The 57,671-nt window shown below is 65.1% G+C and carries 49 protein-coding genes, 1 tRNA gene and 1 pseudogene (2 of these 51 only partly in view); 22 read left to right on the top strand and 29 right to left on the bottom strand.

All coding sequences use genetic code 11. The annotated features are described in order from the left end of the window. The 6 genes from typA to rimP all read right to left on the bottom strand — a co-directional run. Positions 1-197, bottom strand: the 5' portion of a protein-coding gene (gene typA, locus DES44_RS07765) for a translational GTPase TypA (RefSeq protein ID WP_058935488.1). Its footprint begins 1,627 nt before the window's first position; only the first 197 of its 1,824 coding nucleotides appear in the window; its start codon is at positions 195-197; its stop codon lies off the left edge, out of view. 80 nt (positions 198-277) lie between these two features. Continuing rightward, complete coding sequence (truB, locus tag DES44_RS07760; RefSeq protein ID WP_058935489.1) at positions 278-1,231, bottom strand: tRNA pseudouridine(55) synthase TruB; 954 nt, start codon at positions 1,229-1,231, stop codon at positions 278-280. A gap of 55 nt (positions 1,232-1,286) precedes the next feature. Continuing rightward, positions 1,287-1,667: a 30S ribosome-binding factor RbfA gene (gene rbfA / locus DES44_RS07755; protein WP_058935490.1), complete on the bottom strand. Its 381-nt coding sequence runs from the start codon at positions 1,665-1,667 to the stop codon at positions 1,287-1,289. Positions 1,668-1,765: 98 nt separating this feature from the next. After that, positions 1,766-4,753 (bottom strand): translation initiation factor IF-2, encoded by a 2,988-nt coding sequence (infB, locus tag DES44_RS07750; RefSeq protein WP_058935491.1) that lies wholly within the window; start codon positions 4,751-4,753, stop codon positions 1,766-1,768. Positions 4,754-4,806: 53 nt separating this feature from the next. Beyond that, complete coding sequence (gene nusA / locus DES44_RS07745; RefSeq protein ID WP_058935492.1) at positions 4,807-6,285, bottom strand: transcription termination factor NusA; 1,479 nt, start codon at positions 6,283-6,285, stop codon at positions 4,807-4,809. Then, the gene (gene rimP, locus DES44_RS07740) at positions 6,282-6,989 is read right to left on the bottom strand and encodes a ribosome maturation factor RimP (RefSeq protein ID WP_510640541.1); all 708 of its coding nucleotides are present in this window, start codon (positions 6,987-6,989) and stop codon (positions 6,282-6,284) included. The genes nusA and rimP overlap by 4 nt, the downstream gene beginning before the upstream one ends. A gap of 449 nt (positions 6,990-7,438) precedes the next feature. Between rimP and fabI the strand changes: the two genes are divergently transcribed. Continuing rightward, on the top strand, positions 7,439-8,221 hold the full coding sequence (gene fabI, locus DES44_RS07735) for an enoyl-ACP reductase FabI (RefSeq protein WP_058935493.1): 783 nt from the start codon (positions 7,439-7,441) through the stop codon (positions 8,219-8,221). Positions 8,222-8,329: 108 nt separating this feature from the next. Here fabI and DES44_RS07730 read toward each other — a convergent pair whose 3' ends face one another. After that, the gene (locus DES44_RS07730; protein ID WP_058935494.1) at positions 8,330-10,594 is read right to left on the bottom strand and encodes an arginine/lysine/ornithine decarboxylase; all 2,265 of its coding nucleotides are present in this window, start codon (positions 10,592-10,594) and stop codon (positions 8,330-8,332) included. Positions 10,595-10,928: 334 nt separating this feature from the next. Between DES44_RS07730 and DES44_RS07725 the strand changes: the two genes are divergently transcribed. From DES44_RS07725 to DES44_RS07700, 6 genes are all read left to right on the top strand, one after another. Then, positions 10,929-11,360, top strand: a complete 432-nt coding sequence (locus DES44_RS07725) for an NfeD family protein (protein WP_058935495.1) — start codon at positions 10,929-10,931, stop codon at positions 11,358-11,360. A gap of 222 nt (positions 11,361-11,582) precedes the next feature. Further along, positions 11,583-12,500, top strand: a complete 918-nt coding sequence (locus DES44_RS07720; RefSeq protein ID WP_058935496.1) for an SPFH domain-containing protein — start codon at positions 11,583-11,585, stop codon at positions 12,498-12,500. Between the two features lie 49 nt (positions 12,501-12,549). After that, positions 12,550-12,640 (top strand) — tRNA-Ser (locus DES44_RS07715). Between the two features lie 144 nt (positions 12,641-12,784). Next, a complete protein-coding gene (gene sodC / locus DES44_RS07710) occupies positions 12,785-13,315 on the top strand; it encodes a superoxide dismutase family protein (protein WP_058935497.1) in 531 nt (176 codons plus the stop codon). A 140-nt stretch (positions 13,316-13,455) separates the two neighbouring features. Beyond that, positions 13,456-13,665, top strand: coding sequence for a hypothetical protein (locus DES44_RS07705; protein WP_116001369.1), 210 nt, complete (start codon positions 13,456-13,458; stop codon positions 13,663-13,665). Positions 13,666-13,676: 11 nt separating this feature from the next. Beyond that, on the top strand, positions 13,677-22,487 hold the full coding sequence (locus DES44_RS07700) for a GH36-type glycosyl hydrolase domain-containing protein (protein WP_058935499.1): 8,811 nt from the start codon (positions 13,677-13,679) through the stop codon (positions 22,485-22,487). Between the two features lie 100 nt (positions 22,488-22,587). On the opposite strand, the gene DES44_RS07695 is transcribed toward DES44_RS07700, so the two are convergent. Further along, positions 22,588-22,989, bottom strand: a complete 402-nt coding sequence (locus DES44_RS07695; protein ID WP_058935500.1) for a hypothetical protein — start codon at positions 22,987-22,989, stop codon at positions 22,588-22,590. A 224-nt stretch (positions 22,990-23,213) separates the two neighbouring features. On the opposite strand from DES44_RS07695, the gene DES44_RS07690 reads away from it, so the two are divergent. Continuing rightward, positions 23,214-24,935, top strand: coding sequence for a phospholipase D-like domain-containing protein (locus DES44_RS07690; RefSeq protein ID WP_198164787.1), 1,722 nt, complete (start codon positions 23,214-23,216; stop codon positions 24,933-24,935). A 37-nt stretch (positions 24,936-24,972) separates the two neighbouring features. Next, positions 24,973-25,425, top strand: coding sequence for a group II truncated hemoglobin (locus DES44_RS07685; RefSeq protein WP_058935502.1), 453 nt, complete (start codon positions 24,973-24,975; stop codon positions 25,423-25,425). A gap of 10 nt (positions 25,426-25,435) precedes the next feature. On the opposite strand, the pseudogene DES44_RS07680 reads toward DES44_RS07685, so the two are convergent. From DES44_RS07680 to DES44_RS07655, 13 genes and pseudogenes are all read right to left on the bottom strand, one after another. Next, positions 25,436-25,827 (bottom strand): annotated as a pseudogene (locus DES44_RS07680) (transposase); the annotation flags it as partial. Between the two features lie 90 nt (positions 25,828-25,917). Next, on the bottom strand, positions 25,918-26,262 hold the full coding sequence (locus tag DES44_RS07675; RefSeq protein ID WP_058935504.1) for a hypothetical protein: 345 nt from the start codon (positions 26,260-26,262) through the stop codon (positions 25,918-25,920). A 112-nt stretch (positions 26,263-26,374) separates the two neighbouring features. Beyond that, positions 26,375-27,490, bottom strand: a complete 1,116-nt coding sequence (locus tag DES44_RS07670) for an RHS repeat domain-containing protein (protein WP_058935505.1) — start codon at positions 27,488-27,490, stop codon at positions 26,375-26,377. Between the two features lie 346 nt (positions 27,491-27,836). Then, entirely contained in the window at positions 27,837-28,322 is a 486-nt protein-coding gene (locus DES44_RS24590; RefSeq protein ID WP_147307013.1) for a DUF6714 family protein, read from the bottom strand. Between the two features lie 142 nt (positions 28,323-28,464). Further along, positions 28,465-28,941, bottom strand: coding sequence for a hypothetical protein (locus DES44_RS24585; RefSeq protein WP_147307012.1), 477 nt, complete (start codon positions 28,939-28,941; stop codon positions 28,465-28,467). Positions 28,942-29,288: 347 nt separating this feature from the next. Continuing rightward, entirely contained in the window at positions 29,289-29,594 is a 306-nt protein-coding gene (locus DES44_RS24580) for a hypothetical protein (protein ID WP_147307011.1), read from the bottom strand. Between the two features lie 231 nt (positions 29,595-29,825). Beyond that, positions 29,826-30,086, bottom strand: coding sequence for a hypothetical protein (locus tag DES44_RS07665; RefSeq protein ID WP_058935506.1), 261 nt, complete (start codon positions 30,084-30,086; stop codon positions 29,826-29,828). Between the two features lie 139 nt (positions 30,087-30,225). After that, positions 30,226-30,630: a hypothetical protein gene (locus DES44_RS24575; protein WP_147307010.1), complete on the bottom strand. Its 405-nt coding sequence runs from the start codon at positions 30,628-30,630 to the stop codon at positions 30,226-30,228. Positions 30,631-30,742: 112 nt separating this feature from the next. Next, on the bottom strand, positions 30,743-31,243 hold the full coding sequence (locus tag DES44_RS24570; protein WP_147307009.1) for a hypothetical protein: 501 nt from the start codon (positions 31,241-31,243) through the stop codon (positions 30,743-30,745). 47 nt (positions 31,244-31,290) lie between these two features. Further along, positions 31,291-31,716, bottom strand: a complete 426-nt coding sequence (locus DES44_RS24565) for a hypothetical protein (RefSeq protein WP_147307008.1) — start codon at positions 31,714-31,716, stop codon at positions 31,291-31,293. A 111-nt stretch (positions 31,717-31,827) separates the two neighbouring features. Continuing rightward, positions 31,828-32,508: a hypothetical protein gene (locus tag DES44_RS24560; protein ID WP_147307007.1), complete on the bottom strand. Its 681-nt coding sequence runs from the start codon at positions 32,506-32,508 to the stop codon at positions 31,828-31,830. 78 nt (positions 32,509-32,586) lie between these two features. Beyond that, on the bottom strand, positions 32,587-33,069 hold the full coding sequence (locus DES44_RS07660; protein WP_058935507.1) for a hypothetical protein: 483 nt from the start codon (positions 33,067-33,069) through the stop codon (positions 32,587-32,589). Between the two features lie 456 nt (positions 33,070-33,525). Further along, the gene (locus tag DES44_RS07655) at positions 33,526-34,074 is read right to left on the bottom strand and encodes a demethoxyubiquinone hydroxylase family protein (protein ID WP_232309787.1); all 549 of its coding nucleotides are present in this window, start codon (positions 34,072-34,074) and stop codon (positions 33,526-33,528) included. Between the two features lie 229 nt (positions 34,075-34,303). On the opposite strand from DES44_RS07655, the gene DES44_RS07650 reads away from it, so the two are divergent. Further along, positions 34,304-36,214 (top strand): acid phosphatase, encoded by a 1,911-nt coding sequence (locus tag DES44_RS07650; protein ID WP_058937461.1) that lies wholly within the window; start codon positions 34,304-34,306, stop codon positions 36,212-36,214. Positions 36,215-36,233: 19 nt separating this feature from the next. Here the strand turns inward: DES44_RS07650 and DES44_RS07645 are convergent, their stop codons facing one another. Genes DES44_RS07645 through DES44_RS07630 form a run of 4 tightly spaced genes read right to left on the bottom strand, consistent with a single transcriptional unit; the run spans position 36,234 to position 41,173 of the window. Beyond that, a complete protein-coding gene (locus tag DES44_RS07645) occupies positions 36,234-37,100 on the bottom strand; it encodes a sialate O-acetylesterase (RefSeq protein WP_058935509.1) in 867 nt (288 codons plus the stop codon). A gap of 45 nt (positions 37,101-37,145) precedes the next feature. Continuing rightward, positions 37,146-38,207: an acyltransferase family protein gene (locus tag DES44_RS07640; protein ID WP_058935510.1), complete on the bottom strand. Its 1,062-nt coding sequence runs from the start codon at positions 38,205-38,207 to the stop codon at positions 37,146-37,148. 13 nt (positions 38,208-38,220) lie between these two features. After that, positions 38,221-39,477, bottom strand: a complete 1,257-nt coding sequence (locus DES44_RS07635) for a pyridoxal-dependent decarboxylase, exosortase A system-associated (protein ID WP_058935511.1) — start codon at positions 39,475-39,477, stop codon at positions 38,221-38,223. Next, positions 39,464-41,173 carry an acyl-CoA ligase (AMP-forming), exosortase A system-associated gene (locus DES44_RS07630; RefSeq protein WP_058935512.1) on the bottom strand — a complete coding sequence of 570 codons (1,710 nt, stop codon included), beginning with the start codon at positions 41,171-41,173 and terminating at the stop codon, positions 39,464-39,466. Before DES44_RS07630 ends, DES44_RS07635 begins: the two co-directional genes overlap by 14 nt. Before the next feature lie 121 nt (positions 41,174-41,294). Here DES44_RS07630 and DES44_RS07625 point away from each other — a divergent pair, with 121 nt between their 5' ends. The 9 genes from DES44_RS07625 to DES44_RS07585 are packed head-to-tail and all read left to right on the top strand — an operon-like array spanning position 41,295 to position 50,962. Beyond that, positions 41,295-41,546: an acyl carrier protein gene (locus DES44_RS07625; protein WP_058935513.1), complete on the top strand. Its 252-nt coding sequence runs from the start codon at positions 41,295-41,297 to the stop codon at positions 41,544-41,546. A 17-nt stretch (positions 41,547-41,563) separates the two neighbouring features. Then, a complete protein-coding gene (locus DES44_RS07620; protein ID WP_083525658.1) occupies positions 41,564-42,517 on the top strand; it encodes a hydrolase 2, exosortase A system-associated in 954 nt (317 codons plus the stop codon). After that, on the top strand, positions 42,514-43,479 hold the full coding sequence (locus DES44_RS07615; RefSeq protein WP_058935514.1) for a hydrolase 1, exosortase A system-associated: 966 nt from the start codon (positions 42,514-42,516) through the stop codon (positions 43,477-43,479). The genes DES44_RS07620 and DES44_RS07615 overlap by 4 nt, the downstream gene beginning before the upstream one ends. A gap of 12 nt (positions 43,480-43,491) precedes the next feature. Continuing rightward, complete coding sequence (locus tag DES44_RS07610) at positions 43,492-44,406, top strand: hypothetical protein (protein WP_058935515.1); 915 nt, start codon at positions 43,492-43,494, stop codon at positions 44,404-44,406. Between the two features lie 13 nt (positions 44,407-44,419). Further along, a complete protein-coding gene (locus tag DES44_RS07605) occupies positions 44,420-45,658 on the top strand; it encodes a DegT/DnrJ/EryC1/StrS family aminotransferase (protein WP_083525659.1) in 1,239 nt (412 codons plus the stop codon). Positions 45,659-45,674: 16 nt separating this feature from the next. Continuing rightward, positions 45,675-46,985, top strand: coding sequence for a glycosyltransferase (locus DES44_RS07600; RefSeq protein WP_083525660.1), 1,311 nt, complete (start codon positions 45,675-45,677; stop codon positions 46,983-46,985). Next, positions 46,982-48,163, top strand: coding sequence for a GNAT family N-acetyltransferase (locus tag DES44_RS07595; protein WP_058935517.1), 1,182 nt, complete (start codon positions 46,982-46,984; stop codon positions 48,161-48,163). Before DES44_RS07600 ends, DES44_RS07595 begins: the two co-directional genes overlap by 4 nt. After that, complete coding sequence (locus DES44_RS07590; protein WP_058935518.1) at positions 48,160-49,614, top strand: lipopolysaccharide biosynthesis protein; 1,455 nt, start codon at positions 48,160-48,162, stop codon at positions 49,612-49,614. The genes DES44_RS07595 and DES44_RS07590 overlap by 4 nt, the downstream gene beginning before the upstream one ends. After that, positions 49,607-50,962, top strand: coding sequence for a 3-deoxy-D-manno-octulosonic acid transferase (locus DES44_RS07585; RefSeq protein ID WP_058935519.1), 1,356 nt, complete (start codon positions 49,607-49,609; stop codon positions 50,960-50,962). Before DES44_RS07590 ends, DES44_RS07585 begins: the two co-directional genes overlap by 8 nt. Before the next feature lie 101 nt (positions 50,963-51,063). Here DES44_RS07585 and DES44_RS07580 read toward each other — a convergent pair whose 3' ends face one another. Beyond that, positions 51,064-52,188 carry a glycoside hydrolase family 99-like domain-containing protein gene (locus DES44_RS07580; protein ID WP_058935520.1) on the bottom strand — a complete coding sequence of 375 codons (1,125 nt, stop codon included), beginning with the start codon at positions 52,186-52,188 and terminating at the stop codon, positions 51,064-51,066. Continuing rightward, complete coding sequence (locus DES44_RS07575) at positions 52,185-53,273, bottom strand: glycosyltransferase (RefSeq protein ID WP_157592966.1); 1,089 nt, start codon at positions 53,271-53,273, stop codon at positions 52,185-52,187. Before DES44_RS07575 ends, DES44_RS07580 begins: the two co-directional genes overlap by 4 nt. 173 nt (positions 53,274-53,446) lie before the next feature. On the opposite strand from DES44_RS07575, the gene DES44_RS07570 reads away from it, so the two are divergent. Next, positions 53,447-55,180 (top strand): asparagine synthase, encoded by a 1,734-nt coding sequence (locus DES44_RS07570; RefSeq protein ID WP_058935522.1) that lies wholly within the window; start codon positions 53,447-53,449, stop codon positions 55,178-55,180. A 4-nt stretch (positions 55,181-55,184) separates the two neighbouring features. Here the strand turns inward: DES44_RS07570 and DES44_RS07565 are convergent, their stop codons facing one another. Both DES44_RS07565 and DES44_RS07560 read right to left on the bottom strand, forming a co-directional pair. Continuing rightward, positions 55,185-55,871, bottom strand: a complete 687-nt coding sequence (locus DES44_RS07565) for a riboflavin synthase (protein ID WP_058935523.1) — start codon at positions 55,869-55,871, stop codon at positions 55,185-55,187. Positions 55,872-55,884: 13 nt separating this feature from the next. Next, positions 55,885-56,232: an ArsC family reductase gene (locus DES44_RS07560; protein WP_058937463.1), complete on the bottom strand. Its 348-nt coding sequence runs from the start codon at positions 56,230-56,232 to the stop codon at positions 55,885-55,887. A gap of 84 nt (positions 56,233-56,316) precedes the next feature. Between DES44_RS07560 and aat the strand changes: the two genes are divergently transcribed. Then, entirely contained in the window at positions 56,317-57,102 is a 786-nt protein-coding gene (gene aat, locus DES44_RS07555) for a leucyl/phenylalanyl-tRNA--protein transferase (RefSeq protein WP_058935524.1), read from the top strand. Between the two features lie 88 nt (positions 57,103-57,190). Next, positions 57,191-57,671, top strand: partial view of an arginyltransferase gene (locus tag DES44_RS07550; protein WP_058935525.1) — the 5' portion only. 254 nt of this gene lie beyond the right edge of the window; 481 of the gene's 735 nt are visible here — the first part of the coding sequence; it begins with the start codon at positions 57,191-57,193; its stop codon lies off the right edge, out of view.

Raw genomic sequence — 57,671 nt, 5'->3', positions numbered from 1 at the left:
TTCCAGCTGACGGCGCAGTTCTTGGCCAGGATGGTGATGCCACGTTCACGTTCGATGGCGTTGTTGTCCATCACCGTGTCGACGACCTTCTCGTGCTCGGCGAAGGTGCCGCTCTGGCGAAGGAGCTGGTCCACCATGGTGGTCTTGCCATGGTCGACGTGGGCGATGATGGCGATGTTGCGGATTTGCTTGCTCATGGTGAGGCTTTCGCTTTCGGGCTTTCTTCGGAGACTCTGAAGTTCTTGGGAATCGGTGAATCGGTGTTGCGCCTGTTGGCTCAGCCTGCCGCCTGCATGAGCATGGAGGCAATCTCGGCGGGGCTCAGCAACCGGTCGGCGATCAGCTCGCCCCCGGTGATGTGCCCGCTGCCCAGGAAGGCGCGCGGCATCTGGCCGTAGACCCGCACTTGCGGGGCATCGGCCAGCGCCACACGGCGGCGCATGCCGGAGAGGAAGCGGCCAGCCTCCTCGTTGCTCAAAACCACCTCGGGCCATTCGCCCAGCAGGCTGTCGGGGGCGGTCAGCTGGGCTAGGCGAGCGGTGTCGTCCATGGCTTCCAGTTGCTCCAGCGTGACGGCCTGATCGACCCGGACCGGGCCGCTGCCGGTGCGCCGCAGCGCCGCCAGATGCGCCCCGCAGCCGAGCCGCTCGCCGATGTCCTCGGCCAGGGTGCGGATGTAGGTGCCTTTGGTGCAGCGCACGTCGATGACCAGCAGCGAGGCCTCAGGCTGCCACTGGACGATGTCGAGCGCGTGAATCGTGATCAGGCGGGGCTGCCGCTCGACCGTGATGCCTTCGCGCGCCAGCTCGTACAGGGCGCGGCCCTGGTGCTTGAGCGCGGAATACATCGGGGGCAACTGCGAGATCGGGCCCTTGAAGGCCTCGCAGGCCGACTGGATCTGCTCGGGCGTCACGTCCACCGGGCGCTGCTGGAGGATCTCGCCTTCGCCGTCGCCGGTGGTGGTGGTGATGCCCAGCTGCAGCGTGGCGCGGTAGCCCTTGTCGGCCTCCAGGCTGACCTGGCTGAACTTGGTGGCCGCACCAAAAGTGAGCGGCAACAGGCCGGTGGCCAGCGGGTCCAGGGTCCCGGTATGGCCGGCCTTCTCCGCCCGCATCAGGCGCTTGACCTTCTGCAATGCGTCATTGCTGGACAGGCCCAGCGGCTTGTCCAGCATGAGCACGCCGTGCACGGCGCGCTTTTCGATCTTGGGGCGGGGAACGACGGCGTTCATGATGACTGCACAGCAGCCCACACGGGCTGCGCTTGAAACGGGAGCGGGTGGACGGTCAGTCTTCCTTGGACTCATCGTCCAGCGCGCGGCTGGCATTGGCCTTGGAAATCAGGGCGCTCATCTCGGCTGCACGCTCGGTGGTGCGGTCGAAATGGAAATGCAGGCTGGGCACGGTGTGGATCTGCAGCCGCTTGAAGAGGCCGTTGCGCAGGAAACCGGCGGCTTCATTCAGCGCTTCCTGGGTTTCATCCGGGTTGCCCACCAGCAGGGAAAAATAGACCTTCGCATGGGCGTAGTCCGGCGTCACCTCGACGGCGCTCACCGTGACCATGCCAATGCGCGGATCCTTCAGATCACGGATCAGCTCGGCCAGATCGCGCTGGATCTGGTCCGCCACGCGCAGACCGCGGTTAGGAATCGATCGCTTATGACGCATATCCGACCTTCTTCATCCAAAACACTAAAACAGCTCTTCATTAAACGCAAACCCCGCCTGTAGGCCAGGCGGGGTGTGCGAGGCGCGCCAGGGGTCGCTTACAGCGTGCGGGCGACTTCCTTGATCTCGAAGAACTCCAGCTGATCACCTTCGTTGATGTCGTTGTAGTTCTTGAGCTTGATACCGCACTCGAAGCCTTCGCGGACTTCCTTGACGTCGTCCTTGAGGCGCTTGAGCGACTCGACTTCGCCGGTGTAGACCACCACGTTGTCGCGCAGCAGACGGAAGCGCGAGCTGCGGGTGACATGACCACTGGTGATCATGCAACCAGCCACCGTGCCGATCTTCGAAGCCACGAACACGGTACGGATCTCGGCCATGCCGATGATCTCTTCGCGCTGCTCCGGCGCCAGCATGCCAGCCATCGCGGCCTTCACCTCATCCACGGCGTCGTAAATGATGTTGTAGTACCGCAGATCGACATCGTTGTGCTCGGCCAGCTTGCGCGCACCGGCATCGGCACGCACGTTGAAGCCGATCACCACCGCCTTGGAGGCAATGCCCAGGTTGACGTCGGACTCGCTGATGCCGCCCACCGCCGCGTGCACGATCTGCACCTTGACCTCATCGGTCGAGAGCTTGAGCAGCGAAGCGGCCAGCGCTTCCTGCGAACCCTGCACGTCGGCCTTGATGATCAGCGGCAGCGTCTGCACGTCGCCGGCGGTCATGTCGGAGAACATGTTCTCCAGCTTGGCAGCCTGCTGGCGAGCCAGCTTGACGTCACGGTACTTGCCAGCGCGGAAGGTGGCGATTTCACGGGCCCGGCGTTCGTCGGACAGCACCATGAATTCATCACCGGCTTGCGGCACTTCGGTCAGGCCCTGGATTTCCACCGGAATGGAAGGACCTGCCTCGTTGGCCGGCTTGCCGTCTTCGTCCAGCATGGCACGCACGCGGCCATAGGTGGAACCGGCCAGCACGACATCGCCGCGCTTGAGGGTACCGGTCTGCACCAGCACCGTGGCCACCGGGCCGCGGCCCTTGTCCAGCTTGGCTTCGATGACCAGACCCTTGGCCAGGGAATCCTTGGCGGCCTTGAGTTCCAGCACTTCGGCCTGCAGCAGCACCTGCTCCAGCAGATCGTCGATGCCCTGGCCGGTCTTGGCCGACACCGGGACGAACGGCGAATCACCACCGAACTCTTCCGGCACGACCTCTTCCGCCACCAGCTCGCTCTTCACGCGCTCGGGGTTGGCATCGGGCTTGTCGATCTTGTTCATCGCCACGACGATGGGCACGCCCGCCGCCTTGGCATGGTGGATGGCTTCCTTGGTCTGCGGCATGACGCCGTCGTCCGCAGCCACCACCAGGATGACGATGTCAGTGGCCTTGGCACCGCGGGCACGCATGGCCGTGAAGGCCTCGTGACCCGGGGTGTCCAGGAAGGTGATCATGCCGCGCGGCGTATCGACGTGATAAGCGCCGATGTGCTGCGTGATGCCGCCTGCTTCGCCAGCGGCCACACGGGCGCGGCGGATGCTGTCCAGCAGCGAGGTCTTGCCGTGGTCCACGTGACCCATGACGGTGACGACCGGCGCACGGGGCAGCAGCTCGTGCTCGGCCTCGGCGGCGGCGCCCTCTTCTTCCAGGAAGGCGTCGGGATCGTCCAGCTTGGCCGCGAAGGCCTTGTGGCCCATTTCCTCGACCAGGATCATGGCGGTTTCCTGATCCAGCTGCTGGTTGATGGTGACCATCTGACCCAGCTTCATCAGGTGCTTGATGACCTCGGAAGCCTTCACCGACATCTTGTGGGCCAGATCGGCCACCGAGATGGTTTCGGGGACATGGACTTCCTGGACCACCGGTTCGGTCGGCGCCACGAAGTTGGACGGCATGCCGCGGTCGTTGCGATCGCCACGACGGCCGGCACCGGCGCCCTTGGGCGCACGCCAGCCGGCCGGACGGGCAGCACCCGCACCGGCAGGCGCGTCGCTGCGGCCCTTGGCCGCGCCGCCGCGCTTCTTGGCGTCATCGGCCCAGCTGGACGACAGCTTCTCGGACTTGACCGATTTCTTGTCGCCCGGCTTGGCGCCAGCCCCGGCGGCTGCCGTGGTGCCCCCAGCACCCGGTGCGCCGGCCGGCTTCTTGTGAATGGTTCCCTTGATGCCGGCGGCAGCAGCTGCGGCTTCCGGCTTGGGCTCTTCCTTCTTCGCCACCAGCACCTTCTTGGGTGCATTCATCATGGCGCGAATGGCGGCCGCTTCGGCCTCGGCAGCCTTGCGGCGGCGCTCCAGTTCGGCCTGACGGGCCTTTTCGTCGGCGCCATTGTCGGCGGCCTTGACGACTCGCAGGACCGGCTTGGCCACCACTGGTTCCACAGGGGCAGGCGCAGGCGCGGGAGCAGCCGCAACAGGTTTTTCGACGACCTTGTCGGCCGTTTTTTCCAAAGACTTCTCCACAGGCTTTTCGTTGGTCTTGGCGACAGACTTGGCCTGAGCGGCCTTGGTCTTCGCTTCCTCGGCGCGACGCGCCTCTTCTTCAGCAGCGGCCTTGGCCGCAGCTTCGGCAGCAGCACGCGCCTCGGCCTCACGGGCCAGACGCTCTTCCTCGCGGCGCTTTTCTTCCGCTTCGCGGGCAGCCCGCTCGGCTTCTTCGCGCTCGCGCATCTTGCGGGCCAGTTCCTCTTCCTGCTGACGCAGGGATTCGGCCTGGGCCTGGGCTTCTTCTTCGCGACGCTTGAGTTCAGCCTCTTCCGCCGCAGCGGCCGTGGCTTCGTCCATGTTGTCGTCACGCTTGACGAAGACGCGCTTCTTGCGCACTTCCACCTGGATGGTGCGGGCCTTGCCGGAGGCATCGGCCTGCTTGATCTCGCTGGTGGACTTGCGGGTCAGGGTGATCTTCTTGCGCTCGGCGCCGCCGGTGCCATGCGCAGTGCGCAGGTGCTCCAGCAGACGTTCCTTGTCGCTTTCGTTGAGGGTGTCCTCGGTGGACGCCTTCTTGACGCCCGCAGCTTGAAGCTGCTCCAGCAGTGTGGTCGCAGGCCTGTTCAGCTCTGCGGCCAACTGGGCGACGGTGGTCACGGCCATTGTTGAATCCTTAAATCTTGTGTGGGCGGAGCGGTCTGGTGCGGCGCAGGGTGTTATGCGTTGAACCAGTGCTCGCGCGCCTTCATGATCAAAGCGCGTGCCGCTGCCTCGTCGAGGGAGGAAATTTCAACCAGCTCGTCCACGGCCAGATCGGCCAGGTCGTCGCGGGTGTGGATGTCGCCGGCAGCCAGCTTGGCCAGCAGCTCGGGGGTGATGCCGTCGAGGTCGCGCAGGTCTTGCGAGACTTCATCGACCTTCTCTTCGCGGGCGATTTCCATCGTGAGCAGCGCATCCTTTGCACGGGTGCGCAGTTCGTTGACGGTGTCCTCGTCGAAGGCTTCGATCTCCAGCATTTCCTGCATGGGGACGTAGGCGACTTCTTCGAGGCTGGCAAAGCCCTCGGCGATCAGGATGTCGGCGACTTCTTCGTCCACATCCAGTTTTTCCACGAACAGGCGACGGACCGACTCGGATTCCTCGGCCTGCTTGGCGGCCGATTCCTCGGCCGTCATGATGTTGATCTTCCAGCCGGTCAGCTCGGAGGCCAGACGCACGTTCTGGCCGCCGCGACCGATGGCGATGGCGAGGTTTTCCTCGTCCACCACCACGTCCATGGCGTGACGCTCTTCATCGACCACGATCGACTGCACATTCGCCGGCGCCAGCGCGCCGATGACGAACTGCGCCGGGTCTTCCGACCACAGCACGATGTCCACACGCTCACCGGCCAGCTCGTTGGTCACGCCGTTGACGCGCGAGCCGCGCACACCGACGCAGGTGCCGATCGGATCCACGCGCTTGTCGTGCGAGACCACCGCGATCTTGGCGCGGCTGCCGGCGTCACGGGCGCAGCTCTTGATCTCCAGCAGGCCTTGCTCGATTTCCGGCACTTCCTGGGCGAACAGTTCCTTCATGAACTCGGGCGCAGAGCGCGAGAGCATGATCTGCGGGCCGCGCTGGGTCGGGTCCACGCCCAGGATGACGGCGCGGACGCGGTCACCGGTGCGCAGGTTTTCCTTGGGGATCATTTCGCCGCGCTTGAGGCGGCCTTCGACCCGGCCGGACTCGGCAATGATGTCGCCCTTGTCCAGGCGCTTGACGGTGCCAACGAAGATCTTTTCGCCACGCGACATGAAGTCGTTCAGCAGTTGCTCGCGCTCGGCGTCGCGGATCTTCTGCAGGATGACCTGCTTGGCGGCCTGTGCACCGATACGGCCGATGGGCACGGACTCCACGCCTTCCTCGATGTGGTCGTCCACCTCGATGTCAGCGATCTGTTCCTGGGCTTCGAACAGCAGGATCTCGGCGTCGGCATTTTGCAGACCGGCCTCGTTGGGCACGACGTGCCAGCGGCGGAAGGTCTCGTATTCGCCGGTGTCGCGGTCAATGGCCACACGGATGTCGACCTCGCCGCCATACAACTTCTTGGTGGCCGAAGCCAGTGCCGCTTCCACAGCACCAAACACCACATCGCGCTCCACGCTCTTTTCGCGCGAGATGGCATCCACCAGCATCAACAGTTCGCGGTTCATTGATCGAGACCTCCGTCAACCTTGTCATCCGTTTGCCGGGTCTTGGCATTGCTCTTCTTCTTCGTCGCCTTCGCAGCCTTCGAAGCCTGGGGCGCCAAACCCGTCTTTTCCAACTTTGCCGCCGAAGGGCCCGCGCCCGACGGGGTCTTGCCACCCGGCTTGGCTGCCGGACGACCCTTGAAACTGATCTGCGGGACCAGCTTGGCCGAGCGCACCTCGTCCAGGCTGAAGTCCAGGGCCTGCTCCTGCTTGCCGTCGCTGAAGATCACGCGCCAGTCAGCGCGCGGGGCAGCGAAATCGGGGGCGGCGTCATCCGGGGTGGTCAGCACACCGCGGTACTTCTTGCGGCCCTGGAAGGCTTCACGCAGGGTGACTTCCACTTCCATGCCGGTGAAGCGGGCGTAATCGATGGGGTGATTCAGCGGGCGGTCCATGCCGGGCGTGGACACCTCCAGCCGCTGGTAATCGCACTCTTCCACTTCCAGCACGTAGCGCAACTGGCGCGTCACGCGCTCGCAGTCTTCCACGTTGACGGGGGTCTCAGGCTCCTGCCAGACCACAACACCGTCTTCGCCGGGCTGCTGCACAAGGGGTTTGTCGATGTAGACGCGTAGCAAGCCTCCGGCGCTGCGTTCGCAGCCCACCACCTCGTAACCCAATCCGGTCACGGTTTTCTCTACAACGGCTTGCCAGCTCAAACTCATCGACGACTAATCTTCCTTGTGTAACTCTTGCGAGTCAAAAACCAATGTTTTGGAGCGACGCACCAGCGACACAACAATGCACAAGCAAAAAAAATGGGCTGGATGAATCCGCCCACTCCATACGCTTTCGCGTCGTCTCGTGCAATGTCGCGCTCACTACGCGTCCACCTTATGAGCCGATCGGGTCAGGCACTGCCTGGCTTGTGAGCCACGCACCAACCCTTGACCAACCCTTGATCGACCCTTGATCAAGCTCCACAGCAGTCTTCCGTAACAGTGTTATGCGCTAGCGCACTTCAACTACGCATCTCAACTGTCATCCGAACTGCTATCCGGTGAAGCCGCAAGTGTACTATGCAAACACCTCACCGGCAAGGCGCAGGAATCACGAGCGTGCTTGCGTGAGAGAATCCTGGCCTTTCCAGAATCCATGAATACCAGGAGCAGACATGGGATTTCTCGCTGGCAAGCGACTGTTGATCACGGGCGTGCTGTCCAACCGTTCCATCGCCTACGGCATCGCCAAGGCCTGCCATCGCGAAGGGGCTGAACTGGCCTTCAGCTATGTCGGTGAGCGCTTCAAAGACCGCATCACCGAGTTTGCCGCCGAATTCGGCTCCTCGCTGGTCTTCGACTGCGACGTCGGCGACGATGCCCAGATCGACCGCATGTTCGCCCAACTCGGCGAGCACTGGCCGGAATTCGACGGCTTTGTCCACTCCATCGGCTTCGCACCGCGTGAAGCCATTGCGGGCGACTTCCTGGACGGCCTGTCGCGCGAAAACTTCCGCATCGCCCACGACATCTCCGCCTACAGCTTCCCGGCCATGGCCAAGGCGGCCCAGGCCCGCCTGCGTCCGGGCTCTGCCCTGCTGACCCTGTCCTACCTGGGCGCCGAGCGCTTTGTGCCCAACTACAACACCATGGGCCTGGCCAAGGCGTCGCTGGAAGCCAGCGTCCGTTACCTGGCCTACAACCTGGGGGCGAAGAACATCCGCGTCAACGGCATCTCGGCCGGCCCGATCAAAACCCTGGCAGCCTCCGGCATCAAGGATTTCGGCAAGCTGCTGAACCAGTTCGCCGCCACCACCGCCATCCGCCGCAATGTCACCATTGACGACGTGGGCAATACCGCTGCGTTCCTGCTGTCGGACCTGTCCGCTGGCATCAGCTCGGAAATCATCTACGTGGACGGCGGTTTCAGCCACAGCGCGCTGGCAGGCACCGAATAAGCCCTCTACGAAGGCCGAATAGGCCTTTCACGCCCCATGAAAATGGCCTCCGCTCGGGAGGCCATTTCTCTTTGAGGACCGGGGGCTTTCAGCGCCCCCTCTGATCCTTCACTGGTCCACAACGCAGTCCACGTAATACCGCGTGCGGCCCTCGTCGTCCTTTTCGGCGACCAGACCATGCACATCGGTTGCGAAGCCCGGGAAGCGCGCATTGAAGTCACGGGTGAACTTCAGATATTCAACAATCTTCTTGTTGAAGCGCTCACCCGGGATCAGCAGCGGAATGCCCGGTGGGTACGGCGTCAGCAGCGCCGTGGTCACGCGGCCTTCCAGATGGTCGATTTCCACCCGCTCGGTCTTGCGGTGGGCGATATGCGCATACGCATCGCTGGGCTTCATCGCCGGCTCGAGGTCGGACAGGTAGACCTCGGTCGTCAGACGGGCGATGTCGCCGGAGGCATAGGCCTCATGGATGCTCTGGCACAGATCGCGCAGGCCCATGCGCTCATAACGCGGGAAGGCCGCCACGAACTCCGGCAGGATGCGCCAGATCGGGGCATTGCGGTCGTAATCGTCCTTGAACTGCTGCAGCGCGGTCAGCAGCGTGTTCCAGCGGCCCTTGGTAATGCCGATGGTGAACATGATGAAGAACGAGTAGAGCCCGGTCTTCTCCACCACCACGCCATGCTCGGCCAGGAACTTGGTGACGATGCTGGCCGGGATGCCGGTCTTGGCGAACTTGCCGCTCATGTCCAGCCCGGGCGTGATGATGGTGGACTTGATCGGGTCCAGCATGTTGAAGCCCTCTTCGATCGGGCCGAAACCGTGCCACTTCTCGTTGGTCTTCAGCATCCAGTCGGCGGGCTTGCCGACGCCGTCCGTGGCCAGCTTCTCAGGGCCCCAGACCTTGAACCACCAGTCCTTGCCGTAGTCCTTCTCCACCTTGCGCATGGCGCGGCGGAAGTCCAGCGCTTCGGAGATGGACTCCTCCACCAGCGCGGTGCCGCCGGGAGGCTCCATCATCGCCGCGGCCACGTCGCAGCTCGCGATGATCGAGTACTGCGGGCTGGTGGACGTGTGCATCAGATAAGCTTCGTTGAACAGATGCCGGTCCAGCTTCACGTTCTGCGAATCCTGCACCAGCACCTGCGATGCCTGCGAGATGCCGGCCAGCAGCTTGTGAGTCGACTGCGTGGCGTAGACCATGGCGGTCTTGGGACGCGCGCGGTGCTTGCCCATCGCATGGTAGGAGCCGTAGAAGCTGTGGAAGGCCGCATGCGGCAGCCAGGCTTCGTCGAAGTGCAGCGTGTCGATCCAGCCGTCCAGCTTGCTCTTGATGGTCTCGGTGTTGTAGAGCACGCCGTCGTAGGTACTCTGGGTCAGCGTCATGATGCGCGGCTTGACCGTCTTGGGGTCCACGCCGGCCAGCAGCGGATTGCGGGCAATCTTCTTGCGGATGGTCTCCGCCTCGAATTCCTGCTCGGGAATCGGGCCGATGATGCCGTAGTGGTTGCGCGTGGGCGTCATGAAGACCGGCACCGCGCCGGTCATGATGATGCTGTGCAGGATGCTCTTGTGGCAGTTACGGTCCACCACCACCACATCGCCCGGCGCCACCGTGTGGTGCCAGACCATCTTGTTGGAGGTCGAGGTGCCGTTGGTGACGAAGAAGCAGTGGTCGGCATTGAAGATGCGGGCGGCGTTTTTCTCGCTCTCGGCCACCGGACCGGTATGGTCCAGCAACTGGCCCAGCTCTTCCACCGCATTGCACACGTCGGCGCGCAGCATGTTCTCACCGAAGAACTGGTGGAACATCTGGCCGACCGGGCTCTTCAGGAAGGCCACGCCGCCGGAGTGCCCGGGGCAGTGCCAGGAATAGGAGCCGTCCTGCGCATAGTCCATCAGCGCCTTGAAGAAGGGAGGCGCCAGGCCGTCCAGGTAGCTCTTGGCCTCGCGGATGATGTGGCGGGCCACAAATTCCGGGGTGTCCTCGAACATATGGATGAAACCATGCAACTCACGCAGCACATCATTGGGCAGATGCTGGGAGGTGCGGGTCTCACCGTAGACATAGATGGGGATGTCCGCATTCTTGAAGCGGATCTCCTGGATGAACTTGCGCAGGTTCAGCACAGCCGGGTCGAGTTCCGGCCCGGCACTGAATTCCTCGTCGTCGATGGACAGGATGAAGGCGCTGGCCCGGCTCTGCTGCTGAGCGAACTGGCTCAGGTCGCCATAGCTGGTGACGCCCAGCACTTCGAAGCCTTCCTTCTGGATGGCGTCGGCCAGGGCGCGGATGCCCAGACCCGAGGTGTTCTCGGAGCGGTAGTCCTCGTCAATGATGACGATGGGAAAGCGGAAACGCGGCGTCATGGGGCCTCCGGCGAAGCGGGGTCAAACAGGAAAGGCGCGAAGTGTAGGGCCAACCCTCGGTCACGCAAGTGTCGCAGGCCCATTAACCCGAAATCGTGACGCGAACGTCGCGTCAACAGCACGGTTGCGGTTTTCCGGCACACGCGGCCCCCTCCCCGGATCACCCCTAGGGAGGATAGAAACAGGGCCTGTCCGGCAGCCCCCGGGGCGTACACTTTCCTTCAGGTGAGGACGGCCTGCCGCCTCGCCAATGACACGCAGATCTCACGCAGATCTCACGCAGATTTCACGCAGATTTCAATAAAACAGGGATGGCTGACATCCGGAGGCTGACATGGACTGGAGCCTGTCCACCTGGTGGTGGGTGGTGTGCGGAGGATTGATCGCGGCGGAACTGGCCAGCGGCACCACGTTCTATTTGCTGATGCTGGCCCTGGGGGCTGCCACGGCGGCGCTGGCCGCCCATGCCGGGCTGGATTTCAGCCTGCAGATGATCATGGCCGCCGTCGTCGGCGGCGGCGCCGTCACCTGGTGGCACCGTCGCCAGGTGCGCCACCCGCGGGTGCCAGCCCAGGCCAATCCGAATGTGAACCTGGACATTGGCCAGAGCCTGGACGTGCATCACTGGCGTGCCGACGGCACCGCGGAAGTCAAATACCGTGGCGCCGCCTGGCAGGCGCGATTCATCGGCAACGGCTCGCCCAACACCGGGCGGCATGTGATCCGCGCAGTGGAAGGCTCCTGCCTGCTGCTGGAACCGGTCTGAACGCCCTTCCCTCGTCCGCCCTGTTTGCTGACCTTCGCAAACGGGGCGACCAGCGCCCGGATCCTCCAACAGCGTCGCTTCCTTCATGGCGCAGGGTGACCTTCCGAAGGACGGCGCCGCCGCTGCCAGGCGGCGCGCCTCCGTCTCAAGCCACGCTCGTCGTGACTTCCCCCGGGCCCACGGGCCTGTTTTCTCCCGACCTCGCTGAGGAGTTTGCTTTCCATGGAAATCGTTGCACTGGTTCTGCTGGTGGTGGTGGTGGTCTTCATCATCCAGTCGGTCAAGGTGGTCCCCCAGCAAAACGCCTGGGTGGTGGAGCGCCTGGGCCGCTACAACGCCACGCTCACGCCCGGCCTCAACATCCTGGTGCCCTTCGTGGACCGGCTGGCCTACAAGCATTCGCTCAAGGAGATCCCGCTGGACGTGCCCAGCCAGATCTGCATCACCAAGGACAACACCCAGCTGACGGTGGACGGCATCCTGTACTTCCAGGTGACCGACGCCATGCGCGCCAGCTACGGCTCCAGCAACTACATCGTGGCCATCACGCAGCTGGCGCAGACCACGCTGCGCTCGGTCATCGGCCGCATGGAGCTGGACCGCACCTTTGAAGAGCGGGACATCATCAACAGCGCCGTGGTCCAGGCCTTGGACGAAGCCGCCCTCAACTGGGGCGTGAAGGTGCTGCGTTATGAAATCAAAGACCTGACCCCGCCGGCGGAAATCCTGCGCTCGATGCAGGCGCAGATCACGGCCGAGCGCGAAAAGCGTGCGCTGATCGCCGCGTCCGAAGGCCGTCGCCAGGAGCAGATCAACATCGCCACCGGTGAACGCGAGGCCGCGATTGCCCGCTCCGAAGGTGAGAAGCAGGCCGAGATCAACAAGGCGCAGGGTGAGGCCGCTGCCATCACCGCCGTGGCCGAGGCCAGCGCCGACGCCATCCGCAAGATTGCGGCCGCCATCCAGCAGCCGGGCGGTGAAGATGCCGTTCAACTGAAGGTGGCCGAGAAGGCGGTGGAGGCCTTCGCGCAACTGGCTCAGAAGAACAACACCATGATCGTGCCGGGCAACATGAGCGAGGTCTCGGGCCTCATCGGCACGGCGATGGCGCTGTTCAAAAACGGAAAAACGAATTTGTGATGAGAACTTTGTTTTCACTCCGAAAAACTGCGCTATGATGGCGGGCTTCGGAGAGGTGGATGAGCGGTTTAAGTCGCACGCCTGGAAAGCGTGTGTGGGTTAATAGCCCACCGCGGGTTCGAATCCCGCCCTCTCCGCCAAAGACATGAGCAACCCCGGACGACGAAAGTGGTCCGGGGTTTTTCTTTGGCTTCAAGGACAATTGAACAGGCGTTCCTCCGGGGAATGCTCAGGCACAGAGACTGCCCTCCCCCCGCATCCTGTTCGACTCCAAGGAGACTCGCATGAAGACTCGCCACTGGCTGGCCACGTCCCTGCTCGCCCTGTGTCCCCTCGTGGGCGCTTTTGCGGCGGAAACCACCGTCACGCTCAAGATCGCCACGCCGCAAGGCGACGGCGAATCGGTCGGCACCGTCCGCATCGTCGAGACCCGCTACGGTCTGGTGTTCTATCCGCAACTCACCAATCTGCCGGCCGGCCTGCATGGTTTCCACGTCCATGCGAATCCTTCCTGCGCACCCGGCATGAAAGACGGCAATCCTGTCCCGGCGGATGGCGCCGGCGGTCACATGGACCCGGACAAAAGCGGCCGCCACGGCGAACCCTGGGGCGAAGGCCATCTCGGCGACCTGCCGGCCCTGTATGTGGACCCGCAAGGCAACGCCACCAACCCGGTCCTGGCCCCGCGCCTGATGCGCCTGCTGGATGTGCGCAAACACGCCCTGATGGTCCATGCCGGCGGCGACAACCATGCCGATCACCCGGCCCCGCTGGGCGGTGGCGGCCCCCGCATCGCCTGCGGCGTCATCGAATAAAAACGGCATACACCGGCCCTTTTGGGGCCACTGCCCTCACCGTGATGTGTACAGCCCCTTCGGGGGCTTTTTCTTTGTCTCACTGGGCACGCTGCTTGCCATTGAAACGCGCAGTTTCAAACTTGAACAAAGGACACATCATGAGCCACCCTGCCGCCTCCGTCACCTTGCCGGTCAACGACCAGGCCAAGGCGCTGCAGCGTCACCTGATGCAGTGTGCGAAGGCTCGAGGCCGTTGGTTTGGCGTCTCCGTCTGGGCGGAGCGCTTGCACGGAATGATCCTGCCTCGCCTGGCCACCACGGCCGCTGTGGGCGGACTCACGCTGGCTGCGGTGGCCCATTGGCTGTGAGAGCAGAAGAGGTGTCGGCGTCGGATCGGGCGCCAACGCCCACAACCCCGGAGATCAAAGAAGAACTGGCCCTGCTGGACCCCGCCCTCGGTGCACTGGAACCTCCGGTGCGCTCGGTGCTGTTCGGCGCGGCGCGATTCGAGCAGCACGGTCGCAGCCTGGCACGCGCACAGGCGGTGCAGGGCACGGCCGGCGCCAGCCAGTTCTTTCCGCGTCTGGACGACAACCTGGCCATGCTGCAGCAGGCCCGGTCCATCATCGAAAAACGCTCGCGGGACTACCGTCATCTCGGTGCGGCCGGGAAATGGCTGCTGGACAATGCCACGCTGATCGACGAGCAGACCGACCAGGTCCGCCGCGGCCTGCCGCGCGGCTTCTTCCGCCTGCTGCCGCGCCTGCGCGACGAGCCGCTGGCCGGCCTGCCCCGCATCTACGGCATCACCTGGGCCTGGGTGGCCCACACCGACGGCGGCTTCGACATCGAGCTGCTCACCCGCTATCTCAAGGCCTACCAGGAAGAGCGTCCGCTGTCGCTGGCGGAGCTGTGGGCGCTGCCCACCACCTTGCGGGTGGTGCTGGTGGAAAACCTGCGCCGCCTGGCCGAACGCTTCGCGACCCTGCAGGCCGCGCGCGACGTCGTGCATCACTGGTACGACGGCAATCCCGCCAAGACCGGCCTGGAAGCCGTCACCGACCTCGAACCCCGCATGCGCGAACGCGGCGTGCTGGAAGCCTTCTGGTTGCAGCTGGATCATCGCCTGGAAGAGTTGCCCACCGCGCTTGGCGGTGAGCTGCGTGCGTGGCTGAGCACCCGGCTGCCCTCTGCCTCGCAGGCACTGGCCCGCCAGCAGGACGAATCCATCCGCGACCTGCAGAGCATTCGCAACGCCATCACCGCATTGCGCCGCATCGACCAGACCGACTGGCGCCGCCTCGTGCAAGCCGTCAGCCCGGTGATGCAGACCCTGGCGGAATCGCCGGTCTACGCCGCAGAAGCCACTGAAACGCAGGACCTGACCCTGCACGAAATCGAGCAGCTCGCCCGCAAGTCCGGGCGCAGCGAACTGGACGTTGCGAAGGAGCTGCTGACGCTCACCCGCACCGCCAGCACCTCCATCGATGCCGACCGCCGCAGTGCGCCGATCTACTGGTGGCGCGGCGCCGGCCGTCCGCAGTTGATGGCGGTGCTGGGCATCCGCGCCCGCCTGGGCTGGCCGGTGGATCCCGCGCAGCGGGAACGCTGGGCCGCCGCGGCCTATCTCACCGGCTTGATGGTGCTCAGCGCGCTGGTGCTGTTCTGGCTGGTCGGCCGCATGCGGCCGGACCTGGACCTCGGCTGGCAGATCCTGGTGGCCGTGCTCGCGGCCGGGCCGATCAGCGAAGCCGTCGTGGCCCTGACCAACCGCTGGATCAGTGAACTGGCCCGTCCGGTGCGCCTGCCGCGGCTGGACTTCTCGGAGGGCATCCCCGCCGGCGAAGGCACCCTGGTGGTGATGCCGGTGATGTTCCCCAGCCCGGCGTCGGCGGCGCCGCTATGCGCGCAGCTGGAGCAGCACTACCTGGCCAACCGCGAACCCCATGCGCGATTCGCCCTGCTGAGTGACTTTGCCGACGCGGTGTCGGAACACCGCGACAACGACGATGCCATCGTCTCGGCGGCGGTGCAGGCCGTCAACGCCTTGAACGCGCGCCATGGCCCGCTGCCGGACGGTCGCCTGCGGTTCCTGCTGCTGCACCGTCCGCGCACCTGGTCCCGCACCGAGGGCAAGTGGATCGGCTGGGAGCGCAAGCGCGGCAAGCTGGAGCAGTTGCTGCAAGGGCTCAATACGCCGGAAGCCGCCTCGCCCTTCCTGGACCTGGGACCGATGTCGGTCACAGGCGGCAACGTGCGCCATCTCGTCACCCTGGACAGCGACACCGACATGCCCCCGGGCCGCCTGCGCGCGCTCGTGGGCACGGCCGCCCATCCGATGAACCGGCCGCGCCTGTCCACGCACGGGCTGCGCATCATCGAGGGCTACGCCATCCTCCAGCCCCGCGTGCTGGCGCCGATGCCGGAAGACCACCAGGGCACGCCCTACCACCGTCTCTTCGGCGGACAGTTCGGCATCGATCCCTACAGCGCCGTCAGCTCGGAAATCTTCCAGGATCTGTTCGGGGAAGGCAGCTTCACCGGCAAGGGCCTGATCGACGTGCAGGCCGCCCATGCGGTGCTGACGGGCCGCCTGCCCGAAGGCCAGGTGCTCAGCCACGACCTGCTGGAAGGCAGCATCGCGCGCTGCGCAGGGGTCTCCGACATCACCGTCGTGGAAGACTCGCCCATGCATGCAGACGCGGCCCATGCGCGACTGCACCGATGGACCCGCGGGGATTGGCAACTGCTGCCTTTCCTCTTCAACTTCCGCCGCTATCGCCTGGGGGGCATCAACCGCTGGAAGCTGCTGGACAACCTGCGCCGCTCGCTGGTGGCGCCGCTGTCGCTTGCGCTGGTCGTGGTGGTGCTGGTGACGGGGGCCCTGCCGCTGGGCCTCACGCTGGCCCTGGTCGCCGCCGCCTTCAGCATCGGCCCGATGGTCGGTGCACTGGCGGGCCTGGTGCCCAGCCGCGAAGGCCTCGCGCTTCGCCACTTCTATCGCGAGACCGGCGCCGACCTCGGTCGCGCCGTGGCGCTGGCGGCCTGGCACATGGCCCTGCTGCTGCACCTGGGCCTGCTGTACCTGGACGCCATCGGACGGGCGCTGTGGCGCCAGACGGTCAGCCGCCGCCATCTGCTGGAATGGACCACGGCGGCCGCCGCGCAGGCCGCCGCCAAGCATGAACTGCCGGCGCTGTTTGCCCAGCATCTGCGCGTGCCGGTCTCGGCCGCTGTGCTGGGGGCGCTGATGATCTGCGCCCACCTGCTGGGCGCGCCGGTGAACGGCACGGCCTCGGTGACGCTGCTGCTGATCTGGGGCCTGTCGCCGATGTGGATCTGGTGGGCAAGCCGCCCTCGGCCGGCCATCCAGGACGCGGAGCCGATGCTGGACCCGCAAGGCCGCGACTACCTCTGGCAACTGGCCCGCGACACCTGGCGCTTCTACGACCGCCATGTCGGCCCGCAGGACCATCACCTGCCGCCGGACAACGTGCAGCTCACGCCGCACCTGCTGGTGGCGCACCGCACCTCCCCGACCAACATCGGCATCTACCTGCTGACCGTGGCCTGCGCCCGCGAGCTGGGCTTCATTGGCCTGGTGAGCATGACCAAACGCCTGGGCGCCACCCTGGACACGCTGGACCGCCTGGACCGCTGGCAAGGGCATTTCTACAACTGGTACGACACCCAGACGCTGGCGGTGCTGCCGCCGGGCTATGTGTCGGCGGTGGACAGCGGCAATTGCTCCGGTCACTTGCTGGCCGTGGCCCGGGCCTGCGAAATGCTGATCGACACGCCGTCCGAGTCGATCGCCCGCAATACGCGCCAGGCCCTCAAGCAGACGCTGCACCGGCTGCGCATCCACCAGCCGCCGCTCGCGTCGGGGGGGCTGATGCCAGCCAGCACGGCGCTGGTGGAAGCGCTGTCCGCGCTGGACGTGCTGGACGCCAACGTCGAAGAACAGCAGGCCCTGCTGGCCGCGAAGGTGCAAGCGGCGCGCGCCGAAGTTGGCGAAGCCTCGCCGGCCGGACTGGATGCTGACGGCAAGCCGCTGGCCGTGCCGGATGACCTGCCCCCGCCCGCCGACCAGACGGTCGCCCCCACCGGTCCGGACACGCCGCTGCACTGGCTGGTGCGGGATCTCGTGGCGCAGCTGGAGTCCTACTGGCAAGACCAGGGCGGCGCGCTGGCCCAGGCGAGAGCGCAGCTTCGCGCGCTGGCCGACCGTGCCCGCCGCTTCGCGCTGGAAGCGGACTATCGCCCGCTGTTCGATCCGGAACGTCGCCTGCTTCGCATCGGCTGGCGCGCCGACGCCCAGCAACTGGACGACAACCACTACGACCTGCTGGCCAGCGAGGCCCGCCTCACCAGCCTGGTGGCCATCGCCAAGGGCGACCTGCCGCCGGAGCATTGGCGCTCCCTGGGCCGCCCCTTCTTTGCGCGCAACACGCCGGATGCCTCGCTGGGGCTGAAGTCCTGGTCGGGTTCGATGTTCGAGTACCTCATGCCTTCGCTGGTACTGCGCGAACCGGCCGCCAGTGCGCTGGGCCGGGCCATCCGCACGGCAGTGGCCGAACAGCAGTCCGAAGCCCTGGGACGTCAGACGCCATGGGGCATCTCCGAATCCGCCATTGCCGGCCAGGACCACACCCTGGCCTACCAGTACGGACCGCAGGGCATCCAGACCCTGGCGCTGGCGCGCCTGTCCAACGAGGAACGGGTGCTGGCGCCTTATGCGGCCATCATGGCCAGCGTGGTGGCGCCGTCCACCGTCGTGCGCAACCTGCAGGCTTTCGAGCGTCTGGGGGCCCGTGGCAGTTTCGGCTTCATCGAATCGGTCGACTACACGCCGCAGCGCCAGACCGCCGGCACGCCTTTCACCCTGGTGCAGACCTACATGGCCCACCACCAGGCCATGGGCTTTGTCGCGCTGACCAATGTGCTGGCCGACGAGGCCCCGCGCCGCTGGCTGATGAGCGACCCGCACATCAAGGCCGTTGCCACGCTGCTGCATGAGCGCGCGCCGCGCGAGGTGACGCCGCTGGCCGTGCCGCCGCCGGAAGTGCTGCCGCGCCGCCGTGAGCTGCGCAAGGCCCGCATGGTGCGCGAGACCGAGCCACTGGGTGACGTCCTGCCGCTGACTCACATGCTGACCAACGGCCGCTACGCCGTGGTGCTGCGCAGCCATGGCGGCGGCTACAGCAGCTGGCAAGGCACGGGCGTGAGCCGCTGGCGCGACGACCTGCTGCGCGACCAACACGGCCAGTTCCTCTTCCTGCGCCGCGAGGGCGAGAGTGAATGGTTCAGCGCCGCCGCCCGCCCTGCCCCAGACCCACGCGCCAGCTATCACTGCCGCATGCAGGCCGAGCGTGTGCTGTTCGAAGCCCGCTGGCCGGACCTGCGCAGTTGCACCACGGTCTGGGTCAGTCCGGAGGACGACTGCGAGCTGCGTCAGGTGGAGCTGTGCAACACCGGCCATGAGCCGATCCAGCTGGAGCTGGCGTCCTGCTTCGAAGCCACGCTGGCGCCGGAGCGCTCGGACGAGGCCCATCCGGCCTTCTCCAACCTGTTCATCCAGGCACGGTGGGTGGAAGGGGAACATGCGCTGCACCTGCGCCGCCGTCCGCGCCTGTTTGATGAAGCGGCCACCCGCGCCGTGTTCTTCATGGTCCCGGAAGAGAACCCCGCGAGCCTGCCCGGCCATCCCCTGCGTGCCACCGCGCCCACTGGCCCGCAGGCCCGCATCCGCGAAGTGACGCCCATCGCCGACCGTGCCCGCTGGCTGGGCCGCTACGGCAGCACCACCCGTCCGGCGGGCGATGCGGGCGTGACCGTGGTGGACAACGAAGCGGATGTCGCGTCCGCCGGCGAACCGGGGCGACTGCTGGACACCGGCCTGGACCCGCTGGCCGGCATCCGCCTGCAGGTGGATCTGCCACCCGGCACGACACTGCGCATGACCTTCTGCACGGCGGCCTCCCGCGACCTGGACCAGCTGTCCGCCTTGGTGGACAAGTACCGCCAGGCCGCGCACCTGGAACGCAGCGCCGCGATGTCGCACACCATGGGCGGCATCCGTCTGCGCGAGCTGCAGTTCGACACCGCCACCTGGGGCTCGCTGCTGCAGCTCAACACGCTGATCACCGGCCAGGCGGCCCGTGAGCCGCTGCATGCCCGCGAATCGCTGGGCCGCTGCGACCGTCGCCTGCTGTGGCGCTTCGGCATCTCCGGCGACCGGCCGCTGATTGCGGTGCAGATCAGCGGCGAAGAAGGCCTGGACCTGCTCCGCGCGCTGAAAAAAGCGCTGCGCATGTGGAGCTCCCATGCCGTCGGCGTGGACCTGGTGGTGCTGAACGAAGAGCCCGCGTCCTACCTCGCGCCGGTGCAGCAGGCGCTGGCGGCCTTGCAGGCGCGGCTGGACAGCCAGCATCAGGGCCGTCCGGCGAATCTGCGTTCCGCCATGCATGTGCTGCGCGAGAACGACCTCAGCACGGACGAGCGATTCACCCTGAATTCGCTCACCCGCATCCGTCTGCAGGCCGATGGACGGAGCCTGGCCCAGCAGGTGGATCGCTGGCTGGAGGACCTGCGCCCGGCCGACGCTGCCGCCCGCCTGGTGGTGCCGCAGACACTGCCGATCAAGCCCGATCCCGCCCTGCCCCCGCGCACACCGGACGGCCAGTTCGATCCGGAGCACGGCGGCTTCCGCTTCGACGTGTCCGCCTCGCGCCATCCGTCGCGGCCCTGGGTCAACGTGTTGGCCAATCCGGACTTAGGCTGCCAGGTGACGGACGTCGCCGCCGGCTACACCTGGGCGGGCAACAGCCGCATGCACCAGGTCACGCCCTGGTCCAACGACCCCCTGCTGGACCCGCCCGGCGAATGGCTGCTGCTGCACGACCTGGACCATCAGCGCGTCTGGTGCCTGGGCCGTCATGTGCTGGACCAGGCGCCGCTGCGCGTGGAGCACGGCATCGGCTACAGCCGCATCCATCAGCAGCTGGACGATCTGGAGATCCGGCTGTGCTGGTGCGTGGATCGCGATGCGCCGGTGAAGCAGCTGCAGGTGGAGATCCGCAGCACCGCGGCGGAGCGCCGTCATCTGCGATTGGTGGCCATGGCCGAATGGCAGATGGGCAGCGCGCGCAGCGAGCGCCTGTCCGTCACCACCCGAAACGACTGGCTGACGGTCGGGCCTCTGGGCGCCGGCCTGCCGCAGCCGGACCGTGCCCTGTCGCTGTGCGCGACGCAGCTCGATGAAACCGGCGGATTCGGCCAGTCGACCGCCGCGCTCAGCCTGCGCCCGCGGCAGCCCTCGGATGAAGGCGTCCCGCCCGAAGCCACCGCCCGCATGCGGTTGGACACGCAGGACTGGACCTGCGACCGACGGGAATTCTTCGATGCGTCCGGACGCCTGGTCGTCCCCACGGCCCTGGGCAGACGCTGCGGCGGGGGCCTCGATGCCTGCGCGGGCATTGCCGCGCGGCTGGAGGTGGATCCGGGTCAGACCGGCACGTTCAGCGTGCTGCTGGGCCATGCGGCCTCGCCGCAGGCGGCGCACGAGCTCATGGAAGCCGCCTGGCAGGTCGACCCGGCCCAGCGTCTGGCGACCCAGCGCCGGCAGTGGCCCGAGCTGCTCGGCGGCCGCCAGGTGCGCACGCCGGATCCGCGCTTCGATGCGTTGACCAACTTCTGGTTGCCCTACCAGACGCTGGTGTGCCGCATGTGGGCGCGGGCCGGCTTCTACCAGGCCGGTGGGGCCTTCGGCTACCGCGACCAGTTGCAGGATGCGATGGCGCTGACCGATGTGGCGCCGCAGCTGCTGGCCCATCAGCTCCGCCGCAGCGCTGCCCGTCAGTTTCCGGAAGGCGACGTGCAGCACTGGTGGCATGAGCCCGGTGGCGCGGGCGTGCGCACGCATTTCTCGGACGACAGGCTGTGGCTGCCGTATGGCCTGGCGCATTACGCCGCCCGTACCGGGGATCTGGCGTTGATGGACGAGCAGGTGCCCTTCCTGATCGGTCAGCAGGTGCCCGAAGGCGCAGAAGACATCTACGAAACGCCGCGCACCGACGGACCGATGGCAACGCTTTATGAGCATGCTGCCCGGGCGATCGACCGGAGCCTGGAAAGCGGCCAGCATGGCCTGCCGCTGTTCGGGACCGGCGACTGGAACGACGGCATGAACCGCGTGGGCCATGAGGGCCGCGGTGAATCGGTGTGGATGGCCTGGTTCCTGTGTCAGGTGATCGAGGACTTCGCACCGCTGGCGATCGCCCGGGGCGACAACGAACGTGCGCAGCGCTGGACGACGGCCCGGGACGGCTGGGTGCGGGCATTGGACGGCCCCGGCTGGGACGGCCAGTGGTACCGGCGCGGCTTCTTCGACGATGGGTCGCCGCTAGGGTCTGCGGCCAATCCGGAGTGCAAGATCGACCTGATCGCGCAGAGCTGGGCCGTGCTGACGCAGGCGGCCGATCCGGCGCATGCGGTGCAGGCCATGGCCAGCGCCCGCACGCACTTGTTGGACCCGGTGGCGCGGCTGGCGCGACTGCTGCATCCGCCGCTGGCGGTGGCCGAGCCGAGCGCGGGCTACATCCAGTCCTATGCGCCGGGCGTGCGGGAGAACGGCGGGCAGTACAACCACGCCGCCGTTTGGGCGCTGATGGCGTTGGCCCAACTGGGGCAACGGGAGACGATGTGGCAGGTCTACACCGGCCTGAGCCCTGCCCACCGCTGGGCAGACCCGCGAATCGGGCCGACCTACGCGATCGAGCCCTATGTGATGGCGGGGGACATCTACTCCCATGCGCCCTGGGTGGGCCGCGGCGGTTGGAGCTGGTACAGCGGCTCCGCCGGCTGGCTGCTGCGCGCGTCGCTGGAGTCCATCTGCGGCGTGGTGGTGGAACAGGGCCGCCTGCGCGTGAGGGCCTGCCTGCCGGTGCATTGGGACTGGGCCGAGGTGCGACTGCGGCATGACGGCCGTTGGCACCGCGTGATCGTCTGCGCGCATGACACGGCGGCGCGCGCGGTGATGACGCAGGAGCCCGGAGCGGTGCGGGTGCAGAGCGCCGATCTGATCGACCTGAACGGCCTGGCCAGCGATGCACCGCTGGTCGTCGTCAGTCAGGTGGAGCGGGTGGCGATGCCGGAGGATGTGGCGACGGATGCGAAGGCGGCGCCTTGAGCGTCATCGTTAGGATGCAGGGCGGGACGTGCGTGGGATGGAATCCACCTGCCCCGCCCTGTGCTGGATTGGAGGATGTCGCCAGCCGTCCGGCGCCTCCTCAACGCCACTTTCCCTGTGCTTGTTGGAGTCTGGGGACGCCGAGGCTTTGGGCTCGCTGAATGGCTATCTGGATTTCCTCGCCGAGAGCGCATAGGTCCACAACCACCTGGCCGATCTCATGCTCTTGGTGACCGAAGAAGATGCGTTCCACATCATCGTCTAAGCGATGGTCTGCATCCGAAGCATCGGCCACCCTCGGTTCTTCCGTCATCCGGCCCAAACCGAAGCGAATGATCGAGCTCGTATCTTGGAAGTAATACCTGCTCACGCCATCCTTGGGTGACCCGAAGATGTCCATGCCCACGTAAACCATTGGCTCTACGCTTGGCATGGTTTCGTCGACATCTGCATACGCGATTCTGAAATACGTCACCCCGACTTCAAGGGAGTTGGCATTCATCAGCACCTCATTTTCTGAAGAGTCACCAGAGTGGACCCACAAACATCCATGGTCCATGGCGCGTTTCTGGCAGCACTCATACGCGCGCAATGGTAAGCCCCCGGACCATCTCCCCAGGATGCATGACGGACACCTCATAGGAAGGGCGAATCCCCCGTCTTGCGTCTTGTAGACGACACACGGCCGGCCTATAACCCTGCGGACAGACCGCGGGGAGGCGCATCTTGGCTACGACCGACTTCAAAGTCTCAGGCAGCAACAACAAGGCTCCGTTCACGCTGACCCTGCACCGCGGCGAAGGCATGACGCTGCTGGCCATGAACTGGCGCAAAGGCGAGCCGCCGGCCGACCTGGTGGGGTTTGCCATCGAGTACCGCGTACCCGGCGGGGACCGGTTCTTCCCGGTGAAGAACCGCCTGGCCTTCCGAGGAGTGGACGGCAAGCTCAATCCGAATGCGTTGTCGACACGGCTGTCGCCCATCCAGAAGTTCCGCTGGGTCCATTTCCCGCGCGACGGTGGCAACACGGGAACCACCCTGCCCTTCACCTACCGCGTCATGCCGGTCTTCATGGACACAGGCGGCAGCCTCAGCTACGGAGAGGTGCAGGAAGCCGATATTCATCTGCAGCGCGAAACGGTGCCGGGGCAGCTCAACGTGAGTTTCACCCGAGGCTTTGTGTCGTCGCAGGCGTTTGTGGACCGGTATCAGAAGTTCGGGCCGGTCTCGGAGATCCTGCCGGCCAACGCGGCGGAGGGACTGGACTTCAAGCCCACCCATCCAAAAGCCGATGAAGCCCTGAGCTGGATGGGTTTCGAGGCGCGCGCCGCCATTCTGGACGTGCTGGACCAGGCGATCGCGGACCCCAAGGCGGAGGTGAAGGTCATCGCCTACGACCTCAACCTGCCCGAGGTGGTGGGCCGACTCGAAAAGCTCGGCCCGCGCCTGCAGATCATCATCGACGACAGCGGTGATCACGGAGAGGATGGGTCTGCGGAGAACGCCGCGGCGGCTCGTCTGGCCAAGACGGCGGGTGCGGATCACGTGCAGCGTCAGCATGTGCTGAACCTGCAGCACAACAAGATGATCGTCGTCGCCGGGAAGAAGGCGAAGCTCGTGTCCTGCGGGTCCACCAATTTCAGCTGGCGGGGCTTCTATGTGCAAGCCAACAATGCCGTCATCCTGAAGGGCGATACGCCAGTGAAGGTCTTTGGCGATGCCTTTGACCAGTATTGGCTTCAACCTGCCAATCAGTTCGGCCAGTCGGCCTCGGCCGCGAACTGGACGGCGCTGGCGCTGGGCGACATCAAGCCGCAGGTGACGTTTTCACCGCATGCCAAGGCCAATGCACGCCTGCAGGGCATTGCCGACGACATGGCCACCACCCAGTCGAGCCTGCTGTATTCGCTGGCGTTTCTCTATCAGACCAGCGGGCCGGTGCGGGACGCCATCAAGACGCTGATGGCCAAGGACGTGTTCATCTATGGCATGTCCGACCGCAAGGTGGGCGGCTTGGAACTGGACATTCCAGGCGGCAACCGCAGGCCGGTGTTTCCCGACGCGCTGGGAAAAGACGCGCCCCCGCCCTTCTCGGCCGAGCCCACCGGCGGTGGCGGCATCCGCATGCATCACAAGTTTGTGGTCATCGACTTCGACAAGCCGACGGCACGGGTGTATTTGGGCTCGTACAACTTCTCCGGGCCGGCGGATTTGCAGAATGGGGAGAACCTGCTGATGATCAAGGATCGGCGCGTGGCGACCGCCTACATGGTGGAGGCGCTTCGGCTGTTCGACCACTACCGCTTCCGTATTGCGCAGGACGATGCGGCCACGGCGCAGAGAGAACTGGTGCTGCAGACGCCGCCCCGGACCCGGCATGAGAAGCCGTGGTGGTTTGATGACTATCACGATCCGATCAAGATCAAGGATCGGTTGCTGTTTGCATAGGCGCGCTCATCGCCAGCCTCTTCATTGGATACCGACCATGACCCAGCCCACTTTGTTTGCGGCCCTCGGTGGCGAGGACGGCGTTCTGCGCCTGGCTCAGGCATGGCACGCAAGGGCGCTGGCGGACGAGGTGGTGTCTCACGCCTTCAGTCATGGGTTTCATCCTCGTCACACTGAGCGGTTGGCCGCCTATTGGTGCGAAGCATGGGGCGGGCCTGCGCTTTACAGTGGCCGGCTGGGGACGGAGTCCTCAGTCGTGAAGATGCACAGCGGTAATGGCGTGCATGAAGAAATGGATCAGCGGGCGATCGCCTGTTTCGATCAGGCCATGGACGACATTGGCCTTGCGGATATGGAATTGCGGCGCGTGCTGCACGACTACTTCGTGTGGACGACCACGAACACGATCGTGGCATATCCCGCAAGCAAGGCAGACGTGCCGGGGGACTTGGTGATGCCGCGCTGGTCTTGGGATGGGCTGGCGGGTTGATCGCGCGTTGGCCGCGGGCGTACATGGCCACCTTCTTGTCGTAAAACCCTGTGAAGCGGCGCTCATGCTTGGGCATCTGGATCGGTTCAAAGGAACCGGCGCGGTCCCGTGGCACTTCAATGCGCAGCGGTCCGTCCTCCTTCAGCACCGTCTCGGCAGACTTGCCGTTGCGCTTACTGGTAGCTTCTTAGGCTTGGCCGTGCCGGGCGGATAGCCCAGGTGGTGCGACAACTCGGCACCCATCGCGCGCTCGATCAACGCCTTCTTCAACGCCATGGTCGCAGCATTGATCCGCTCGGCCGTCATCGGCGTAGCGCCGCAAGTCAGTTGCTCAATGAGTTTCTTGGGGATGGACGGCAGCGCCGTCATACCGGCCCCAGCCGGCTTCTTCTTGCTTGGCATAGATGCTCTTGGTGGTCAGGCTATGCCTCGCACACAAAAATCCTGACAGGGTCAGCTTCGCAAGCTCAGCCCAACATACCTGGCTTCACATCAGTGGCGCAACCTTGACTGGAAGTAACCGAGGGCCCTCAAAGCCACAAGGTGCCTGCGCCTGAAGAACAAAACCGCAAGCAACAGACACACCAGATACCCCATCAGCGCCACCGACCGCATTTCCTCGCTGGAAGCCGCGCGCGGCCCTTGAACGAGTTCGAGCCCGAAGAGGGGTAAAGCAAACGTACACGCAACAACGCCATACAGCAAAAGCCCCAGGACCAGTGGAAGCGGGCGAGGCAGGCGAGCCACCCGGCGCAGAAGCCAAGCGAAGACTTCCAGGACCGCCATCAGGGCAATGGTCCAAGCCGCAAAGTAGGCCAATAGCTGGAGCCAGATCATGTGCAGGTCCTTGGTTATTTATCGACTGCAACTGCACCGGCCAGTGCCGGCAAGTTCCCCACTGCCGACTACAGCGCCTTCGGCGGCCGCCCCCAACGTCAATGCTGGCGACCTACTCACAGATTGGCTCCCGATCACTCAAGCTCTTTCCCGTCGCATAGTTACCTGCGCCTTGGCCGAGCAAGCTCGCGGCAGCCGCGCCAGCAGCACCACCAGCCCAGTGAGATGCCCAAGGATTCACCGCACCCACGAGCGCTCCCGCGCCTGCACCATAGATTGCCCCTTTCCATCCACCGGAAATGTACCCGCCGATTCCGCCAGCAATCCCGCCATAGATCGCTCCGGGAATACCGACCTCACCGGTCGGATCGATGTAGCTAAACGGGTTCCCCCCAACGTATGAGTAGGGGTTGATACCGCCTTCCGACCCAATGGGATCACTTTGGACGTATCTTCCACTTGTCGAATCGTAATCGCGGAAGTAGTTGTAGTTGAGGCCGGTCTCTCCGTCAAAGTACTGGCCTGGAAAGCGCAAGGGGAATGCCACTGCCGCCAAGCCGGACGGCGCAGGTTCTGCCGCCGTGGACCCAAACGGCTCTGCGATCCACCGCCAGTGCTCCGCCCCTGACCTGTCCACCAGGATCCTAGGCGCCCCCAGGTGGTCTGAGTAGCTGAAGAACACCTCGTTGCTGTTGGCCTTACCCAGCACGATCAGCGGCTGTCCGTCGAGCCACACCACTTCCTGAATGGCGGAACCGTCCTGAGCGTACTCCTCCAGCAGTTCAGGACTGGAGCCATACACAAACAGCCTTGCCTGTGCAGGCGCGGCCGCATTGGACTTGCTCACCCGCTGCCCGCCGGCGTCGTAGCTGTAGCTCGTCGTCTGCCCCGCCTTGGTGATGGCGGTGAGCCGGTTGTCCGTGCTGTACACCGCGCTGCTGTACATCGCCGTGTCCGTCAGCGTGTTGCCCGCCGCGTCATAGCTCATGCTGCGCACCGGGTTGCTGATCTGCTCCAGCCGGTTGCTGGTGGCGGACGTGGTGTACGCGCGGCTGGTGCCGTTGAGCGTCACCTGCGTGCGGTTGCCATTGGCGTCATAGCCAATGGTCCAGCTCTGAGCAGGCGTGCTGATGGTGGTCAGTCGCCCCAGCTCGTCATACCCGAAGGTCTGCTCCAGCGCCTGCGTGGCGGCCGTCGCCTCGCCAATGCTGGCGTACGGCTCCAGCACTGAACTGTCGTCGGATACCTATCCCCTTTCAAGAATCGCGTTTGCCCACGCAATGTGTGGGGCGAGTTGTTCACACCATTGTGGCGACACTCACGCGAACACGTCATGAGCAAACCAACCTGCGAGCAGCTAGCTGGTGCCACATCCCTCCCCGACCACTTGATTAGCCCACTGGCGTTCAGTGAACTTCGTCGGTGGGTGCTCCACGTAGGAATACGTGTTGATGCCGCCGTCTGGCCAGATGGGGTCACTTTGAACGTAGCTCCGCCCAGGCACCCATCCGCCGCAGTTGGAGGCCTTTCCCTGAGGCGTGACGCGGGGTTCGGATGTTGCCAGCAATCGACGCCTACTCGGAACGCGGCACGCGCCGTCCGACAAGAACCTTTTTCAAAAATGAAATTCCTCGCTGCAATTCAGCAGAGCAATACTTACCCCAGTACTCGTCTGTCGAAAAACATCGCAATAGATTCAGTAGGGTTTGAATCTGACTATCCGTAATGAACTTTAGACGATTATTGGCATCACCCTCAAAACGCTCCAGTGGCGACAGACTGTATAACAAAAACTCGGTTTCAAATTTGTTGTACTCTGCCTCAGGTGTCGCGCAGTATCTCAAATAGTGAGGAAGCAGCCATTGCCATGACTTGGCAGAAAGATGAGACAGTTCTTGGTGGAGTTGACGAATCTCTTCCCCGCCAATTGGCCGGCCTCTGATAGCGTCAACATCCTCTGCTAGCTGCGAGCACTCATGACATCCCTGGTCATGATTTGGGATTTCCGCAAACGACGGCATATCCACGAATGGAAACGCCTGTTCGATTTCATTTGCCATTTTTCAACGCCTGCTCCAGAGCCGACTTCACAGTCTTCGACATGCCGCTGCGCGACTCCTACCGTCCCAGCATTTCACCGCTGTGGCAGTCGATGACCAGGGCCATGGTCGTCCGGCCATCGCCCGCCTTGGAGTTTCAGGTTCATGACCGGCATCCGACTTCGCGAACCGCGTTTACACATTCCCTCAGAATTTGATCCCTATTGGAGTTGGCAAAATAAACGCAAAGCACGATGGCGAAGGCCGTACCCAAAGCTGAAGCAACAGCACTATCCCTAAAAAGCACGGACGCGAAGAACATACCGAACAGCGGAATATTCCAATTCGCAAACAAGACACATTTCTTCGACAAACCGCGCCCAATATCGGGGCATTTCAGCACGCCGTGAAAATATGCAAACCGCGCAGCTCCATATTTCTTTTGCCGCACAAGAATATCACCCCCGTTGTTTGAGAAAAATTTAAGCAGCTCAATGCCATCTTTTGATCCACCTAAATTTTCAGGAACTCGAACCATCAGAATTGGGATCCCAACCTTGAAATAAGGGGCAATCCAAAAATACTGAATCACTCCCTCTACTACCCCAATCACTATCATCCAGAAGAACAGGCTATCCATTTTCAAAGCTCGTTAACCGCATCCGTACTCAATTTGCCGCTGCCAGATAATATCCCCAAGTCCCAACGGTTTTCAGGCGATTGGCGAGACTTGACCTTGAGCGCACGCGAGCTTGAGCCTCTTCTACCCGTGGGTCGCAGCTCTGCGGTTCTGCCAAGTCATCACGAAGAGGGCGCCTGCTGCACCAATGCCGCAGCTCGCGAAGCGCACCTCAAGTGGAACATGCAACGTCGGGTGATTGATCGAGAGCGCTATCGCGACGATCACCGAGAAAAGGCTCAGATCGGCATTCAGTCGCCACTGCGCATACTCATGCGGGGATCGACGATTTTCTAGTACTCAACCATTCATTGATTTTCTTTGCAGCGCTCAGCATAAACGCTTATGACCAACTCAATTTCAGATTGCCCTAACTGTTCCATGTGCGCACCTTGCAGTGAAAAACCAGCAAACTCCGAATTTGAGTGCAACTCACACCAAAGGCTTAGATTTATATCTTGGATATAAAGCAAGGCTTTGGCATGTAGGCAAGCCCAGCCTGAGGCTCTGGCAAGCGCTTCATCAAACTGCTCCCCATGATATTTTTCGAACTCCCAAAATACCCTGTGATCATCCCGGCTGGGTATCGCAGGCGCGGTTTTCGAGGGGGACATTGACACTCGAATTGCCAACTCCTCGACGTCGTGCGAAAGGGAGGAAGCGCAAAGCGTGATCCGAAAATTATTAATTGACATTAACGGATAAAATGAAAGTTTAACTTTCACCTAGCCCAAGGGAACTACTAAGCCAACTGACTTTCTGGCCAAACAAAAGGTCAGCATCAAACAAGCTCTTAACTCACAGCTCAAACCGGTCGAATTGAAGGACCAAGCGCCTGGATCGCTTTAACGCTTATTGATCGGTCCACCAATGAAGATCAGGAGCAACGCGATTGCGATCCCACCAATCACGAAACGTCCAGACGTCTTCTTTGAACTGATTCTTTCGATGCGAAAGATCAAGGGCCACACCAAGAGGACATCCAGCAAGGATGGAGCCTCTCCCTGCTTGCTAGCTCGAAGCGAATACAAGGTCAGCGCACCACCTGCAATCACAATGATCAAAACCAGCAAAAGGAATCCATAACCACCAAGGAACTCGCTCATCTTCTCTCTTTAATTTGAATCATGGGCAGGTCTCATTCAAGCTTCTGGCTTACCAGCATCTTTTGCGAAACCTACTTCGAGCTGTGCCTTCATTGTGGCCGCTCACATGAACAACCTACATTTTCCAGTACAAAGCGTATTACGAATTCTTGTGTTTTGTCATATGCCATGCAAAGCATTTAGCCAACACGCTTGGGATACCAATAACATTTTTTTTCGTCCATTTTTCGATTTGAAGCGTTTCCTCTGGACGGGCAATACCGCTCCACAAACCAACATACCTCGAAGCGGACGGGTCATTCTTGTAGAACAAATAGACCTCATCTGACTGATGAGTTTCAGTGTACAAGATCCACCACCCTCTGAATTGAAAAGACTCTTGGACGTCCGAACCGTCCATCGCCAATTGCGTTGAAACGGAAAGACTAAGTCGCCGGGCATCAACAGCACTCAGCGACCTATCAACGTCATCGCAAGGAGACTTCGCTGCCATTGCTGAAAGTGCATGGAACCACAACCAAAAGGCTAGGAAAATTCGCTTCATTTCAAATACCTATTTGCTGCTGCCATAGGCAGCCTCACCGCTATCTCCGAGGCCCGGCTACATTGTTCAGCGCGTTGCACCGGCATTACTAAGTGCAGCTGACAGCAAACTCTCAATAAAGCCAGCTCTCTACAGCAATGTAGGCTGCACGAAGACTAGGGTCTGAGTGCCAGTCTTTCATAACTCTTCTCCTTGCAGCTCTATCTATGTGTTCGAGGAACCCATTGATGACAATGGTCTTCTTACTGTCATCCGAAATCAAGAGGCGGCCGAAACGATCCGCTATATCTTTCAGCGTGACTGCACTCCTATTTTCGCAGACATATAGATTGAACAACGAAGCGAGATCCCAACAGGCTTCGTAAGCACTATGAATCCAATCATCTCCGGAGATCTTAGCATCCACACATTCAAACAGATAATTGAGATAATAACTTTCCCATTCTCTTTGAGTCAGAGGCGGTTGAATCTTGGAGAAATTACGGACCTTTTCGAAGCAACCCACTGCGACTGCACGCAGCCTCAAATCCGGACTTGATAGCCAGGTCTCAGCTTCTGCTTTAGTAATCGATGATCGTGCGGATATACAATCAAAAAGATCATTGGCCTTCATTTGCGAACACCTTTGAGGGTTGCGAAGATATCGCAAGGTCGATTTCGTCATATCCGCTCGTTCGCAAACAAATACTGCCTGTCAACCTCAACCGGCTCTCCAACCACTAAATTTGCCTGACTCGCACCCAGTGAAATGAAAGATTTTTGATCTGCCATTCGGAGCATCCATTTGTAGTACTGCGGCGTACGGATCATGGATTCAACAGGCTCTCTAGATATCTCTACGACAAATGGCCCTGAGACTGCTTGGCTATAGCCGCTACCACCCCAATCGACATGAACGACCAAATCAGTGACGTTTTCAAATCGCAGATTAGCTTTGGCGACCAAGAACCTGCATCTATGCGCGGACTCTATAGTTGAAATAGGAACGTCAATGTCAAGGTGCAGCTCAGAGACCCAGTCCTCCACCTTGAAAGATATTCCATGAATTAAAGCGTCATGGATATCTGAGTAACTGAAATTTTTCATTTGCCCCGCTCAATTTCGAGGTGCTGACACGGCACATCAGCCAAATTCATGACGTCATGTCCCCAGGCGATCTTTGATTCCATGTGCGTCACGGAAATACCGCCGAGCCCACTATTTACCGCCCATTGAATATCTTTCTCGTTCTCGCTGATATGCCGCAATACAAGCGTGAATCTTTGGCACGGAAGCCAGGGTTGGAATTTTTTGGAGGATTGAGATCCGTTGATCGATCGTCTGACGCGGCTCAACCTCTGGAAACTTTTCCAAGTATGCATCGACAGCACAGACCTCACTGATGTGGGAGATGGGCACAGCAGGCAGAACCTTGCTCGGACATTCTCCCATCGCAATTTCCAGCGAATAGCGGTGTGCAGCCAACGCTTCCAAGTTGGTTGTGTCCAGCAATCGGACACTCAATCTGATGGCTCTAAGATTGCATGCTTCGACTTCCCTGAGAAGAGCAGCCATTTTGGTTTCCCAGTGGTCTGTCAAAAACCTATTAGCGGCTTCGACGCTAGACCTATTCAGTTGCCTCTCGATCTCCCTGAAATCTTTATAGGTCGCAGCACATGCGATCGAAGAAAATGCCGCAAGAAACATCAGTAGAACAATTTGACGAATCTTGGTTTTTGAAGAATCTGGAGCACAATATTTCTGCTGCTTCAATTCTTGGCTACTTTTCAGGCCTCTCATAAAATTCCAAGTCACAACTTGCCAGAAATGTCTACCGCAAGGAATAGCTGGAAATGAGTCTCTAATCCATTGAATGGTATTGCGACTGACCTGGGACACGTGGACTTTTAGCAGCTGGGTTAATTCGAAAAAACTGGGACCATTGCAAATGATGCGCGCAATAAATTCCGTCAATCTCTACAAATGACGCAGGACATTTTTCATCCTATTCAGGCTCAACAACTGCAACGCGGAAACAGCCAGATGATCAAGGGAAGATAGCCAAATCACCACATCGGCTTCGCTACAGACAAGCCCTTTCAGATCAAGACATTCGCGCATCTCATTCAATAGCGATTGAACGTTCTCTGCATCCTTGAATAAGATTTCCTTAAGCGCAGCCGCTATATCCGACGACAATCCATTTCCATCTGCATGGTAGTAAAACCATGCATCGTGGATTTGCCATGCGCTCAATTCTTGATTACCTGAGATAGCGAAGTAATTTAAATAGATACCTAGGTTCAAGTCCAAGTCGCTAGCCACATCTTCTGAGTTGAAGTTCAGCAAAGCGTCATGCACTGCATCCCGTAGGAAATCCAGTCTCTTTTCGATATCAATGATGTCTTTTTCGCTAAATTTCTGCTCAAAATCTCGCCATTTAATTTTATTTTCCATCATTTTGATCGCTGAAACTTATTGATGCGCAATGCGCTTTGGTAACTCACCAGCGCAGTTCGTGAAAGGGCCCGCAAGCTAGCAAATCTTGCTAGCTGCTATCTCGTTTGGACCTCACGATATCCATGAATGCCTGAACCTTTATGTTTTGACAGGCACCCGCGATGCAAGCGACTGCCAGTACACCGAAGAAAATGCTTGCGAACACCGATGCAATACGCTTTGGGCCAACCCCTTGGGTCCGCACTCTGAAGGCAACGAGTCCGAGGGCACCAAATGCAACCCCAAGCACGAAAAATGAGATTGCTTCCGGCGAGTGGCCAAATGCCACCCCCCACTTCAATACTTTATTCAGCGTGCTATCGAAAGGCATTTTTGACAAACAAGTTTTATTTGTACACAGCATCCGCACGGGTTAACAACCCGCTCAACTCAGCTACTCCCAAAAACGGTCCCGCCCTACAACCGCATTCCCAGCGCAATCACCCCTTCAGTACACCCCTCCACCCCCAAAGCCAGCACACGCAACCCCATCCCCATCTCCCGCCCTTGAAGATGCCCCACAGACCGATCATGGTGCAGTCGCTCCTCCTCAACGATTGACCGGATCGCATCGCAAGCCGCAGGATCGCTGCCGCCCAGTTCCTCCAGTTGCTGCTCCAGATGCCGGAGCACCACCTGCTCAACGGCCACCGTCGTCGCGGCAATGGCGCGACTGCCCAGAAGCGCAGTAATAACGCCCAGCGCATACCCCCCGACCCCACACAGCAGATAGCTGCGACAACGCCGCACCCCTCGCCGCTCAAGCTCCGCCTGGAAGATGCCTCGATGCTTCCGCTCATGCGCGTGAAACTCCGCCAATTCGCCGAGCATCCTCCGCGCCGTGAATCGAGCCACCAAGCGCTGCCCCGCATAGATGTTCACGGCGCCATGCTCCCCCGCGTGATTGACCTTCAGGATCCGGTCCGCATGTCCGCTCGCCGGCCGACGGGCTTCCATCAGTTCCATGTCGTACACCCCTCCCACCCCGAATTAATCGATTTACCAACAAATCTGACTTTTCACGCAGCCGACATGTTGCCTCCCTAGAGTCCGGCGGTTTTTCACCACCCTCCCCGGTCTCCCGGTCCACCCCATGCGCGCTTCGCTCCTCCCCGCCGCCCTTGTGTCCCCCGGCACGCCCCTGCACCGCTTCCCCCTGCGCCCAGTCGCCCTGGCCCTGCTGACCGGCTTCCTGATGACCGGCTGCGGCGGTGATGGCGGCGACGATACCAGCGTCGCTACCCTGCCCGCAGCTCCCACCGGCCTGGGCACCACCGACACCGCGCCGGTACAGGACGCCACCGCCGTCCCGCCCTTCGTCGACAACGCTGCCACCAACCAGCGCGGCGATGCCCGCTACGCCACGCTGCAGACCAACGCCGGCGTGCGCGCCGTCTCCGGCTTCCTCAGCGTCTGGCAGCCCAGCACGCAGATCGTGGACGCCGGTGTCACCGCCGCCGCCAACGGCAGCTTCCCGGCCGTGACCGCCTCCACCTGGTCCGGCATCCCGGGTGACGCCACCGACGGCAAGGTGCTCGACACCGCCGCGCACAGCGCCAACATCCAGTACGTGGTCACCGCCACCGCCGCCCGCACGGACGCACAAGCCCTGGCCGCCTACCTCGACGACCGCCGCGGCAAGGGCTACAGCATCAGCGACGGCATGGGCCCGCTGACCAGCGCCTGGCGCACCGCCGCGGGCCAGACCACCAGCATCACCAGCATGCCGGCCGACGCCACCACGGTGCTCTACAACGACACCGGCGCCGATGTCGGCGTGAGCACGGCCGCAGGCAACAAGACCCTCGGCCTGGCCGTGGACTTCATCAACAACGTCGGCGACAACGCCTCCACCGAACCCGCCAAGCGCTTCTACAAGTACGCGCGTCCGTGGCGCTGGAGCAGCAACGTCATCGTCGTGCCGCAACTGGTCCCGGCCAAGAGCAGCACGCCCACCACCGACGGCGGCTACATCAGCGGCCACACGGCTGAAGGCGTGCGCAAGGCGCTGGCCATGGCCTATCTGGTGCCGCAGCGCTTCCAGGAAATGATGGCCCGCTCGCTGGAGCTCGGCGAAAACCGCATCCTGGCCGGCATGCATTCGCCGATGGACGTGATCGGTGGACGCATCCTGGGCCAGGCCTCGGCCGCTGCCGCCATCGCCAACGGGTCGAACGTCGCCATCAAGACCACCGCCTATCAGCAGGCGCAAGCCGCGATGCAATCGGCTGCGGGCGCGAGCTCCTTCGCCGCGCTGCAGACCTACGCCCACTCGGCCGCCGCCGCCGACGACCGCTTCAACGACTGGGTCTCGCTGCGCACCAACGCCCAGCGCCGCATGACCTTCGGCCTGCCGCAGACCGGCGACAAGACCAAGGCCGCGGTTGTCCCCAAGGGCGCTGAAGTGCTGCTCGAAACCCGCCTGCCCTACCTGAGCGCCGACCAGCGCCGCGTGGTGCTCAAGACCACCGCCCTGCCCTCCGGCTGGCTGGTGATGGACGACGCCGAAGGTTGGGGCCGCCTGAACTACGTGGCGGCGGCCGACGGCTACGGCGCCTTCAACGGCGACGTGGACCTGACGATGGACGGCACCCTGGGCGGCTTCTACGCCGAAGACAGCTGGCGCAATGACATCGGCGGCGCCGGTAAGCTGACCAAGTCCGGCAGCGGCACGCTGCACCTGAGCGGCGCCAACACCTTCAGCGGTGGCCTGGTGCTCAAGGCCGGTGTGATCTCCGCCGACAGCAGCTCGGCCCTGGGCAAGGGCGACGTCTATCTGGCCGGCGGCACGCTGGTCAGCAATGCCGCAGCACCGCAAGTGGCCGTGGGTGGCAAGTTCAGCCAGCGCGCCGGCTCCACGCTGCAGGTGGTGCTGGGCGGCAGCGGCGCGGGCCGCCTGGTCGCTGCGGGCGCGGTGAACGTCGAAGACGGTGCCACGCTGAATGTGAAGTTTGCCAAGGGCACCGTCGTCAAGGCGGGTGACACGGTACAGGTGCTCAGCGGCGCCTCGCTGGCCGGTCGCTACAGCACGGTGACCGTGGACGGCTTCACCAAGATCAGCGTGAGCTACAGCGGCACGGCGCTGAGCATCAAGATCGAGGGTTGATGCCTGGGAGCCGCTCGCATTACTGCGGCGGCTTCATCGCCAACGCCTGGCGCCACAACACGGCTGCTGCTTTCACGCCCTCGGCGCTGAAGTGGCAGCCGTTTCTCATGGCGCCGGTCAAGCTGTCGGTGTCGGGCCCCGCCCGGAAACCGTTCCCCGGCTCATCGACCAGGTCCGCGACGGCCGCCCGCACGTCCTGGCGCAGGCGCTCGTCGGCACGCGGGCAATAGGTCGATCGCGCCAGCCACCACGGCCCCGGCAGCCCTCGCGCCTCGGTCAGCGCCCGCAGGCGCCGCATGCCGCGCATGTAGTCCTCGGTGCTGGTGCCGCTCAGGGCATCGGCCTCGCCCTGCTGCCACAGCACTCCCGCAATCGGCCAGCCGGTGGCTACCGTGGCATCGATCTCGCGCTCCCATGCCTGCCGCAGCGGACTGCCGTCCTCGATCCAGTCCTGCAGCGAGGTGGACTCGACCGCCATCACCATCCAGACGACCGGACGCCCTGCCCACTGTCCACCCAACTGTTGATGCACCGACGACCACAGGCTCGCGCCCGAGCCGGTGGCCCCGGGCAGCGGGTCCTGCACCATCACACACCGGCCCTGATGCAGCACCGGGATGGGCGGACGGGGTGCCGTGGACGCGGGCGGATCTCCGTGGTTGCCGGCGTTGGATTGGCCCATGGCCACCAGCACCAGGGGCATGCGGCCCGCCAACCAGGCGTCGCAACTGGCGCTTCCGGTGGGAACGGGCCGGATCGCTTTCACCCGGGCTTCCAGCGACTGATCCGCCCGCCGCTCGTCCGCCCAGAGTTTGAGTCCGGCGGCGGCAGCGGTCATCAGCACAGTGCCGCTCAGGACGGCCCAGCCCCATTGGCGTGATCGCATGGGTCGCTCAACCACCGGGCGCGCAGACAGCCATCAGACCGTCCTTCATGCCGCGGCCTCCCGCAGCTGACGCTGTTGATACCGCCGGCGGATCCAGCGCATGGCCGGTTGCTCCACCGCATGCGTGAGGGCATGCGCCAGACCCAGCGACACCGCCAGCACCAGCACAATCGCCAGCGTGGCCGGCAGCCCCATGCCTTCCAGCCGACGCAGCAGCGCCCAGCCGATGTTCTCGTGCAGCAGATACATCGTGTAGGAGATGCTGCCCAGCCACAGCCACAGGCGATGCTCCAGCCAGGTCCAGCGCCCAAGGGCCGCTCCGTAGAGCAGGACGAGGCAGCCGCAGGCGAGCAGTGCGACCCAGGGCCCCTGCCCCAGACCGATGACCAGGACAGCCGCTGCAGCCATCCGCCAGGCGCCCGCCGTGCCGGAGGATCGCGCCTCACCCGGGTCCATCGACGCGGCACGGCTGGTCAAAGAGCCTCGATAGACCGCAACCCCCAGCGCAAACCAGGCGATGTAGGGCAGCAGCATCCATCGCTGCAGCACCCACGGCAGGTCCACCCCGCCCCACTGCGCGGCCAGCACGTACACGGCCCGGATGGCGAGGAAGACCCACAGCACCTGACACAACCGCTTCCCGCCGCCCTGCAGCCAGCTCAGCAGCGCCCAGGCGTAAAACAGCAGCTCCACGGTGAGCGTCCAATACACCCCGTCGACATGGGCCACGCCGGCCAGCTCCTGCAGCATCGTCACATTGGCCAGCAGCGTCGGCCATCCGACTTCCTTGCCGGGCAGGCCCAGCAGATGCGTCAGTGCAAAGGTCAGCAGCAGCGCGCCCCAATACGCCGGATACAACCGGCTGAAACGCGACACCACGAAATCCATCGGCCGCCGGGTGCGCTCCAGCGTCATGAAGATGACGAAGCCGCTGATCATGAAGAACAGGTTGACGCCGTAATGCCCCCAGGGCAGCGACAGCAGCGGTGCACTGGTGTGACCATACAGGTCCTGATAGCGCGTGGTGTAGTGAAAGCCCACCACCAGCAGCGCGGCCAGCCCCCGCAGCGCATCCAGCTGAGCCAGCCGCCGTGCGGAGCCGCTCATGGCTGCGTCAGCCTCACACCAGCACCTCGGCAGCCGGCGGGTGGCTCAAGAACTGCTGCGGACTCGCGCTGACGCCATAAGCGCCGGACTGGAACACCACCACCAGATCCCCCGGCTCCGCATGCGGCAGCGCCATGCGCTCGCCCAGCAGGTCCAGCGGCGTGCACAGCGGCCCCACCACCGACACCCCGGGCTCCAGCTCCCCGTCCATGCGGTTGCCGATGGCCACCGGATAGTTCTTGCGGATGACCTGGCCGAAGTTGCCCGACGCCGCCAGATGGTGATGCAGGCCGCCGTCGGTCACCAGATAGACCTGTCCGCGGGACACCTTGCGGTCCAGCACGCGGCAGACATACACCCCGGCCTCGCCCACCAGGTACCGGCCCAGCTCGATCACCAGTCGCGTGCCGCCCATTTCCTGCGCCGCACGCGTTTGCAGCGTCGCCAGGTTCTGGCCGATGGGCGCCAGATCCAGCCGCTGCTCGCCGGGGAAATACGGAATACCGAAACCGCCCCCCAGGTTGAGCGTGCGCACCGGCGCCGGGGCGGATTCCGCCAGCCGCAGGGCCAGCTCAAAGCTCTTTTGCTGGGCCTCGATGATGGCCTCGGGTTTGAGGTTCTGGGAGCCGGCAAAAAGATGGAAGCCCTCGAAGCCCAGGCCCGCCTGCCCGATCTGCTGCAGCAGCGCCGGCACCTGCTCCGCATCCACGCCGAACTGCTTGGGGCCACCGCCCATCTTCATGCCGGAGGACTTCAGCTCGAAGTCCGGATTCACGCGCACCGCCACACGCGCCGCATAGCCCGTCTCCGCGCTCAGTCGCGCCAGCAGCGTCACTTCGCGGAAGGATTCGATGTTGACCAGGATGCCGGCCGCCAGCGCCTGGCGCAGTTCAAGCTCGGTCTTGCCCGGCCCGGCGAAGCTGATCTCCCGCGGGTCGGCACCGGCATCCAGCGCCACCTGCAGCTCACCGCCGGAAGCCACGTCGATGCCATCCACCAGCCGGGCCATGTGGGCCACCACGGCTGGCATCGGATTGGCCTTCATCGCGAAATGCAGCTCGATGCCCGCTGGCAGCGCACTGCGCAGCGACTGCACCCGCGCGGTCAACTGCTCGCGGCCATAGGCGTAGAACGGTGTGCGGCCAATGCGGTCCGCCAGGCGCGTCAGCGGCTGACCGCCGATCTGCAACTGCCCATCCACCACCGGAAACTGCACCAGCGGTGCATGCTGCGGCGGCTGTCGGCCCGCTTCTTTCTCAGGACTTTGCATCGGATTCCTGTGCCGCGATCCACTCGGTGCTGAGCAGCTTGCGATCGATCTTGCCGTTGGGGTTGCGGGGGAGCGGCCCGCTGCGCACCTGGACGCCCGCCGGGATCATGTAGGCCGGCATGCGGGCGCGGCAGGCGGTCAGCAGGGCCTGGGTGTCCAGCGTGTCACTCCCCGCCGGGGGCGTGGCAATGACCTGGATGGCCTGCCCGAGGGTCGGATGAGCCACACCAAAGGCCGCGCACTCGCCCAGCAGTTGCGTCGCGTAGAGGATTTCCTCCACCTCGGTCGGGCTCACCCGGTAGCCCGAGGTCTTGATCATCTCGTCACGGCGGCCGATGAAATAGAGGAAGCCTTCGGCATCCATGCGCACCGTGTCGCCGGAGAACACCGCATATTCCGGCAGCTGAAGGCCTGCTTCGCGGCCGGCGGTGCCCGTCGGCAGCAGCTTGTAGCGCTCGGCGGTTTTCTCGGCATCGTTCCAGTAGCCCATGCCCACCAGCGCACCCCGGTGGACCAGCTCGCCCGGCTCATCCGGCGCACAGGGCGTGCCGTCTTCCCGCAGCACCAGGATCTCGGCATTGGGAATGGCCTTGCCAATGGAGTCCGGCCGGCGGTCCACCTCGTCCGGCGGCAGGTAGGTCGAGCGGAAGGCCTCGGTCAGGCCGTACATCAGGAACGGCTTCGCCGACGGCACACGCTGGCGCAGCAGGCCCAGCGTCTCGCGCGGCATCCGTCCGCCCGTGTTGGCGAAGTAGCGCAGGTGTTCATCGATGGCCTGGGGCCATTCGAGCTGGGTGAGCTGGATGTAGAGCGGCGGCACGGCAGTCAGGCCGGTGATGCGGTCTCGCTCCAGGGCCTTGAGCACGTCCCGCGGCATCAGGTAGTTCAGCAGCGTGACCGAGGCCCCGCTGTGGAAGGCCGTTGTCAGCTGGCTGAAGCCGGCGTCGAAGGACAGCGGCAGCGCGGCCAGCAGCCGGTCCTGCGCATGGTTGCCCAGGTAGCTGGCCACGCTCTTGGCGCCCGCCACCATGTTGCGGTGGGACAGCACCACGCCCTTGGGCCGGCCGGTGGAGCCGGAGGTGTAGAGGATGGACACCATGTCGGTGTCGATCACGCGGTGGCCGGGACGGGGCGGAGCGTCCAGAAGATCGGCATACCGGACCCAGCTGGAGTCTGTTCCGCCACCTGCCAGCGCACCAGGGACCGCACCAAGGGCTGCCCCCGTCGCCAACGCCGAAGGCACACCCGCAGCCCCGAGTGCTGCTGTGGGGGTCGCCGCACTCACCGGCGAATCCACCAGCACCACATGACGCAGCGACGGGCACTGCGCCAGCACCGGCTGCAGCGTGGCCAGGCGGTCACGCGAGGTGATTAGCACCCGCACCTCGCAATCCCGCACGATGAAGCCAACCTGCTCGGCCTTCAGGATGGGATTGATGGGCACAAAGACCCCACCCGCCGCCGGCGCGGCAAAGCTGGCCACGACCGTCTCCATCCGCTTGTCCAGATAGATGCCCACCCGCTCGGCGCGGCCCAGGCCCAGCGCCAGCAGCCCGTGGGCCAGCGCCTGCACCTGGCCTGCCAGTTCGCCATAGTTCAGCAGCCGAGCGCCGTCCCTCAGAGCGGGGGCGGCCGGGTCACGGTCGGCGCTGCACTGGATGAGGTGCGGGAGCAGGTGGCTGTCGAGGGCGGGCATGGAAAAAAGTATCTCATGCAGCCCCCCGGAAAGATTTCACCTCCCTGGGGGCCTCCCCTTGGGATGGGGGGGCGCTGGGCGGGCGTGCGCCCGGGGGCCGACGGGTAAGATTCCGCCCGACATGAACACACAAGAACATCTGCTGGACATCCTGGACGACGTCCTGAGCCTGGAGGGGCGTGCCAAGGCCTTCACGCCGGACACGGCGCTGCTGGGCGCATTGCCGGAGCTCGATTCCATGGCCGTCGTCAGCCTGATCACCGCCCTGGAGGAACAGTTCGGCATCGTCGTGGACGATGACGAGATCGACGGTTCCACCTTCGCCACGGTGGGTGCGCTGACGGATTTCCTGAACGGCAAGCTGTCCGCCTGATCGGCGACTGACCGGCCATGACCGCCGCGTGCCGCAGCTTCTTCCTGGATGCCGGCCCACGCGGCCAGCGCCTGTGCGTCTTTGAGGCCGCGCAGGGCGTTGCCACGCCGGTCGGTCAGGTATTGCTGCTGCCACCCTTCGCCGAAGAACTCAACAAGTCCCGCCGCATGCTGGCCCTGGCCAGCCGGGCATTCGCCGCGGAGGGTTTTGAGGTGCTGAGGATGGACCTGCTGGGCTGCGGTGACAGCAGCGGGGACTTCGGCGACGCCAGTTGGGACGACTGGCAGGACGATGCGGTGCTGGGCGCCGAGTGGTTGACGCAACGCGCACTCCGGGCGGCAGGCCGTGCGGACCTGCCCCTGTGGCTGTGGGGCGTCCGGGCGGGCGCGCTGCTGGCGCCTGCGGTGGCGCAACGGGTGGCCCGTCCGATGCATCTGCTGCTGTGGCAGCCGGTGACGGCCGGCAAGCTGCAGCTCCAGCAGTTCCTGCGGCTGAAAGTGGCGGCCGATCTGGTCGGCGGCCAGGCCAAAGGCGCGATGCAAGCCCTGCGGACGCAGCTCGATCAAGGCCAGCCGGTGGAGATTGCCGGGTATCAGCTGTCGCCGTCGCTGGCGCTGGGGCTGGAGCAGGCGCAACTGAAGCCGGAGCGCGAGGACGGTCGACAACCTTTCGGCGATGTCGTCTGGCTGGAAACGCAGGCGCGGGAAGCACCCGTCCTGTCGCCCGCTGGCGCGTCAGCAGCGAAGGCCTGGACGGACGCGGGCTGCGAGGTGATGGCACAGGCGGTCCAGGGTCCATCTTTCTGGGCGGCGTCGGAGATTGAAGTTGCGCCGCAATTGATCGAAGCCAGCGTTGCAGCGTTGCTGCAAGCCGTGACCGGCTCAGGTTCAGTGTCAGAGTCTCCTGGCAAGCCGTCCTCGACGTCCCGCAGCCCCGATGAAGCCTCGCGCACGGAAGGAGCCGGCGCATGAACTACCGCGACGATGTGCTGACCATTCCCTGCCAGGGCGAGGTTATGCCCGGCATCCTGTCGGAGCCCGTTGGCATGGCTGCGGCGACCGGCAATTTGTCGGAGCCGGCTGGCACGCTCCCGGCTGCCGGGGATCTGGGCGTGCTGCTCATCGTCGGCGGCCCGCAGTACCGCGTGGGCTGCCACCGCCAGTTCACCCTGCTCGGACGGGCGCTGGCGGCAGGCGGCATTCCCTGCCTGCGCATCGACTACCGCGGCATGGGCGATGCCACCGGCGAGGCCCGGGACTTTGAACAGATCGACGACGACATCGCCGCCGCCCTCGACCACTGGCAGCAGCAGCGGCCAGCCCTGCGCCGCTTCGTGATCTGGGGCCTGTGCGATGCAGCCTCCGCGGCGCTGATGTACGTGCAAGGCCGCGCCGACCCGCGCGTGGCCGGCCTGTGCCTGGCCAACCCCTGGGTGCGCACGCAAGAGAGCCTGGCCCGGGCCCAGGTTCGCCACTACTACTGGGACCGGCTGCGGCAGGCCTCGTTCTGGCGCAAGCTGCTGAGCGGACGGGTGGCGATGTCGGCCGTGCGGGAGCTGCTGAGCAAGATCGGCCAGGCGCGCGGCGCCTCCGGCGATGCCCGCGCCATGCATTACACCGCCCGCATGGCAGACGGCCTGCGCCGTTTCCCAGGCCCGGTGCTGCTGATGCTCTCAGGCGACGATCTGGTGGCCAAGGAATTCCTGGACCTGTGCCGCACCGGCGGCAGCGCCTGGCAAGGGTTGCTGGACCGGCCCCAACTGCGCCGCGAAGACCTCCCCGACGCCGACCACACTTTTGCCAGCGCCGCCTGGCGGGCCCAGGTGGAAGCCTGGACGCTGTCCTTTGCCACGTCCGTCGCCCGGGGGGGCCACGGAGACCCGCTGCCCTCACCTGCGGCAACCAGCGCTGTGCCGGCACTGGCCGCGAATTGAATGGAGACCTGCATGTCTGGACTGTCCCGCACCATGCGCCAACTGCTCGTCGCCGTTTCCGGCGTGATGCTGCTGGCCCACGCCAGCGCGCAAACGCTGGCCGGCTGCGGCAGCCTGGCCAACAACTACGGCCCGCACGATTACCGGGACTGGAAGGACCTGCCCGAGATCGACCCGGTGACCAAGGAAATGTCGCCCCTGCAACTGGTCGAAGGGGCCCACTTCATCGACACCTGCGAGGCGCTGATCAAGTGCAAGCGCGGCAGCATCGGCGCCGACCTGGACTACACGCTGCGCGCTTTTCCCAACCACCACCGCGCGCTGGTGGCCATGATGCGCTACGGGGAGATGACCCGCCGGCCGCAGCCGCCCGACGCCCGCTTCACCGTGGACTGCTATTTCCGCCGCGCCCTGGTGTGGCGCCCGGAAGACGCCATCGCACGGCTGCTGTATGCGACCTACCTCAACGAGAACAAGCGGGTGGCGGACGCCAAGGTGCAACTGAAGGAAGCCGCCAAGCATGCGGGGGACAACGCGTTCACCGTCTACAACCTGGGCATGGTGGCGCTGGACCTGAATGACGTGGACATGGCCGTGGACGCAGCCCGCCGCAGCTATGGCGCCGGCATGAAGCACACGGCACTGCGGCAGCGCCTGCAGGCGATGAACCGCTGGCCGTCCGATCTGGTGTTGCCGGGCGAGGAGGCGGCGTCCGCGCCGTCTGCCGCTGGCGCCGCTTCAGCAGCGCCGCCTGCGAGCGCTGCTTCAGACACGCGGCCTGGCGGGGCTGCGTCGGCCGCGTCACCTTCCGGGGCTGCCTACATGCCCGCACCTGTGCCCAGCGACGCTGCACCTGCATCCGTCGTGCATCCGGCCCCGGCCCGCGCCTCCCACGCACCCGCCGCCCCATCGGCCCCTGCGGCCTGACCCGCACCGTGTGATGTCCAGTTCTGCCTCACCCCTGGCCCCTCGCCTGCCCGTCATGGGCTGGCAGACCTTCCGTGGGGCGCGGGAAGCCCGGCTGCCCAGCCTGCTCGATCACCCGCGCCACCAGCTCACCACCAGCGGCCGTGCAGCCATCCTGCTGGCGCTGGAGTGTGTCGGTGTCGGGCCGGACGACGTGGTGCTGGTGCCCACCTATCACTGCCCCACCATGGTTGCGCCGGTGCTCACCCTGGGCGCCCGGGCCGTGTTCTATCCGATCGATGAAGCCGGTGCGCCCCGCCTGGACTGGCTGGAGGCCCATGCGCCGCACCAGGCCAAGGCCATGCTGGCCACGCACTACTTCGGGCTGCCGCAGCCGATGGAGGCCAACCGCAGCTGGTGCGACCGTCACGGCATCGCACTGATCGAGGACTGCGCCCACGCCATGTTCGGCCGTAGCGGCACACGGGCCGTGGGCGCCTGGGGCGATGTGGCCATCGCCAGTCTGACCAAGTTCTTCCCCGCGCCGGAAGGCGGCATCCTGGCGCTGAACCGAGCTGAACTGCAGTTGCCTTCGCTCACGCCAGTCCCGCTGATTCAGCAAGTCAAAGCCGCCGCCGACATCCTGCACATGGGCGCCAGTCATGACCGGCTGACGGGACTGAACGGGCTGATCCGCGGTGTGTTTGCCTTGCGCGGTCTGCTGCGTCGGCCGCAAGGGGCCAAGAGCAATGCCTTCGACAGCGGAGCGGATGCGGGCACCAGCACCAGCACTACCGCCGGCACTGGCAGCAGCAACGCCGGCTTCGACGCCGACGATGCCGTCGACGCCAACATGTCCCTCATCGACCTGCCTCTGTCCCACCGCGCGCTGACCCGTGCCAGCGCCTGGGTCTCGACAGAGGTGCCGCGCCATCGCATCGTCCAGGCCCGCCGCCGTCACTACGAGTACCTGCTGCAGGCCCTGCGCGGCAGCGAGGGCTTCCGCCCGCTGATGCCGCAGCTCCCTGCCGACAGTGCCCCTTACGTCTTCCCGCTCTGGGTCCGCACGCCCGATCCCGGCTATCTGGAGATGCGCCGCCTTGGCGTGCCGGTGTCGCGCTGGGACCGGCTCTGGCCGGGCGTACCGACGCTGGACGGCGATGCGGGTGTGTCCTGGTCGCACCATGTGCTGCAACTGGCCTGCCATCAGGACCTGAGCGATCAGGAACTGGATGCCATCGTGGCCCAGGTGCGTCGCCTCTACGGGCCATGACGCCAGGGACCCGCTCATGAAACGCGTGCTGATGATCAGCTTCCAGTTCCCGCCGATGGCGGGCACCAGCGGCGTGCAGCGGGCCTTGCGCTTTGCCCAGCAGCTGCCGGAGGAAGGCTGGACGCCCAGCGTGCTGACGGTGCATCCGCGGGCCTACGAGCAGACCGCCCCCGATCTGCTGGACGAGGTGCCTCAGGGCCTGACCGTGCGCCGCGCCTTCGGCCTGGATGCGGCGCGTCAGTTGTCCCTGGCAGGACGCTATCCCGGCGTGCTGGCCCGCCCTGACCGCTGGACGAGCTGGTGGCTGGGTGCCGTGCCTGCGGGCCTGGCGATGATCCGCCGCGAGCGTCCGGACGTGATCTGGAGCACCTATCCCATTCCCACCGCCCACTGCATTGCCGACACGCTGGCCCGCTTGTCGGGCCTGCCCTGGGTGGCGGACTTCCGCGACCCGATGGCGCACGACGGTTATCCCGCCGACCCGGTGCTGTGGCGCAGCTTCGAGGCGGTGGAGCGTCGCGTCTTCCGCCGGGCGCGTCGCATGACCTTCACCACGCCCGGCGCGGCACGGCTGTATGCGCAGCGGTATCCACAGGCGGCAGACCGTGTGCGGGTGATCGAGAACGGCTACAGCGAAGAGGCCTTCGCCGCGGCCCAAAGCCCCGTACAAGGCACTGCACCCAGCGCGGCACCAAGCGGCCCTCGCGTCTTGCTGCATAGCGGCGTCGTCTACCCCGACTGGCGCAGTCCGGCCGGCCTGTTCCAGGCCATTGCATCGGCCCGCGCCGCAGGCCGGCTGTCACCGGCCAGCTTCCAGCTGCGCCTGCGCGCCACCGCGCATGACGACTTCGTCCGCCAGTTGGCAGCGCAGCACGGCGTCGCCGACCTGGTGCAGGTGCAGCCTGCCCTGCCCTATGTGGACGCGCTGTCCGAGATGCTCAGCGCCGACGGCCTGCTGCTGCTGCAATCGCGGGACTGCAACGACCAGATCCCCGCCAAGGCTTATGAATACCTGCGCGCCGGCCGTCCCATCCTGACGCTGGCCGACCCGGCCGGCGACACCGCGCAGCTGATGCGTCGCGCCGGCTTGCCGCATCAGGCGCCGCTGGAGGACGCTGCCGCCATCGACACCGCCTTGCACCGATTCCTGGAGGACTGGCTGCAGCCCAGCCCGCTCCGCCCGGACGCGGCCCTGGTGCGCAGCTGTTCCCGCCGCGCCCGCACGACCGAGCTGGCCCGTGTGCTGGACGAGGCGGTCGCCTCGGCCCCGAACCCTCGAGGGCAGCGCCAGCCGCTGCCTGACACCCCTGAGCGAGCCCGCCCATGACCTGGACGATTCACCCCCTGCCCACCGCCGACGCATTTGCCGCCCATGCCGCCGCCTGGGATGCCTTGCAGGCCCGCGTGGCCGGGCTGCCGTTTCTGGAGAGCGCCTTTGTGCAGCCCTTGCTGTCCGCCTTCGGCACCGGCCGGGAGCTGGTGGCCCTGCGCGGACCGGTCCAGGCCCCGACGGCGGCGGCGATCCTGACGCCGGGCCGTCGCGGTCAGTGGACCACCTTCCAGCCTTCCCAACTGCCGCTCGGCGCATGGCTCAGTGAAGCGGGCGCTCCGCTGGCACCGCTGGCGGGCGAGCTGACCCGCGCCCTGCCCGGCCTGACGCTGGCCGTGGGCCTCACGCAGATCGACAGCCTCTTCCACCCGCGCCCTGCCGACACGCCGCACTGGCGCGGCCAGGACTACATCGACACCGCGTGGGTCGACATCGAAGGCTCCTTCGACGCCTACTGGGAGGCCCGCGGCAAGAACCTGCGCCAGAACATCCGCAAGCAGCAGAAGAAGCTGGAGACCTCCGGCATTCAGACCCGGCTGGATTGCCTCACCCTCCCCGAGGACGTGGCCCCAGCGCTGGCCCACTACGGCCGGCTCGAAGCCAGCGGATGGAAAGGCAACGAGGGCACGGCCATCGCGCCCGGTCACCCGCAATATGCGTTCTACCTGAGCATGCTGCAGAACTTCTGCCGGCTGGGCCGGGCGCGTCTGTACCAGTACCGCTTCAACGACGAGGTGGTGGCGATGGATCTGTGCATCCTCTCCGGCGACCGCATCGTCATCCTCAAGACCGCGTACGACGAAGCCCACAAGGCCGTCTCTCCCTCCACCCTGATGCGCCAGCAGCAGTTCGAGGACCTGTTCAAGGACGCCGCCGCCGGCGGACCGGTGCGCCGCATCGAGTTCTACGGCAAGGTGATGGAGTGGCACACCCGCTGGACCAGCACCGCCCGGCCGGTCTACCACGGCACCTGTTATCGCTGGGGCTGGGTCCAGTCGCTGCATCGGGCGCTGGCCCGGCGCGGTGAAGCCGGGGCGACCGGCCAGCCGGCCACGGATTCGAGTACGGACGTGGGCACGAACGCGGGCACGGCCGGCCCAACGGCCCCGACCGCCACGACCGCCGCAGCCTCGCCGGCCACCGCCGCCCCCACTACGCAGGCCTCGACTTCATGACACAGGCCAAGTCCGTCCGCGGCGCCCTGGCCTGGTCCTTTGCCGAGCGCTACCTGAGCCTGCTGATCACCGTGCCCACCACGATGATCCTGGCCCGCCTGCTGACGCCCACGCAGGTGGGGGTCTATTCGCTGTGCGCCGTGGTGACCAACCTGGCGTCCATCCTGCGGGACTTCGGCGTCTCGGAATACCTGATCCAGGAACGGGAGCTGGACCGCGACAAGCTGCGCAGCGCCTTCACCATCACGCTGATGATGGCCTGGGGCCTGGCGCTGACGATATTCCTCGGCCGGCATCTGCTGGCGGCCTACTACCACGAGCCGCTGCTGGCCGACCTGCTGCTGGTGCTGTGCCTGAACTTCGTGATGCTGCCGCTGGCCTCGCCGTCCTTTGCGCTGCTGAACCGGGAGATGGCCTTCCACACCGTCTGCGTGGTGCAGGTCAGTGCCAACCTGGCCAATGCGGCCACCAGCATTGGCCTGGCCTGGCACGGCTACGGCGCCCTCAGCCTGGCCTGGGGCCCGGTGGCCGGCATTGCGATGCAGGTGCTGATCCTCGTGTGGCTGCGACCGCGCGAAGCGCTGATGTGGCCGAGGCTGCGCGGCGCCGGACGGCAACTGCGCTTCGGCGCGATGTTCACCGCGTCGCGGCTGGTGGAATCGGGCTCGCGCAACGGGCATGAGCTGATCATCGGCAAGCAGTTCGGCTTCACCTCGCTGGGTCTGTTCAGCCGGGCCACCGGCCTGATCGACCTGCTGGCCACCACCGTCAGCTCCGCCGTGCTGCGGGTGGCCACACCGGCCTTTGCGGCAGACCATCGCGCCGGACACAGCCTGATCGCCCCCTATGCCAAGGGCACCGCCATCTACAGCGGCGTGGCCTGGCCGTTCTTCGGGGGCGTGGCGCTGCTGTCGCGCGACGTGCTGGCCCTGCTCTTTGGCCCGCAATGGGTGGACGCCGCCCCGCTGGCCACCTTGCTGGCGATCTCCGCCATGCCCTATGCCCTGACCGTGCTGGCCCCCAACGCCCTGGCGGCCACCGGCAACGTCCGGCGGCGGCTCACCGTGGCGCTCTGGTATGGACCGCTGCACCTGGCCTGCGTGCTGGTGGCGTCGTTCTGGAGCCTCAAGGCGGTGGCCGCCGTGTTCCTGATCGGCAATCTGGTGCAGACGGGGCTCTACACCCATCACCTCACCACCGTGCTGCAAGCCCGGCCGCGTGAGCTCTTCGGGCCCAGCTGGGCCAGCGCCAAGCTGGCGCTGGGCTGCTGTGCGGGCCTGGCGCTGGCGGAACTGGCCTGCGCGCAATGGAGCCTGCCGCTACTGCCGCGCCTGTTGGTCTGCATCCTGGCCGGCACCACCGCCTGGATGGCCTGCGCGCTCTGGCTGCAGCATCCGGTGATGGGGGAAGTGCGCCGTGCGCTGAGTCACTTGCGGAGTCGCCATGCCTGACGCCCTGACCGACCTGGCCCCTGTGTCCCCTCCTCGCACGCCGGCGCGCCGCAGCGCCGGACTGGGCGAGGCGCTGCGCTGGACCGCCTTCCGGATGCTGGAGCGGCTCAGCGACTGGCGCGGCAACAACACCCAGGGGGTGTTTGCCTTGTCCGATCCCCAGGCGCGGGGGCCTGCCCTGTGGCTGTACGTCACCACCATCGGTGAACTCAATGCCGTGGCGCCGATGCTGGAATGGCTGGTCGCCCAGCGGCCCGATCTGCGGCCGGTGCTGATCACCGAACATGCCCACTATCAGGAGGCTTACCTCGCGCGACTGCCCGGCGCCGTCGTGTGCCTGACGCGCGGCCACAGCCTGGATGCGCGCAAGCTCGCGGCGCAACTGCCGCCGCAGGTGCTGGCGCTGGCGGAAATTCCCTGCCTGCCGTCGGACGCGCCCTGCCGCTTTTCCTATGCCTTCCTGCGCGAGGCGCGGCGCTGCGGCGCGTCCACCCTGCTGCTCAATGGCTGGCTCTACCACTATGCGCCCCCTGCACGGCTGGACCAGGTCGAGCGTCAGTTGCTGGAGGCCGACTTCCTGCGGGCGCTGGATGTGCTGTGCGTCCAGGATGCGGCCACGGCGCAGATCCTGGCCGGGCGCGGCGCCGCCGAGGACCGGCTGGTGGTCACCGGCAACATGAAGTTCGATGCGATGCAGCGTCCGCATTGGCAGGTGTCGCAGGCGCGCAGCCCAGGCCTGCTGGGTGCGCTGATCGAGGCCGGCCGGCCGACGGTCGTGGGCGGCTGTGTGACCGAGCTGGCCGAACAGCAGGCGGTGCTGGGGGCGTTCCAGCGGCTGCGGCAGCAGCATCCGCAGGCCTTGCTGATCCTGGCGCCCCGCCACCCCGAGAACCGGGAACGCATGCAGGCGCTGCTGGCCCAGGTGGAGGCGCAGGACCTGCGCTGGGTGCGTCGCTCCGCTGTCCCCGATGCCGCACTGCCCGAGTCGGTCAACTGCCTGGTGCTGGACACCGTGGGTGAGCTGCGCGACTTCTATGCCGCCGCCAGCGTCGCCCATGTCGGCGTGGACCACAACGTGCTGGAACCGCTGGGGCTGGGCAAGCCGCTGACCATCCAGGAAGGCTGGAACACCACCTATCCGTCCTATCCGGTCTACCGGCTGCTGCGGGACCAGGGCGTGCTGCACAGCTGTGCGGATGAAGCGGCCCTGCATGCCTACTGGCGAGCAGCGATTGAAGGCGCGGCGTCCGTGCAGGACGATCTGCGGCGGACCGAGGAGGTGTTGTCAGCGCTGCGAGGCTCGGTGGCTCGTCATCAGCAGGCTTGCCTGCCGTGGGTGGCGCGCTGAAAGACGCTGAGAGCCACTGAGGAACACGGACGGACGCTGAGGGGCGATGAGGGACGTTGAGGGCGTCGCCCCCGCCGGCGCGGTGCCGCGCCTCTTCGCGATCAGCCAATGGCGCTGCGAGCCCGCTCCAGAGCGTTCAAGGTGGCCTGCAAATAGGCATGCCCATCGCGCAGGTCCGGCTCCAGGTGGTTGCCTTCGGCCCATTCATTCCAGGCATTGATGAACACCACCTGGCGCTGCGCCGGCTGGTGCTGCCGGGTCCAGTCCAATGCCGCTTCCAGCCAGCGCTGGTAGGCCTGCGGCGTGTTGTTCATCAGGATGGTCGCCCCCTGCGGACGGCGGGCGCTGTTGTCAAAGCCCGGGCTGACGCAGCGCAGCAGCGGATAGTCCGGCACCGGCTTGGCCAGCACCCGGTCCACCATGCGCTGGTAGTCGTAGAAGTGATGCTGGCCATAGGCCTTGGGCAGCAGCCCCAGTTGCATCGCCAGCTTCGACTTCCAGCCGGTGAAATGCCGCCCCCCCAGTTGCCGCCAGTCCGGCGCGAATTCGATCGACAGGTCCAGGCCCACGTCCCGGATGTGAGTACCTGAGCCGGCGCCGCTCCATTCGAACTGCGCCAGCGTCAACTCGCCCACGCCCTCGCGCCGGGCGATCTCGCGCCAACGGCCGAAGGTGGCCTGCGGGTCCGGGAGCTGGTCGGCCTTGTAGACGATGAAGAGCGGTTTGCCGTCGATGCGGATGTAGCGCGGGTCCCGGAAATGCGGCAGCAGCGTGCGCAGATGGGCCTCGTCGTCCTCGGCGCTGTACTGCTGGGCCATCAGCACTTCCCGGTCCCGGCCATTCCAGGCGCGCGTCCAGTTCTCGTTGGCCCAGGCCAGGCAGTAGGGGAAGTCCGGCTCGCCACTGCTGCGCACGGCCTCCACTGGCTGCTCCAGCAGACGGCGGCCGTTGAACCAGTAGTGGTAGTAGCAGAAGCCGCCAATGCCGTATTGCCGGGCCAGCGCGGCCTGCGCGGCGCGGGCCTGGGGCAGGCGCAGGTCGTAGAAGCCCAGGTCGGCCGGCAACTGCGGCTGATGATGGCCCTTGAAGAGCGGGCGCGCCTTGGCCACGTTGCGCCATTCGGTGAAGCCGGTGCCCCACCAGGCGTCGTTCTCCGGAATCGGATGGAATTGCGGCAGGACGATCGAGATCAGCAGGGGCTCGTGCGGATCCGGGTTCGCATTCATCGGGAGGAAATTCCGGTCAAGGTGTCGCGCCATTGCCGGGCAATGGCTGCGGTCGAATAGTCCCGCGCAATGGCGGGCATGGCCTGTCTGGCCAGCGTGGCCAGTGGGCCGGGGTCACGCACATGCCGTGCCAGGTGGTCCCAATCGTCCATGGCACAGAACGCCTGCCAGGGCAGGTAGTCCGGCAACGGGTCGGTCATCACCGGCACGCCCTGCGCCAGCGCCAGCAGCATACGGTTGTTGCTTTTCGCGATGGTGAAAGCGGTGAGACGGGCCGGCAGCAGCACCAGGTCATGCTCGCCCAGCAGTCGCAGGAAATGCAGCCGGTCCCAGGGCCGATAGCGGTGATCGAAAGTGGCGGGCGCAAGCACCTCGCGGTAACGCTGCTCGGAATTGCTGACGACCGTGAGGCGAAGCGGCTGGTCCACGGCCACCTTGTTGAGCAGCGGAATGATGCGGTCGAGTTCAGCCATGCCGCCCGCCGCGTAGGCACTGCCATGGTTGCCGAACCACAGCAGCTGACGCGCCTGCTGACGGGCCCGGCGATGCTCGCGCAGTTCCTGGCGGGCCTGCCGGTGGCCGGACCAGCGACCCGGATGATGCCGGCGCCACCACGATTCATAGGCATGAAGCGCCTCCGGCGTCTCCACCGGATCCCCCACCACATGCACCGGGGTGCCGGGCGGCAGTTCCGCCTGCAGCAGCGGTTGCAAGCCGGGCGAGGACACGGTGAAGGCCTTGAACAGCGGCAGCGCTTCCCGATAGGCCTGCAGCAGCAGCGCCCGGGCCGCATCGCCGGATTCATTGAGGAAATAGTTGTCGAAGCTGTCCAGCACCAGCACGGCGCCGGCGTCGCGGGCTTGCTGCAGTTGCTGGCTGCGTTGCCGCAGTGCATCCGGGCTGCCAGCGTCCAGCAGCCACTTCGCCTGCACCACCACCGTCCCCTCGCGGGGCACCGGCTGCCCGTCCTTCACCAGACGGGAGCGCACACCCTGCCGGGCCAGTTCACCTTGAGGAATCAGGCAGCGCAGACGCACCCCGGCATAGGCCGGGTTCCAGGCATGAGGCAACCAATGGACCCGCAACACAACACTCCGCGCGCCAGACTGCGGCGCGAAAGCCGGGATTGTGGGGCCGACCCCGCCCTGATTCGGGGGAACGCCCCGGCTGGAACGCCCCCAAGATGGGTGGAATCGACCGGTTTACGGGACGCCGCGGCCAGGGGACGCTGATAATCGCCGCGCACTTCGGGAGGCCCATGTCAGTTCGCGACACGTTTTTCTGCACCGGTCAGCCGCGTTTTCCGGCGTCGGTGACCGGCGCCGTGGATGGCATGGCAGTGCCGGGACTGGACGGTCCGGGCGCGGCGGACCGGTCGGCCGCGCTGGCCCGTCCGTGGCAGGCGCTGCTGATGCAGTCCGACCCCGTCCATGCACTGGCCCAGGTGGGCGGACGCTTTTCGGTGGGCTGGCGACAGGCCGATGGCCGTACCGTGCTGGCCACCGACCGCTTTGGCATCGAGCCGCTGTGCTATCGCATCGTGGGGCAGCACCTGCACTTCGCGACGCGGGCCGATGCGCTGGCCGAGGTGACGGATGAACACGGCGGCAAGGCGGTTGCGGAGCTCGATCCGCAGGCGCTGTTCGATTACCTGTATTTCCATGTCATTCCGGCCCCGCGCACCATCTTCCGGGATGTCTATCGCCTGCCGCCCGGCCATGTGGCGATCTTCGAGCGCGGGCAGCTGCGGGTGCAGCCCTACTGGGTGCCCAGCTTCCATCCCGAGCCGGTGCGCGACCTGGATCACCTCAAGCAGGAATTCCTGGGCCTGCTGGAAAACGCCGTGCGCCGGCAGCTCGATGGCACCGATGCCGCCTGCTTCCTGAGCGGCGGCACCGACAGTTCCACCGTGGCCGGCATGATCAGCCGTGTAGCAGGTCGCCCGGCGGACACCTATTCCATCGGCTTCGAGGCCGAAGGCTACGACGAGATGGCCTTCGCCCGGATCGCCGCGCAGCATTTCGGATGCCGCCATCACGAGTACTACGTGACCCCGCGGGACCTGGTGGATGGCATCGCCAAGGTGGCCACCCATTACGACCAGCCGTTTGGCAACAGCTCCGCCCTGCCCGCCTACTACTGCGCCCGGGTGGCGCATGAAGACGGCGTGCGGCGTCTGCTGGCCGGGGACGGCGGCGACGAGCTCTTCGGCGGCAACACCCGCTACGCCAAGCAGACCGTCTTCAGCTGGTGGGACCGGGTGCCGGGACCGCTGCGCGGCGGCCTGCTGGAGCCGGTGCTCGGCTCGCCGCTGGGCCGTCTGCCGCTGCTGAAGAAGGGTGCGAGCTACATCGAGCAGGCCCGGGTGCCCATGCCCGACCGCCTGCAGAGCTACAACCTGCTGACTCGCCTCGGCCAGGCCCAGGTGCTGGAGCAGGACTTCCTGCGCCGGGTGGACACGCTGGCGCCGCAGAAGCAGCAGCGGCAGGTGTGGGGCACCACCCAGGGGGCGCATCTGGTGGACCGGATGCTGGCCTTCGACTGGCGCTACACGCTGGCGGATACCGACCTGCCCAAGGTGGTGGGCACCACTGGCCTGGCCGGCATGCAGGTCGGGTTCCCGATGCTGGATGACGGGCTGCTGGCCTTTTCGCAGCGGCTGCCGCCGTCGTTCAAGCTCAAGGGCCTGCAGCTGCGCTGGTTCTTCAAGGAGGCGCTCAAGGGCTTTTTGCCGGATGAGATCATCACCAAGAAGAAGCAGGGCTTTGGCCTGCCGTTTGGCGTCTGGGCGATCAAGGATGCTGGGCTGGGGGCACTGGCCGCCGATTCGCTGGGGAGTCTGGCGGGGCGCGGCATCGTGCGGGCGGACTTCATCCAGAGCCTGCTGACGCAGCGGCTGCGGGAACACCCCGGCTACTACGGCGAGATGGTCTGGATCCTGATCATGCTGGAGCAGTGGCTGAGGGGCCACCGCCCAAACTACAGACTCTGACCGGTCAGAGGTCGAGGGGGAGGCCCTTTTCCTGGGCGAATGCCTGGAGGGCGGGCAGGAGCGCTCCGACCTTTTCGGCGACCGCGTCGCGGATGGTGTCGACCAGGACTTGGGTCTGGCGTTCGATCTCGATGTGCACCGGCGCGCCGACGCCCTTTTCACCAAACGTGGTCATGCGCAGGGTCTCGGGGATCAGCCAGACCTCGAACCAGCCTGAACCGTCCGCCTCGCGGTGCGCCTCCGCCACCGTCAGGCTCGCGCCGTTCACCGCCACATAGCCCTTGGCGAAGATATAGCGCATCCAGGGTGCAGGCACCGCAATGCGCAGCACATGGTTGTTGGCAGGCTGCCGGATCTGCGCAATGCTGGCCATGAAGTCCACATGACCGGACAACGGGTGGCCGCCAATTTCGGCGCCTTCCTTGGCCGCGCGCTCCACGTTCAGGTGGCCGCCCTCCCCCAATTGCCCGAGCGTGGTCAGGTTCAGGCTCTGCTGCATGACATCAAAGTCCGCCTGGGTCTCACCCCGCAGCTCGGTGACCGTCAGGCAGACGCCATCACAGGCCACGCTGGCGCCGATCTCCAGGCCCTCGCAAAAGCCCTTCGGGAACTCCAGGGTGAAGCTGCGCAGCCCCTCCTTGTCGGTGATGCGGTGAACGGACGCAATGCCCTGCACGATGCCGGTAAACATACAAATTCCTCGATCAACGATGGGAAGCAAACAGCTCGGCCGAAAAGCCGACACTCAGGCGACCGTCCGCCCATTCCACCAGCGGCCGCTTGATCACACTGGGCTGCGCCTGCATCAGGGCCGCCGCGCTGGCTGCGTCCGTCACTCCCGCCTTGGTGGCGTCGTCCAGCTTGCGCCAGGTGGTGCCAGCACGGTTGAGCACCTTCTCCCAGCCCAGGGTCTGCAGCCAGTGCGGCAGCTTGTCGGCCGGCACGCCCTGCTTTTTGTAGTCGTGGAACTGGTAGGCCAGGCCCTGGTCATCCAGCCAGGTACGGGCTTTCTTGACGGTGTCGCAATTGGGAATGCCGTAGACGATGATCATGATGAAACGTGAACCAGCGATGCACGCAGCGGGATGGACCCGGCTGGCATGCAGAAACAAAGGCCGTCACGCTACCATGAAGCCATGATCCCCTGGCTCGACGACGATTCTCTGGAGTTCCCGCCCACCCGCCGCGCCCTCGGCCCGCGCAGCGACGCTCCCGGCCTGCTGGCCGCCGGCGGCGATCTGCGCCCCGACCGCTTGCGCGCCGCCTATGCCCGGGGCATCTTTCCCTGGTACGGCGAGGGACAGCCCATCCTGTGGTGGTCCACCGAGCCGCGCATGGTGCTGCAGACGGCCCACTTCAAGCTGTCGCGGTCGCTGCGCAAGACCATCGCCCGCTTCCGGCGCACGCCCGGCTGCGACATCCGGGTGGACAGCGCCACCGAGACCGTCCTCAAGGCCTGCGCCAGCACCCCGCGCGACGGTCAGGACGGCACCTGGATCCTGCCCGAGATGCAGCAGGCCTATCTGCAGCTGGCCCGGGAGGGTACCGTGCACAGCGTCGAGACCTGGATGGACGGGGAACTGGTCGGCGGGCTCTATGGCGTGAACCTGGGACGGATGTTCTACGGGGAATCCATGTTCATGCGCAGGACCGACGCGTCCAAGATCGCCCTGGCCGCGCTGGTGTGCCTGTGCCGGGAACACCACATTCCCTGGATCGACTGCCAGCAGCAGACCGGGCATCTGGCCTCGCTGGGCGCCGCGCCGGTCACGCGGGCCGCTTTCGAAGCCCATCTGGCCGAGCACGTGGGACAGCCAGCGCCCCAGGATTGGACCTATCATCCTCGCCTGTGGGCCCATCTGGAGGCCGGTGAGGAGGCTGACTCCGCGCCGGAAGACGGGCCCGCCGCCCCGATCGGGTGAGCGGCTTGCCGGTGACCGGGTTCGGGCGCACGAGCCAGCCGCTCAACTGCTTGCCGTTTTCACCGCAAACCAACCGCGTCGCACCGCCGTGACCCATCCCCAGGAACTTCCGCTGTCGGAGCTGCAGTTCTATGCCACCGCGCCTTATCCGTGCAGTTATCTGTCGGACCGGCAGGCGCGGTCGCAAGTGGCCACGCCCAGCCATCTGATCCATGCGGATGCCTATTCCACGCTGGTGGCGGCAGGGTTCCGGCGCAGTGGCATGTTTACCTATCGGCCTTACTGCGATGGCTGCAAGGCCTGTGTTCCGATGCGCATCCCGGTGGGGGAATTCCAGCCCAACCGCAGCCAGCGCCGGGCATGGGCGCAGCACGCGGACCTGCAGGCGCGGGTGATGCGGCTGGGCTACAGCGACGAACACTACCAGCTCTACCTGCGCTACCAGGCCGGCCGGCACAGCGGCGGCGGCATGGACCACGACAGCGTGGATCAGTACACACAGTTCCTGCTGCAGAGTCGGGTGAACTCGCGCCTGGTGGAGTTCCGCACGCCGGACGGGGCGCTGAAGA

It is taken from the genome of Roseateles depolymerans (assembly GCF_003387155.1).
GTDB lineage: Bacteria > Pseudomonadota > Gammaproteobacteria > Burkholderiales > Burkholderiaceae_C > Roseateles > Roseateles depolymerans.
Note: the sequence above shows the minus strand (reverse complement) of the source record. Positions and strands in the feature narration are given on the sequence as shown.

Bases quoted from the DNA above. Each gene is read 5' to 3' on its own strand.
- truB (WP_058935489.1), bottom strand. From the start codon at position 1,231: ATGAACGCCGTCGTTCCCCGCCCCAAGATCGAAAAGCGCGCCGTGCAC.
- rbfA (WP_058935490.1), bottom strand. From the start codon at position 1,667: ATGCGTCATAAGCGATCGATTCCTAACCGCGGTCTGCGCGTGGCGGAC.
- infB (WP_058935491.1), bottom strand. From the start codon at position 4,753: ATGGCCGTGACCACCGTCGCCCAGTTGGCCGCAGAGCTGAACAGGCCT.
- nusA (WP_058935492.1), bottom strand. From the start codon at position 6,285: ATGAACCGCGAACTGTTGATGCTGGTGGATGCCATCTCGCGCGAAAAG.
- rimP (WP_510640541.1), bottom strand. From the start codon at position 6,989: ATGAGTTTGAGCTGGCAAGCCGTTGTAGAGAAAACCGTGACCGGATTG.
- fabI (WP_058935493.1), top strand. From the start codon at position 7,439: ATGGGATTTCTCGCTGGCAAGCGACTGTTGATCACGGGCGTGCTGTCC.
- DES44_RS07730 (WP_058935494.1), bottom strand. From the start codon at position 10,594: ATGACGCCGCGTTTCCGCTTTCCCATCGTCATCATTGACGAGGACTAC.
- DES44_RS07725 (WP_058935495.1), top strand. From the start codon at position 10,929: ATGGACTGGAGCCTGTCCACCTGGTGGTGGGTGGTGTGCGGAGGATTG.
- DES44_RS07720 (WP_058935496.1), top strand. From the start codon at position 11,583: ATGGAAATCGTTGCACTGGTTCTGCTGGTGGTGGTGGTGGTCTTCATC.
- sodC (WP_058935497.1), top strand. From the start codon at position 12,785: ATGAAGACTCGCCACTGGCTGGCCACGTCCCTGCTCGCCCTGTGTCCC.
- DES44_RS07705 (WP_116001369.1), top strand. From the start codon at position 13,456: ATGAGCCACCCTGCCGCCTCCGTCACCTTGCCGGTCAACGACCAGGCC.
- DES44_RS07695 (WP_058935500.1), bottom strand. From the start codon at position 22,989: ATGAATGCCAACTCCCTTGAAGTCGGGGTGACGTATTTCAGAATCGCG.
- DES44_RS07685 (WP_058935502.1), top strand. From the start codon at position 24,973: ATGACCCAGCCCACTTTGTTTGCGGCCCTCGGTGGCGAGGACGGCGTT.
- DES44_RS07675 (WP_058935504.1), bottom strand. From the start codon at position 26,262: ATGATCTGGCTCCAGCTATTGGCCTACTTTGCGGCTTGGACCATTGCC.
- DES44_RS24590 (WP_147307013.1), bottom strand. From the start codon at position 28,322: ATGGCAAATGAAATCGAACAGGCGTTTCCATTCGTGGATATGCCGTCG.
- DES44_RS24585 (WP_147307012.1), bottom strand. From the start codon at position 28,941: ATGGATAGCCTGTTCTTCTGGATGATAGTGATTGGGGTAGTAGAGGGA.
- DES44_RS24580 (WP_147307011.1), bottom strand. From the start codon at position 29,594: ATGTCCCCCTCGAAAACCGCGCCTGCGATACCCAGCCGGGATGATCAC.
- DES44_RS07665 (WP_058935506.1), bottom strand. From the start codon at position 30,086: ATGAGCGAGTTCCTTGGTGGTTATGGATTCCTTTTGCTGGTTTTGATC.
- DES44_RS24575 (WP_147307010.1), bottom strand. From the start codon at position 30,630: ATGAAGCGAATTTTCCTAGCCTTTTGGTTGTGGTTCCATGCACTTTCA.
- DES44_RS24570 (WP_147307009.1), bottom strand. From the start codon at position 31,243: ATGAAGGCCAATGATCTTTTTGATTGTATATCCGCACGATCATCGATT.
- DES44_RS24565 (WP_147307008.1), bottom strand. From the start codon at position 31,716: ATGAAAAATTTCAGTTACTCAGATATCCATGACGCTTTAATTCATGGA.
- DES44_RS07660 (WP_058935507.1), bottom strand. From the start codon at position 33,069: ATGATGGAAAATAAAATTAAATGGCGAGATTTTGAGCAGAAATTTAGC.
- DES44_RS07655 (WP_232309787.1), bottom strand. From the start codon at position 34,074: ATGGAACTGATGGAAGCCCGTCGGCCGGCGAGCGGACATGCGGACCGG.
- DES44_RS07650 (WP_058937461.1), top strand. From the start codon at position 34,304: ATGACCGGCTGCGGCGGTGATGGCGGCGACGATACCAGCGTCGCTACC.
- DES44_RS07645 (WP_058935509.1), bottom strand. From the start codon at position 37,100: ATGCGATCACGCCAATGGGGCTGGGCCGTCCTGAGCGGCACTGTGCTG.
- DES44_RS07640 (WP_058935510.1), bottom strand. From the start codon at position 38,207: ATGAGCGGCTCCGCACGGCGGCTGGCTCAGCTGGATGCGCTGCGGGGG.
- DES44_RS07635 (WP_058935511.1), bottom strand. From the start codon at position 39,477: ATGCAAAGTCCTGAGAAAGAAGCGGGCCGACAGCCGCCGCAGCATGCA.
- DES44_RS07630 (WP_058935512.1), bottom strand. From the start codon at position 41,173: ATGCCCGCCCTCGACAGCCACCTGCTCCCGCACCTCATCCAGTGCAGC.
- DES44_RS07625 (WP_058935513.1), top strand. From the start codon at position 41,295: ATGAACACACAAGAACATCTGCTGGACATCCTGGACGACGTCCTGAGC.
- DES44_RS07620 (WP_083525658.1), top strand. From the start codon at position 41,564: ATGACCGCCGCGTGCCGCAGCTTCTTCCTGGATGCCGGCCCACGCGGC.
- DES44_RS07615 (WP_058935514.1), top strand. From the start codon at position 42,514: ATGAACTACCGCGACGATGTGCTGACCATTCCCTGCCAGGGCGAGGTT.
- DES44_RS07610 (WP_058935515.1), top strand. From the start codon at position 43,492: ATGTCTGGACTGTCCCGCACCATGCGCCAACTGCTCGTCGCCGTTTCC.
- DES44_RS07605 (WP_083525659.1), top strand. From the start codon at position 44,420: ATGTCCAGTTCTGCCTCACCCCTGGCCCCTCGCCTGCCCGTCATGGGC.
- DES44_RS07600 (WP_083525660.1), top strand. From the start codon at position 45,675: ATGAAACGCGTGCTGATGATCAGCTTCCAGTTCCCGCCGATGGCGGGC.
- DES44_RS07595 (WP_058935517.1), top strand. From the start codon at position 46,982: ATGACCTGGACGATTCACCCCCTGCCCACCGCCGACGCATTTGCCGCC.
- DES44_RS07590 (WP_058935518.1), top strand. From the start codon at position 48,160: ATGACACAGGCCAAGTCCGTCCGCGGCGCCCTGGCCTGGTCCTTTGCC.
- DES44_RS07585 (WP_058935519.1), top strand. From the start codon at position 49,607: ATGCCTGACGCCCTGACCGACCTGGCCCCTGTGTCCCCTCCTCGCACG.
- DES44_RS07580 (WP_058935520.1), bottom strand. From the start codon at position 52,188: ATGAATGCGAACCCGGATCCGCACGAGCCCCTGCTGATCTCGATCGTC.
- DES44_RS07570 (WP_058935522.1), top strand. From the start codon at position 53,447: ATGTCAGTTCGCGACACGTTTTTCTGCACCGGTCAGCCGCGTTTTCCG.
- DES44_RS07565 (WP_058935523.1), bottom strand. From the start codon at position 55,871: ATGTTTACCGGCATCGTGCAGGGCATTGCGTCCGTTCACCGCATCACC.
- DES44_RS07560 (WP_058937463.1), bottom strand. From the start codon at position 56,232: ATGATCATCGTCTACGGCATTCCCAATTGCGACACCGTCAAGAAAGCC.
- aat (WP_058935524.1), top strand. From the start codon at position 56,317: ATGATCCCCTGGCTCGACGACGATTCTCTGGAGTTCCCGCCCACCCGC.